The 56,966-nt window shown below is 52.3% G+C and carries 58 protein-coding genes (1 of these 58 running past the window's edge); 28 read left to right on the top strand and 30 right to left on the bottom strand.

Features of this window, described 5'->3' with window-relative positions:
• The 3 genes in view from EDC52_RS11965 to EDC52_RS20270 are tightly spaced (at most 33 nt apart) and all read left to right on the top strand, a layout consistent with a single transcriptional unit that may run on beyond the window.
• Positions 1-1,065, top strand: partial view of an LLM class flavin-dependent oxidoreductase gene (locus tag EDC52_RS11965; RefSeq protein WP_131865566.1) — the 3' portion only. 228 nt of this gene lie to the left of the window's left edge; only the last 1,065 of its 1,293 coding nucleotides appear in the window; its start codon lies off the left edge, out of view; the stop codon is at positions 1,063-1,065.
• Positions 1,066-1,069: 4 nt separating this feature from the next.
• Positions 1,070-1,771 carry an enoyl-CoA hydratase/isomerase family protein gene (locus tag EDC52_RS11960; RefSeq protein ID WP_131865565.1) on the top strand — a complete coding sequence of 234 codons (702 nt, stop codon included), beginning with the start codon at positions 1,070-1,072 and terminating at the stop codon, positions 1,769-1,771.
• A gap of 33 nt (positions 1,772-1,804) precedes the next feature.
• The gene (locus EDC52_RS20270; protein WP_268990353.1) at positions 1,805-1,939 is read left to right on the top strand and encodes a hypothetical protein; all 135 of its coding nucleotides are present in this window, start codon (positions 1,805-1,807) and stop codon (positions 1,937-1,939) included.
• Between the two features lie 95 nt (positions 1,940-2,034).
• Here EDC52_RS20270 and EDC52_RS11955 read toward each other — a convergent pair whose 3' ends face one another.
• From EDC52_RS11955 to EDC52_RS11930, 6 genes are all read right to left on the bottom strand, one after another.
• The gene (locus tag EDC52_RS11955; protein WP_131865564.1) at positions 2,035-2,340 is read right to left on the bottom strand and encodes a hypothetical protein; all 306 of its coding nucleotides are present in this window, start codon (positions 2,338-2,340) and stop codon (positions 2,035-2,037) included.
• Between the two features lie 14 nt (positions 2,341-2,354).
• A complete protein-coding gene (locus tag EDC52_RS11950; RefSeq protein ID WP_131865563.1) occupies positions 2,355-3,620 on the bottom strand; it encodes a PTS sugar transporter subunit IIC in 1,266 nt (421 codons plus the stop codon).
• A gap of 50 nt (positions 3,621-3,670) precedes the next feature.
• Positions 3,671-3,970, bottom strand: coding sequence for a PTS sugar transporter subunit IIB (locus EDC52_RS11945; protein ID WP_131865562.1), 300 nt, complete (start codon positions 3,968-3,970; stop codon positions 3,671-3,673).
• Positions 3,971-4,055: 85 nt separating this feature from the next.
• Positions 4,056-4,499, bottom strand: coding sequence for a PTS sugar transporter subunit IIA (locus EDC52_RS11940; RefSeq protein WP_131865561.1), 444 nt, complete (start codon positions 4,497-4,499; stop codon positions 4,056-4,058).
• 212 nt (positions 4,500-4,711) lie between these two features.
• Positions 4,712-5,272, bottom strand: coding sequence for an AAA family ATPase (locus tag EDC52_RS11935; protein ID WP_131865560.1), 561 nt, complete (start codon positions 5,270-5,272; stop codon positions 4,712-4,714).
• 11 nt (positions 5,273-5,283) lie between these two features.
• Complete coding sequence (locus tag EDC52_RS11930) at positions 5,284-6,231, bottom strand: tagatose-bisphosphate aldolase (protein WP_131865559.1); 948 nt, start codon at positions 6,229-6,231, stop codon at positions 5,284-5,286.
• 259 nt (positions 6,232-6,490) lie between these two features.
• Here EDC52_RS11930 and EDC52_RS11925 point away from each other — a divergent pair, with 259 nt between their 5' ends.
• The 3 genes from EDC52_RS11925 to EDC52_RS11915 all read left to right on the top strand — a co-directional run bounded on the left by EDC52_RS11925 (position 6,491) and on the right by EDC52_RS11915 (position 9,046).
• Positions 6,491-7,390: a sugar-binding transcriptional regulator gene (locus EDC52_RS11925; protein ID WP_131865558.1), complete on the top strand. Its 900-nt coding sequence runs from the start codon at positions 6,491-6,493 to the stop codon at positions 7,388-7,390.
• Between the two features lie 284 nt (positions 7,391-7,674).
• The gene (locus EDC52_RS11920) at positions 7,675-7,893 is read left to right on the top strand and encodes a DUF378 domain-containing protein (protein WP_131865557.1); all 219 of its coding nucleotides are present in this window, start codon (positions 7,675-7,677) and stop codon (positions 7,891-7,893) included.
• Positions 7,894-7,978: 85 nt separating this feature from the next.
• A complete protein-coding gene (locus tag EDC52_RS11915) occupies positions 7,979-9,046 on the top strand; it encodes a bifunctional transcriptional activator/DNA repair enzyme AdaA (RefSeq protein ID WP_131865556.1) in 1,068 nt (355 codons plus the stop codon).
• Positions 9,047-9,086: 40 nt separating this feature from the next.
• Here EDC52_RS11915 and EDC52_RS11910 read toward each other — a convergent pair whose 3' ends face one another.
• Complete coding sequence (locus EDC52_RS11910; protein ID WP_230468029.1) at positions 9,087-9,875, bottom strand: helix-turn-helix transcriptional regulator; 789 nt, start codon at positions 9,873-9,875, stop codon at positions 9,087-9,089.
• Between the two features lie 235 nt (positions 9,876-10,110).
• On the opposite strand from EDC52_RS11910, the gene EDC52_RS11905 reads away from it, so the two are divergent.
• The 21 genes from EDC52_RS11905 to yieH all read left to right on the top strand — a co-directional run bounded on the left by EDC52_RS11905 (position 10,111) and on the right by yieH (position 30,837).
• A complete protein-coding gene (locus EDC52_RS11905) occupies positions 10,111-11,424 on the top strand; it encodes a cytosine permease (RefSeq protein WP_165911713.1) in 1,314 nt (437 codons plus the stop codon).
• The gene (locus EDC52_RS11900; RefSeq protein WP_131865554.1) at positions 11,421-12,515 is read left to right on the top strand and encodes a DUF917 domain-containing protein; all 1,095 of its coding nucleotides are present in this window, start codon (positions 11,421-11,423) and stop codon (positions 12,513-12,515) included. Before EDC52_RS11905 ends, EDC52_RS11900 begins: the two co-directional genes overlap by 4 nt.
• Position 12,516: 1 nt before the next feature.
• The gene (locus EDC52_RS11895) at positions 12,517-14,082 is read left to right on the top strand and encodes a hydantoinase/oxoprolinase N-terminal domain-containing protein (RefSeq protein ID WP_131865553.1); all 1,566 of its coding nucleotides are present in this window, start codon (positions 12,517-12,519) and stop codon (positions 14,080-14,082) included.
• Between the two features lie 1,779 nt (positions 14,083-15,861).
• The gene (locus tag EDC52_RS11885; protein WP_131865551.1) at positions 15,862-16,581 is read left to right on the top strand and encodes a beta-ketoacyl synthase chain length factor; all 720 of its coding nucleotides are present in this window, start codon (positions 15,862-15,864) and stop codon (positions 16,579-16,581) included.
• On the top strand, positions 16,581-17,399 hold the full coding sequence (locus tag EDC52_RS11880; protein WP_230468028.1) for a lysophospholipid acyltransferase family protein: 819 nt from the start codon (positions 16,581-16,583) through the stop codon (positions 17,397-17,399). The genes EDC52_RS11885 and EDC52_RS11880 overlap by 1 nt, the downstream gene beginning before the upstream one ends.
• Positions 17,399-17,662, top strand: coding sequence for a phosphopantetheine-binding protein (locus tag EDC52_RS11875; RefSeq protein ID WP_131865550.1), 264 nt, complete (start codon positions 17,399-17,401; stop codon positions 17,660-17,662). Before EDC52_RS11880 ends, EDC52_RS11875 begins: the two co-directional genes overlap by 1 nt.
• Positions 17,663-17,699: 37 nt before the next feature.
• Complete coding sequence (locus EDC52_RS11870; protein ID WP_407924214.1) at positions 17,700-17,948, top strand: acyl carrier protein; 249 nt, start codon at positions 17,700-17,702, stop codon at positions 17,946-17,948.
• 6 nt (positions 17,949-17,954) lie between these two features.
• Positions 17,955-18,527: a COG4648 family protein gene (locus tag EDC52_RS11865; protein ID WP_131865548.1), complete on the top strand. Its 573-nt coding sequence runs from the start codon at positions 17,955-17,957 to the stop codon at positions 18,525-18,527.
• Complete coding sequence (locus EDC52_RS11860; protein WP_165911706.1) at positions 18,524-19,915, top strand: AMP-binding protein; 1,392 nt, start codon at positions 18,524-18,526, stop codon at positions 19,913-19,915. The genes EDC52_RS11865 and EDC52_RS11860 overlap by 4 nt, the downstream gene beginning before the upstream one ends.
• Entirely contained in the window at positions 19,915-20,277 is a 363-nt protein-coding gene (locus EDC52_RS11855; RefSeq protein WP_131865546.1) for an ApeI family dehydratase, read from the top strand. The genes EDC52_RS11860 and EDC52_RS11855 overlap by 1 nt, the downstream gene beginning before the upstream one ends.
• Positions 20,268-22,001 carry a glycosyltransferase family 2 protein gene (locus EDC52_RS11850; protein ID WP_131865545.1) on the top strand — a complete coding sequence of 578 codons (1,734 nt, stop codon included), beginning with the start codon at positions 20,268-20,270 and terminating at the stop codon, positions 21,999-22,001. Before EDC52_RS11855 ends, EDC52_RS11850 begins: the two co-directional genes overlap by 10 nt.
• A gap of 1 nt (position 22,002) precedes the next feature.
• Positions 22,003-22,428: an acyl-CoA thioesterase gene (locus EDC52_RS11845; protein ID WP_131865757.1), complete on the top strand. Its 426-nt coding sequence runs from the start codon at positions 22,003-22,005 to the stop codon at positions 22,426-22,428.
• Positions 22,425-23,030 carry a LolA family protein gene (locus EDC52_RS11840; RefSeq protein WP_131865544.1) on the top strand — a complete coding sequence of 202 codons (606 nt, stop codon included), beginning with the start codon at positions 22,425-22,427 and terminating at the stop codon, positions 23,028-23,030. The genes EDC52_RS11845 and EDC52_RS11840 overlap by 4 nt, the downstream gene beginning before the upstream one ends.
• Positions 23,017-25,323, top strand: coding sequence for an MMPL family transporter (locus EDC52_RS11835; protein WP_230468027.1), 2,307 nt, complete (start codon positions 23,017-23,019; stop codon positions 25,321-25,323). Before EDC52_RS11840 ends, EDC52_RS11835 begins: the two co-directional genes overlap by 14 nt.
• Positions 25,320-25,886: a DUF3261 domain-containing protein gene (locus tag EDC52_RS11830; protein ID WP_131865543.1), complete on the top strand. Its 567-nt coding sequence runs from the start codon at positions 25,320-25,322 to the stop codon at positions 25,884-25,886. The genes EDC52_RS11835 and EDC52_RS11830 overlap by 4 nt, the downstream gene beginning before the upstream one ends.
• 33 nt (positions 25,887-25,919) lie before the next feature.
• Entirely contained in the window at positions 25,920-27,095 is a 1,176-nt protein-coding gene (locus EDC52_RS11825; protein ID WP_131865542.1) for a beta-ketoacyl-[acyl-carrier-protein] synthase family protein, read from the top strand.
• Positions 27,088-27,552 (top strand): ApeP family dehydratase, encoded by a 465-nt coding sequence (locus EDC52_RS11820; RefSeq protein WP_131865541.1) that lies wholly within the window; start codon positions 27,088-27,090, stop codon positions 27,550-27,552. Before EDC52_RS11825 ends, EDC52_RS11820 begins: the two co-directional genes overlap by 8 nt.
• 4 nt (positions 27,553-27,556) lie before the next feature.
• Complete coding sequence (locus EDC52_RS11815; protein WP_131865540.1) at positions 27,557-28,288, top strand: 3-ketoacyl-ACP reductase FabG2; 732 nt, start codon at positions 27,557-27,559, stop codon at positions 28,286-28,288.
• On the top strand, positions 28,285-29,514 hold the full coding sequence (locus EDC52_RS11810; protein WP_131865539.1) for a beta-ketoacyl-ACP synthase: 1,230 nt from the start codon (positions 28,285-28,287) through the stop codon (positions 29,512-29,514). The genes EDC52_RS11815 and EDC52_RS11810 overlap by 4 nt, the downstream gene beginning before the upstream one ends.
• Before the next feature lie 174 nt (positions 29,515-29,688).
• Positions 29,689-30,051 carry a hypothetical protein gene (locus EDC52_RS11805; RefSeq protein ID WP_131865538.1) on the top strand — a complete coding sequence of 121 codons (363 nt, stop codon included), beginning with the start codon at positions 29,689-29,691 and terminating at the stop codon, positions 30,049-30,051.
• Between the two features lie 108 nt (positions 30,052-30,159).
• On the top strand, positions 30,160-30,837 hold the full coding sequence (gene yieH, locus EDC52_RS11800; RefSeq protein ID WP_407924216.1) for a 6-phosphogluconate phosphatase: 678 nt from the start codon (positions 30,160-30,162) through the stop codon (positions 30,835-30,837).
• Between the two features lie 58 nt (positions 30,838-30,895).
• Here yieH and phoU read toward each other — a convergent pair whose 3' ends face one another.
• The 22 genes from phoU to ravA form a co-directional block, all read right to left on the bottom strand.
• The gene (phoU, locus tag EDC52_RS11795) at positions 30,896-31,630 is read right to left on the bottom strand and encodes a phosphate signaling complex protein PhoU (protein WP_131865537.1); all 735 of its coding nucleotides are present in this window, start codon (positions 31,628-31,630) and stop codon (positions 30,896-30,898) included.
• Between the two features lie 14 nt (positions 31,631-31,644).
• Positions 31,645-32,421 carry a phosphate ABC transporter ATP-binding protein PstB gene (gene pstB, locus EDC52_RS11790; protein WP_131865536.1) on the bottom strand — a complete coding sequence of 259 codons (777 nt, stop codon included), beginning with the start codon at positions 32,419-32,421 and terminating at the stop codon, positions 31,645-31,647.
• A gap of 44 nt (positions 32,422-32,465) precedes the next feature.
• Entirely contained in the window at positions 32,466-33,356 is an 891-nt protein-coding gene (gene pstA, locus EDC52_RS11785) for a phosphate ABC transporter permease PstA (RefSeq protein WP_131865535.1), read from the bottom strand.
• Positions 33,356-34,315 (bottom strand): phosphate ABC transporter permease PstC, encoded by a 960-nt coding sequence (gene pstC, locus EDC52_RS11780; RefSeq protein ID WP_131865534.1) that lies wholly within the window; start codon positions 34,313-34,315, stop codon positions 33,356-33,358. The genes pstA and pstC overlap by 1 nt, the downstream gene beginning before the upstream one ends.
• Before the next feature lie 62 nt (positions 34,316-34,377).
• A complete protein-coding gene (pstS, locus tag EDC52_RS11775) occupies positions 34,378-35,418 on the bottom strand; it encodes a phosphate ABC transporter substrate-binding protein PstS (RefSeq protein WP_131865533.1) in 1,041 nt (346 codons plus the stop codon).
• A gap of 212 nt (positions 35,419-35,630) precedes the next feature.
• Positions 35,631-37,463, bottom strand: coding sequence for a glutamine--fructose-6-phosphate transaminase (isomerizing) (glmS, locus tag EDC52_RS11770; RefSeq protein WP_131865532.1), 1,833 nt, complete (start codon positions 37,461-37,463; stop codon positions 35,631-35,633).
• Positions 37,464-37,601: 138 nt separating this feature from the next.
• A complete protein-coding gene (gene glmU, locus EDC52_RS11765; protein WP_131865531.1) occupies positions 37,602-38,978 on the bottom strand; it encodes a bifunctional UDP-N-acetylglucosamine diphosphorylase/glucosamine-1-phosphate N-acetyltransferase GlmU in 1,377 nt (458 codons plus the stop codon).
• Between the two features lie 410 nt (positions 38,979-39,388).
• The gene (locus EDC52_RS11760) at positions 39,389-39,811 is read right to left on the bottom strand and encodes a F0F1 ATP synthase subunit epsilon (protein ID WP_131865530.1); all 423 of its coding nucleotides are present in this window, start codon (positions 39,809-39,811) and stop codon (positions 39,389-39,391) included.
• A 20-nt stretch (positions 39,812-39,831) separates the two neighbouring features.
• On the bottom strand, positions 39,832-41,214 hold the full coding sequence (gene atpD / locus EDC52_RS11755) for a F0F1 ATP synthase subunit beta (protein ID WP_131865529.1): 1,383 nt from the start codon (positions 41,212-41,214) through the stop codon (positions 39,832-39,834).
• 32 nt (positions 41,215-41,246) lie between these two features.
• Positions 41,247-42,110, bottom strand: coding sequence for a F0F1 ATP synthase subunit gamma (gene atpG / locus EDC52_RS11750; protein ID WP_131865528.1), 864 nt, complete (start codon positions 42,108-42,110; stop codon positions 41,247-41,249).
• Positions 42,111-42,161: 51 nt separating this feature from the next.
• Positions 42,162-43,703: a F0F1 ATP synthase subunit alpha gene (gene atpA, locus EDC52_RS11745; RefSeq protein ID WP_131865527.1), complete on the bottom strand. Its 1,542-nt coding sequence runs from the start codon at positions 43,701-43,703 to the stop codon at positions 42,162-42,164.
• Positions 43,704-43,715: 12 nt separating this feature from the next.
• Positions 43,716-44,249: a F0F1 ATP synthase subunit delta gene (gene atpH / locus EDC52_RS11740; RefSeq protein ID WP_131865526.1), complete on the bottom strand. Its 534-nt coding sequence runs from the start codon at positions 44,247-44,249 to the stop codon at positions 43,716-43,718.
• 14 nt (positions 44,250-44,263) lie between these two features.
• The gene (atpF, locus tag EDC52_RS11735) at positions 44,264-44,734 is read right to left on the bottom strand and encodes a F0F1 ATP synthase subunit B (protein ID WP_131865525.1); all 471 of its coding nucleotides are present in this window, start codon (positions 44,732-44,734) and stop codon (positions 44,264-44,266) included.
• A 58-nt stretch (positions 44,735-44,792) separates the two neighbouring features.
• Positions 44,793-45,032 carry a F0F1 ATP synthase subunit C gene (gene atpE / locus EDC52_RS11730; protein WP_000429386.1) on the bottom strand — a complete coding sequence of 80 codons (240 nt, stop codon included), beginning with the start codon at positions 45,030-45,032 and terminating at the stop codon, positions 44,793-44,795.
• Positions 45,033-45,082: 50 nt separating this feature from the next.
• The gene (gene atpB, locus EDC52_RS11725) at positions 45,083-45,904 is read right to left on the bottom strand and encodes a F0F1 ATP synthase subunit A (RefSeq protein WP_131865524.1); all 822 of its coding nucleotides are present in this window, start codon (positions 45,902-45,904) and stop codon (positions 45,083-45,085) included.
• An 8-nt stretch (positions 45,905-45,912) separates the two neighbouring features.
• Positions 45,913-46,293 (bottom strand): F0F1 ATP synthase subunit I, encoded by a 381-nt coding sequence (gene atpI / locus EDC52_RS11720; protein WP_131865755.1) that lies wholly within the window; start codon positions 46,291-46,293, stop codon positions 45,913-45,915.
• Between the two features lie 635 nt (positions 46,294-46,928).
• Positions 46,929-47,549: a 16S rRNA (guanine(527)-N(7))-methyltransferase RsmG gene (gene rsmG / locus EDC52_RS11715; RefSeq protein WP_131865523.1), complete on the bottom strand. Its 621-nt coding sequence runs from the start codon at positions 47,547-47,549 to the stop codon at positions 46,929-46,931.
• A gap of 97 nt (positions 47,550-47,646) precedes the next feature.
• Complete coding sequence (gene mnmG, locus EDC52_RS11710; RefSeq protein ID WP_131865522.1) at positions 47,647-49,536, bottom strand: tRNA uridine-5-carboxymethylaminomethyl(34) synthesis enzyme MnmG; 1,890 nt, start codon at positions 49,534-49,536, stop codon at positions 47,647-47,649.
• 373 nt (positions 49,537-49,909) lie between these two features.
• Positions 49,910-50,356, bottom strand: coding sequence for an FMN-binding protein MioC (gene mioC, locus EDC52_RS11705; protein ID WP_131865521.1), 447 nt, complete (start codon positions 50,354-50,356; stop codon positions 49,910-49,912).
• Positions 50,357-50,445: 89 nt separating this feature from the next.
• Positions 50,446-50,907: a transcriptional regulator AsnC gene (asnC, locus tag EDC52_RS11700; RefSeq protein WP_131865520.1), complete on the bottom strand. Its 462-nt coding sequence runs from the start codon at positions 50,905-50,907 to the stop codon at positions 50,446-50,448.
• Between the two features lie 35 nt (positions 50,908-50,942).
• Positions 50,943-52,409: an ATPase RavA stimulator ViaA gene (gene viaA, locus EDC52_RS11695; protein WP_131865519.1), complete on the bottom strand. Its 1,467-nt coding sequence runs from the start codon at positions 52,407-52,409 to the stop codon at positions 50,943-50,945.
• A gap of 6 nt (positions 52,410-52,415) precedes the next feature.
• Positions 52,416-53,918 carry an ATPase RavA gene (gene ravA, locus EDC52_RS11690; RefSeq protein WP_131865518.1) on the bottom strand — a complete coding sequence of 501 codons (1,503 nt, stop codon included), beginning with the start codon at positions 53,916-53,918 and terminating at the stop codon, positions 52,416-52,418.
• Positions 53,919-54,161: 243 nt separating this feature from the next.
• Between ravA and kup the strand changes: the two genes are divergently transcribed.
• Positions 54,162-56,030 carry a low affinity potassium transporter Kup gene (kup, locus tag EDC52_RS11685; protein ID WP_131865517.1) on the top strand — a complete coding sequence of 623 codons (1,869 nt, stop codon included), beginning with the start codon at positions 54,162-54,164 and terminating at the stop codon, positions 56,028-56,030.
• 10 nt (positions 56,031-56,040) lie between these two features.
• On the opposite strand, the gene EDC52_RS11680 is transcribed toward kup, so the two are convergent.
• The gene (locus EDC52_RS11680; RefSeq protein WP_131865754.1) at positions 56,041-56,730 is read right to left on the bottom strand and encodes a FadR/GntR family transcriptional regulator; all 690 of its coding nucleotides are present in this window, start codon (positions 56,728-56,730) and stop codon (positions 56,041-56,043) included.
• Positions 56,731-56,966: the final 236 nt, after the last annotated feature.

Here is a 56,966-nt window from a genome sequence, read left to right as displayed (position 1 = left end):
GCGGTGCTGTCGTCCATGGCCGCCATCACCCGTCATATCGGCCTGGTAGGGACGGCCTCCACTACCTTCAATGAACCGTTCAATCTGGCCAGGCGTTTTATGACGCTCGATCATCTCAGCGCTGGCCGGGCCGGATGGAATATTGTCACCACCTTTGTGCCGGATGTGGCGGCCAATTTCGGCCAAAGCGCACTGCCGGCCGGCACTGCCCGCTACCGGCGAGCAGAAGAATTCGTCGATGTGGTTTCAGCCCTGTGGCAGAGCTGGCAGCCGGGCGCCATTATCGGCGACAAAATCAGCGGAGAATTTGCCGACCCGCAGCGGATCGGCGCTATCAACCATCAGGGAGAACATTTCCAGGTACAGGGGCCGCTGACCCTGCCTCCTTCGGCACAGCGTCACCCGGTGCTGTTCCAGGCTGGCGCATCAGAACCGGGGCGAAATCTGGCCTCGCGAACGGCGGATGTGGTGTTTACCGCTCAGAACACCCTTGGCAGCGCGCGGGAATTTTATCAGGATATCAAACTGCGTGCCTGCGCCAGGGGGCGCTCGGCCAATAGCATCAAGATTTTACCGGGACTGATGCCAATCATCGGCGGGTCAGAGCGTGAAGCCATAGCGCGCAAACAACAGTTGGACCTGCTGGCTGGTGACAGCGAACTGAAAAAACTGGCGCTGCGCCTCGGCGTACAGGCTACAGATCTGCACCTGGATGAGCCGCTGCCGGTAGAGAAAATTATCGCCAACAGCGATTTTCGCGGAGCGGAAGGTTTCCGATCCGCCGCCTTGCGCCTGGCGCGGGAAGAGCATCTGACGGTGCGGGAGCTGCTTTATCGTAACGGCGGCGGGCATATGCAAGTCATCGGCACTCCACAGCAGGTGGCAGATCTTGTCCAACGCTGGTTTCTTGCCGGCGCTGCCGATGGCTTTAACCTGATGATTGACAGCCTGCCCGATGGGCTGCACCGCTTTATAGAATCTGTAGTACCCATCCTGCAAAAACGGGGGCTGTTTCATACCGATTATGCGGGGAATACGCTACGAGAGAACCTGGAACTGGATTAACACTATGATTGAATACAATTTTGATGGCCAAGTTGCAAGACTGACAATTAACAGCCCGCATACCGATAACCGGTTTACCCGGCAATTGATGCTGGACTTTATCGCTGGCATAAAGCGCGCCGGCGAACAACAGGCGGAGATCCTGGTCATCGCCGCCAAGGGAGCTGATTTTACCCTGGGCCGTGACCAGAAAGAGCGGCTACCCGAGGTTCCTTTACGCGATAATTTAAACCTTATTCTTACCGCCAATGAACAATTACGTCAGTTTCCGGGTATCAGCATTGCGCTGATCCAGGGGCGGGCGCTTGGCTTTGGATCAGGTATCTCACTGCACAGCACCCTTTCTATCGCCGCCCAAAGCGCACATTTTGGTTTTGATGAAATCGACCACAACCTGGCGCCGTTGATTGTGGTGGCGTATCTGCCCTACTTCATACAGCCACGTATTGCCGAGGAACTGGTACTGACTGGACGACAGGTGGCGGCTGATGAAGCCCGAAGCATCGGTCTGGTGACCCGGGTCGTCGCCGATGATCAGTTGGCGCTGGCCGGCGAAGAACTCGTCAGCAGCATCAAGGGAAAATCGGCGGCTGCGCTGCGTGTCATTCGCCGCTATACCCAGCAGCTGCCCGGTTATCCTTCAGCCACGCTCAATCGTCAGGCCGTCGACGATTTAGCTAGCTGGGTTGAACAGGGAAAACCTTGAAGGTGATACGCGCGCTGACGCTAACGTCGGCAAATGACCTGCGCGTTAAGCGGCGCGCTGGCCTGGCGGGCAATACGCAACGGCACCCTCATTATCCCGGCACTGACGCTGAAACCGGGGATCGCCGCCGGTGAGTCAGGCTTTGCTGTCCATGAGTCAACAAAATGAAGATCCGGCTTTATGCGGGTCGCTTTGGCGAATCTGCATCGGTTTGCCGTAATATAAACGCATCCTTGCGTATCAATCTAGCCAGGCAAAGATGCCTAAAATCCATAGCGGATGGCGTCTTTGCTTTTTTGCATCAGTTGATCGATTTTATCCGAAAACAGCTCAAGCCCTTTTGCATCCCTGGCTTCAGAGCATTGCCGTCGTCTCACGTTATACGCCTTCATCAACTGGGCCTGAGCAAAGCCGGGTTTACCGTAACACTCCATGCTTTTTTCCCAGCAGGCAATGGCCTGGTCGGTCTCACCCCGCTCGCTGTAATCCTTACCCAACTGATTAAGTGCATCAGCACACTCTTTGGGCGGTAACTGTTGCTCCAGGATAGCCTCTATATAAGTAGACATAGCATCTCCATCAATTAATAAAAGAAATTCAGGATATGGCCAAAGAGTAGACCGACGCTGATAACGTCTGAATCACTGAAGGTCACGTTAGCGAAACCATATTGTCCCAGTAACGGTAATAACAGGGCCGGCAGCAAGGTAATAAACAGCCCATGAAAGATACCGCCGATAATCGCCCCTCGCCTGCCGCCTACCGCATTGGCAAAAATGCCTGCCGTACCGCCGGCAAAGAAATTGGTCAGCATGCCAGGCAGGATCATCGCAAGCCCCACCCAGGGAAACAGGAACATGCCGATGACAGAACCAATAGTCGTCGAAATAAAACCGATGATCACCGCATTGGGTGCGTAAGGAAACAATACCGGGCAGTCCAGCGCTGGAACAGCATTAGGCACAATCCGCAGTGCAATACCGCGAAATGCCGGCACTATCTCGGCCAGTAGCAAACGAACACCCGATAACAGCACATAGACGCCCACCACAAACTGCACCGACTGCATGAATGCATAAACCAGATAGTTCACCCCATCAGCGAAGGGCGCGACGACCTCCGGGCCGGCGGCAATAGCTGGAATCAGGTAAATAGGGAACATCACGATCATCATCGACAGGTAAGTATCCTGCAGAAATGAAAATGACTGGGGCAGTTCGAAGTCCTCGGTGCTTTTACTGCTGTCGCCGGTGACCTTGGCCACCCCCGCCTGGACGATATAGCCGATGGTACAGAAATGCCCCAAAGCAATATCATCCGAACCGGTTATCTTGCGCACGATGGGCTGGGCCAGCGCGGGCATACATACCGCCATCAGTCCGGCTAGCACACCACCGATAACAATCAATTCAGCACCGCGTAATCCACCCATATAGCCAATAACCGAACACACGGTCGCCATCCATAAAGAAGCCTGCCCGGTCAGGAAAATATACTTATAACGTGTAAAACGCGCTATCAAGATATTGACACAGAAAGCGAGAACCATAATTAATGCGGTTTCTCTGCCGAGCGTCTGCTGGGCAATGCCGGCGATGGATCCCACATCTGTGACCACCCCACGCATATTAAAACCTTTCTGGAAAATTTCACCCAGAAAATTCAGAGCATTGACGATGATATTGGCACCAGCCAGCAAAACTAAAAATCCCAGCAGGGTTTTCAGAGTACCGGTAATGACTTGCCCAGGGCTTTTCTTAAGGGCAATAAGCCCTATCATGGCGATAAGCGATATTAATATAGACGCCTGCCCCAAAATATCATTAACAATAAAATGAAGGAAAGACATATTCTAAGTCCCCTATAACATTCACCATATCGGATACTAAAAAAATATAATTAACTCAGGTAGCCTTTATCTTGTAATACCGGGGTAAGCTTGCTTATTATTTCTTTTTTGTCTACGAGTCTTTTGAGATAGATAATATTTGCATTGATGGTGTAATGCTGAAACTGGGAACGGAAATTTTCTCCGGTCACGATGATATCGGCCCGGCTTGATGTCGCACTTGAAATATCGCAGTGAGAGAGGTCGGCTTCAACGCCAAGTTCTTTTAAAGCAGCCTCGATGCTCATCTCACAGGCAAAACTGCTGCCTAACCCTGCCCCGCACACTGCCATAATAGATAATTTTTTCATAGCATATTCCTTCGGTTATGAACTATTGCCCAGCATTGTGCCGCCACAGGCAATAATGGCTATTAATACACTCTTATTAGCATTTTCAAAATTGACGGATAATTTCTAGAACCTCCAACTTGCTAGTGGCATTCTTTAACTGGTTTATTTTCTGATCGTCGCAAAATAAATGTGAAAGACCGGCAATCATATCAATATGTGAATGACTATCTATTGCAGACAATGCAAACACGATATACACCGGATCATTTTCTTCACTGCCAAATTCGACACCTCCGGAAATAATCAACAATGAAAGTGCGGTCTTATTAACGCCCTCCTCTGGTCTGGCATGAGGCATGGCAATACCTTCGCCTAAAACATAATATGGCCCGATTTGCTCATGCAGGGTAAAAATAGCATCGAGATATCTCTGCTCAACCGCTTTTGTGGTAATTAGTGGACGTACAGCGGTTTCAACTGCATCGCGCCAGTTTTTTACATAAGGAATTAATTCAATATTACCTTCATTAATCCAGTCAGTTAACATAACAGAGGCTACCTCGATGAACACATATTTAAATGAGTATACTTTTCTCGAAATCTTAAAACTGTGATCTAATCACTGCTATATAATATTAACAACCTATTAATTTCGGAAAAATAACAAATTTCCTATAGCATAATCGGAAACTCTACGAATCGGTATTGAATCGAACATTGAATCCCCCTTTTTTAAACATCGCTTTACAGATGCTCAGATTAAAATATCAGGTTTTCCTCTAATGCTTCGGTGATCCATTTATAGACGCTGTCCATATCCAGCGGCGTCGTATGTTCTACCGTCAGAAATGGAGTAAGCATCATCGGCTCTGCTCTGGCGGCCAGGGCAACCAGTTCTGGGATATATTCCTTGCCGGGATGGCCAGGTAAACGTTGATCCAGACGAGCTTGATAACGATTTGCAGCGGTTGCTGCAGATATCTTGCACCATATTTCAGCCCCATGACGCACATTGGCCTGCAAAAGATAATGGTGAAGAAGCTCTTTAGGCTGAAACCCAAACCAGGCATCGATAATAAAAGTGGTTCCGGCAGGCGCATCGGCAACAATCGACCAGATAGCCTGGTAACTTGCCTTGCCCAGTAAACGGTTGAATTCTCGATCTACCCCCTCGATTCTTTCAAGAAAAGGATTCTTGATGGAGTCCAGTGAAAGTACCGGCCAGGTGGTGCGTTCTGACAGAGCGGCCGCGAGCCGGCTTTTCCCCGACGCGGGTATGCCATTGACCAAAACAACGCGCTTCCCGGTTTCGACTGCCATGGCGGCTCCTGTTACTGTTGAGAGTGAGTATGCCCGGCGGTGGTCGCTACCGTTTGCCCGGCGGGGACATAATACTGATGAATAACCGATTGCAGTTCATTCAACCGTGGAACAGCCAGGGTTTCAAGCTTGGTTCGAGTCTGGTCGCGATCCAGTGAAATGCAGTCCTTCCACAGAGAACGGCCCGCAATCACCCCTGATGCGCCGTTGCGAATGGCATCTGCGACCTGCGTGACAAAAGTGCTGTGATCCACACCGGCTGATAATACCGCCCATGGCACGTCACCAGCCAGGCGAGTGATATCGGCGCAGACCTGGGCCGACCCCGGATAGGGTAATTTAAGCACCTTTGCTCCGCATTCCAGGGAAATCCGCGTCCCACCGCGAATCAAGTCCGGGAAGCGGTCCCGATATTCTTCCTCGGTTTCGTTTTCGAGCGGATAGGTAAGAAATTCCACCACCAGCAACAGATCCTCGCGGCTGAAATCCTCTATGCACTGGCGTAAAATAGCGATGTTGTGCTGATTAGCCTGTTCCTGGTCTGAACGGAGATACACCATGATCTTACCGCCGGTCGCTCCCAGCTCTCTCACCCGGCGGGCATTAATACCCGGCACTAGCCTGGATAACCGATAGCCTTCCGGTGAGGTATCCCAGCCTGAAGCATCCAGGCCAATCAACAGCGCGGTATCCCTGGCGATGATGCCATCGTCCACCAGCTGCGGGACAGCACACACCGGATCAACCAGCACACAGGAGGCTTTACTTGCAAGGTAACGCGTAATATCCGCCTTTATTTCCCCCAATGCATGCTCGGAAATTCCCGCCTGCTGCTTGGGATCGCTGGCCAGCAGGCTGCGCATGGCGCCGCGCTGATCACAGGCAATCACCAGCATGGCTCCGTTGGTACCGCATATTTGCTGATATCCCCGTAATTCTGATGTGGACATTTTAGACATCTTTCTCTCCTGAGTTGATGAGTTCTGCAGTGTTTACCGCTACCGGGGCCGCCCTATCCCTACGGTGGAAAAGGGTGGTAATTTCCCTGCCATAGCACGGCAGATAAGGCTTGTGCACCGTCGGCACTGATTGCAATTTCATGCCTATTGAGCAATAATTCCCCAATCGACGATTTGAGTGTAATACATTGCAGAAAGGAATTTCAAGCTGAAAGAGCCTCTTTTACAAGATATCGCGACAACACGTGCGATGATGCACATGGTTGCCAAGCTGCACTATCAGTCAGATATGTCCCAGGTAGACATCGCCAAAAAGCTCGGCGTCTCTACGGCGACGGTTTCCCGATTACTGAATAAAGCGCGGGCGGCGGGCATTGTACGTATAGAAGTGATTGAACTGACGTCGCCTGAAAATATGACCGCTGATCTTATCCAGCGACTGAATCTCAAAAACGCCGCCGTGGTTGACACCCCCCCCACCAATGTTCTGGGGGCGCTGGCAGCACCGCTGGCCTCGCTGTTATTACAGGCGGGCCTTAAGGCGGGTTCTGTGCTGGGTATTGGGTGGGGCCGCGCCGTTCGGGAAGTGACCCTATCCGGATTGCCGCGGATACCGGGAATACTGACAGTGGCCCTGAATGGCGGCATGCAGCAGGCTGCTCCCCACTTTCAGATCAATGAATTTGTCCGACTGGCAGCGGAACAAATGGGCGGCACGCCTTATTTCTTGCACGCGCCTTATATATCCTCGGCTGAACTGCGCGATGCGTTCCTCAGCGACCAAAGCGTAAAAGAAATTACTTCCCTATGGCACAGACTGGATGTCGCTATTGTAGGGGTGGGTCTGACCCATGCGCCGAGTGCTGGCGGTGAAACCAGTACTGCGACGCCTGGCGAGCAAGCCCTGAGCCAGGCTGCGGGAGACGTGCTTCGCCACTATGTTACCGAGGCAGGTGAAATTCTTCACTGGGAAGGGGAACAGAGAATGCTGGCGGCCTCCGGGGAACAACTGCGTAATACCCCGCTGACCATAGGTGTGGCGGCTACACCGGAAAAAGCGGCGGGGATTATCGGGGCAGTACGCTCAGGGATGATCAATTCGCTGGTAACTGACGTCAATACCGCACAAGCTATTCTGGACAGACTACCGGCCGATTAGCCTTTTCGGCTGTACGGGCCCATTGGGCCTCCTGGTATATGAACGATTCCGCCTGACCAGTGCCCAACCAAATCCTGCGTGAACAGCCCTTAGCGCCGGCGACCTAAACAGGCCTTTGCGGTTAAAAAAACACTATTGTCTTTAATATCAGTATGGTCGGGTCTACTAGCGGCTAAGCTCAGAATGTAAGCAAGCGCATACTATAACGTGTGGTTGCCGGATAATTATCTTGCCGGCAACGCTATTGTTGCCGACAGGCAAAACACTTCTGATGCTGAGGCCTAATGAAAACTCTTAATATTGTTGTACTGGTGCTGCTCATCGTGGGCGGGATCAACTGGCTGCTGGTCGGGCTGTTCCAGTTCGATCTGGTTGCCGCCATTTTTGGCGGACAACTGGCCATGCTGTCACGGATAATCTATACCATCGTCGGTATCTGCGCACTTTACGCCATCACTTTCTTGCCGAAAATCGCGCATTTCCAACATGTGAATCATCACTGAATATCAACGCCCGAAAAATGGCGCAAAATCGGGCGACATTCCTTTACACTTAGACTCATCTCTTGCCTGACAGTGAGCTGAGTCTATGCTTTTCGATTTGCCCAGTGATGACCTGCTGTATGCCGCCCTTGTTGCTCGCGATCCAGTTTATGACGGTTTCGCCTTTGTCGGCGTCAAAAGCACCGGCATTTTTTGCCGGCTGACGTGTGCTGCCCGCAAGCCCAAAAAAGAAAACACGGTGTTTTTTCCAACGGTGGTTGGCGCTATGGAGGCGGGTTACAGACCCTGTAAACGCTGTCGCCCCCTGGCGTTACACAGTGAAAGAGATCCGGTGGTGTCAGTGCTGCTCGAGCGGCTTGAAAGTGAACCTGAAAAGCGCTGGTCCGAAGAGGATATCAAAGCCCTGAAGCTGGATCCTTCAACCGCCCGGCGCGCTTTCAAGCGACAGTTCGGTGTTACCTTCCTTGAGATGGCGCGCTTACGCCGGCTGAGCAGAGGTATCGATGTTATTGCCTCGGGGGATAACATCATTGCAGCCCAGCTCGAAGCCAGTTACGAATCAGGCAGTGGATTTCGCTCCGCCATCGCCCGCTTGATTGGTACCGCTCCCAGCCGCGCCAGGCAACTGCAGTTTCTTCATGCGCACTGGATAGAGACACCGGTAGGTTCAATGCTTGCCGTTGCCGATAGTCAGTCGCTTTACCTGCTGGAATTTTTTGATCGTAAAGGGCTGCCTAATGAACTGGTCAAACTCAAGGCGTTAACCGGTTCCGAAATCATCATGCAGAAAAACCCGGTGATTGACCGCATTGAACAAGAACTCAATGGCTACTTTAGCGGCCGGCAAATCCATTTCGACACACCGCTGGTACAAAGCGGTACGCTGTTTACCCGTACGGTCTGGGATGCGCTCAGGACCATTCCGCTGGGAACAACCGAAAGCTATTCTTCTCTGGCGGCCATGATTGGCCATCCCTCATCTACCCGCGCAGTTGCCCGTGCCAATGGCGCCAATCAAATCGCCATTGTTGTTCCATGCCATCGGGTCATTGGCGCCAATGGTTCCTTAACTGGCTATGCCGGCGGCCTGTGGCGCAAACAATGGCTGCTTGAACATGAACGCCGGATGCTGCTTGGCCAGCCTGGGGAATAGCCTTCCCGGCAGAGAGGGCCGCCGGGCCCTGACCCGACTCTCATGGTTCCTGATGAAGTGTGTGATAGAAATCACCGTTGCCGGAGGTTACCACCCGACTGCCGGGCCGAAAAAAACGCTGAGGAATATAGCGATCCAATCCATTTAGTCGGCAAAATTCAATCAACTGACTCAGAGAATGTACATCAGCCTTCTGATAAATCATCAGCAATTTATTTTCGATGGTTCGGTGCGATAAATTAAGCTTCTTTGCTATACATTTACTACTCATTGATTGCATAGCAAAGAAAATAACGTCTAACTCACCGACGGAGAAAATATTTACCGGAGGATAAAAGCAAAACGTGGCAGGGACATCACCATTGATATGTTTTATCAGTGAGATATTTTCGAATCTGCGCGCATGAAAAATGGTTCCAATACACTTACCGGTTTTTTCGTCAAATAACGGAAACTTATCAAAAAAATAGGGCTGAAGTAATTGCTCCTTTCCATATCGATGGATCTCGAGCGTACACAATCTGTCTTTGAATTTTATCGTGCTTCGATCATGCTCTTTGAAAAATCTCGCAAACACCGCTATCGAAGCAGGGAGCTCATCATCAAACTGCCCTTCTATACTGATAGATAGCGGATCGATGTTAAGTAAATCATAATATGCCCTATTCACATATACATATTTAGAGTCCACATCCTTCACCCCCCATGGCTCATTAGAGTTCTCCCAGAGAATAAGCAACTGAGGAGATATACGCACAGGGATTTCGCTAAATTTTTCAAAATTGCATTTCATCTGCCTTCTCATTTGTATATCATCCAGTAAATTCATGTTTAAAAGCCCTTAGAACATATAATAATTATACTTGCAGGGATTATATCGGCTGCAAGGCCAATTAGATTACCATGTAGACAAATTTTAATCATAATTGCTTTAGTCAGTCAATATAAACGCAGCACCCACCAAAGCGCATATTTTTTTTCGGATTCATTCAAAGGTTATAGATAATCTCGCACCAGGATTATATTTTTTAATACCGTTCAGGATATTTATAAGGATATAAATGATGGAAAATGAAAGTTCACAGACCAATGACTATTCGTTTGCGCGTGTACCGTCAAATAAAAAGTCGGATCTACTCACCGTATCCATGATAAGAATAGGCACAATGACCGCACTGGGGCAATTTATGCTCGGTGCTACGCTCGGTCATTCGATGACGTTCTCTCAGGCAATATGGGCCACGTTTCTCGGCAGCATGCTGCTTGAATTCATCAGCCTGGGTATTGGCATTGCCGCTGCGCGGGAAGGATTATCCACGACACTGCTGGCTCGTTGGACGGGCTTTGGCGTTATAGGCTCGGCCCTGGTCGGTATTGTTATCGCTTTTAGCTTGATGGGATGGTTCGGCGTTCAAAACGCCATTTTCGCTCATGGGCTGAATTATGCATTTGACGGCGCCATCGGCTTTTATCATTCCGCGGTCATAACCGGTATGGTGTTGACCATCCTGGTGGCGTTCGGATTTCGGGCCCTTGGCTGGACCGCCATGATCTCCGTCCCGCTGTTTTTCCTGGTGATCGGCTGGATAGCCATTGTTTTGCTCGGTGGTCATAACCTGCTGGAACTGATTAAAGGAGTGCCATCCGGTGAACCTATGTCCCTTGGCGTTGCCGCCACTACGGTTGCCGGCGGCTACATTGTAGCGGCGGTCGCTACCGCGGATCTCTGTCGCTATTGTAAAAGCACTGCGCATGTCTTCTGGATGATAACGCTCTCAATCATCCTGGGTGAGTTTATCGTTAACAGCATCGCCATACTTATTGCCCATGCGCTGGATACAGACGACGTTGTCACTATCATGACGCAAACTGCCGGCTGGATTGGGCTGATGTCGGTGATACTATCTGCAGTTAAAATCAACGATTTCAATATCTATTCCTCGACGTTAGCGCTGGCCGGCGCAGTGGAAGGTCTGACTGGACAAAAATGGCGCTATGTATGGCTCACCATCGGTCTGGGCATGGCCGGGACCCTACTGACCACATTGGATATCCTGGAAAATTTCACTGAATTTCTGATCCTCCTCGGCGTGATTTTTCCACCTATTGCCGGGGTTATGCTGTGCGACTACTACGTGCTGCGAACCTACCGCCAGGCGCTGGAGCAGACGCGGGCACAAAATCAATTGCCGCCTAATTCCTCCGCCGCCAGAGTAGGATGGAAAGCCATCGCCGCCTGCCTCGGCGCCACCGCTGTCGGGGTCATGATTGACCTGGGCATTCCTTCGCTGAATTCCTTAATGGCGTCGATAGCCATCTACTGGCTGCTGTGTACCACAGAGCGTCGGCTACAACCCCTGTTAAGGAGGCCGAAATGAGGTATCTAGATGAAATGAAAGTTGAGTTAATCGCGATAGGCGCATCAATTCTTGCCAGCGGTGGCGGGGGTGACCCCCATATCGGTAGAATAATGGCGATTAATGCCATCCGAAAATACGGCCCTATCCCACTGTATTCCGTTGAAGAACTCGACCCTCAGGACCTGCTGGTATCCACCGGGATGATCGGTTCACCCACCATCATGATGGAAAAAATCCCCAACGGTAATGAATCGACCATTGCCTGCCGGCTGATGGAAAAGAGGCTTAATCGCAAAATTAACGCCATTTACCCGATTGAAGCAGGCGGCATCAATTCACTATTGCCGTTGGCCACCGCTTGTCAGCTGGGCCTGCCGGTGGCCGATGTGGATGGCATGGGCCGAGCATTCCCGGAGTTCCACATGACCACCTTCCATCTTGATGATATTGATGCCTCACCTTTCGCCATCGTCGATGAAAAATTCAATCAAGTCGTAATCCAGTCAAAAGATAGCCACAAGACTGAAAAGTTTGCGCGCAGCATAACGGTCCAGATGGGGGGCGCGGCGATTTTTGCCGCTTATCCCCTGTCTCCAGCCCAGGCGCAACAATCAGGCATTCTCGGCACGCTAAGCCTGATGCAGATGATTGGTGAACAAGTAGAGCAAGCGCGCCGGGATAAAACAAGTATCGTCGATACCCTGGTCTCTCTACTGTATGGGCAGGTACTTTTCCGCGGCAGAATCAACCGGCTGGACCAGCGCAGCGATGACGGATTCACCCGCGGATCAGTAAGTTTTGAAGGGGTTGATAGCTGTGAGGGTAAATCCTACCGAGTTCAGTTTCAGAATGAATTCCTGCTGGCTGAATGTGCTGAACGCATGCTTTGCTGCACCCCGGACCTTATTATTCTGCTGGATGAAGATACCGGCACGCCACTGCTGAGTGAACGGCTGCGATATGGAATACGTACGGTAGCCATCGGCATTCCTGCTCATGCTAAATGGCGGACACCGCGCGGCATTGCCATAGCGGGTCCGCAATATTTCGGTTATGCATCTGACTTTAAACCACTAGAGTCGCTGAACGCCGCTGAAAAGGAAAGATGAGATGAGTTATCATTTAGGAATTGACGTCGGCGGCACTAACACTGATGCCGTATTATTGGACCGATCCACCAGGAAAGTCATCGCCAGGACCAAAAAACCGACGACAGCGGATATTATATCGGGAGTGGAGCAGGCTATCGGCTCTCTGCTTGGCAAGGCAAATGTGATCAAATCCGATATCAAACTGGCTATGCTTGGAACAACCTGCTGCACAAACGCCATTGTCGAACGAAAGGACTTGAACTCGGTCGCGCATTTTCGTCTCGGTGCCCCATCAACTACCGCCATCTTGCCTTTCAGTGACATACCGGATGATTTCAGGCGGCACATGGCGACTCGCCTGTTTGTCGTGGCGGGAGGAATGGAATATAACGGCGATATTTTATCTCCTCTTGATGAAGACACACTTCGCTGTCATTTACGTGAGATCAAGGGCGAGATAGATGCGGTCTCTGTTTGCGGCGTTTTTTCCCCGGTGCGGTCAATCCAGGAGCAAAGGGCGGCCACAGTAATCAGGGAAGAGCTGGGGAGCGATATACCGATCTCATTGTCCAGCCAAATAGGCTCCCTCGGTCTGCTGGAAAGGGAAAATGCCTCTATATTGAATGCCGCGCTGTTCAATACCGCCCGTCATATTACTAAAGGGTTCCACCTCGCGTTAGAAAAACACGCTATCAATGCCGAAACATACTTCAGTCAGAATGACGGTACGCTGATGTCACTGGAGCAGGCCGAGAAATACCCTATATTGACCATTGCGTCGGGTCCTACCAACAGTATTCGCGGCGCGTCATGGCTGGCGAATGTACAGAATGCCCTGATTATCGACATCGGCGGCACCACCACCGATGTCGGCTTCCTGGTTAACGGCTTTCCCCGTGAGTCCTGTATTGCAGCACAGATCGGTGGTGTTCGCACCAATTTCAGAATGCCTGATATTGAGTCGATCGGTCTGGGCGGGGGAACCATAGTGACTATCACAGATACGGGAGATATCCAGATAGGGCCGGAAAGCGTCGGGTATCGGCTGACTGAAAAATCGCTGGTATTTGGCGGTGATATTCTTACCCTGACAGATATTGCCGTGGCCAAGGGACAGAATATTTTGGGGGATCCGGGGCGTGTAAGTCATTTATCGGCCAGCCTGGTTAATCGTGTTTTCAAACACTATGTGGAGATGATTGAAAACGTAATAGATCGCATGAAAACACATGCCGCTCCGGTACCGGTAATACTGGTCGGAGGCGGAGCATTCCTTCTTCCCACCTGTCTGCGGGGCGCCGCAGAGGTCATCACACCGCCTAATGCTGACGTGGCCAATGCCGCGGGAGTGACTATCGCCCAGGTCAGCGGCAGCGTTGATACCATCATGTGCCTGGGTAATAAAAGCCTGGACGCCTGTATGCTGGAAGCGCAGGAAGCCGCTCGCCAAAAAGCGGTGGCTGCAGGAGCTCAACCGGATACCGTGGTCATTATTGATTTACAGAGCATGCCATTGGCCTACATGCCGGGTAACTCGGTCCGTATTCGGGCAAAAGCAGTCGGAATGCTAACGTCCCTGTGCTGATTCTGATTTACCATGTTGATTGGCAATGTTTGGAATAGGAAGTCACTCAATTTACCGTTTGTAATTAAACGAGTACTTCCTACTCTTGTTTAGTAGTTTGCTGCAATTTTAAATAGGAGATCTTTTAAACTAAACCGTACCCTGTATGGAGTAGAAAATATGCATAGTTGCAGCCCCAAATTTTTTAAAATCCTTATAGACAGAAAAATAAAATTTTCAAGAAGATGTGATGGAAGTACGATTATTCACGGTTCATTAGACCTGACACATAGTTATCTCACTCACATACCAGACAAGCTTATCGTCATGAATTCATTGATTATGCGATACTGTAACATAGACTATCTGCCCAATGATCTGCAGGTATTTGATGATATTGACCTCAAAAACACGCGAATAACATCCATTCCAGAAAGAGCGACGATAGGCGGAAGCCTATTTCTGGAAAATTCCAAGATACGCTTCTTACCCGACAACCTCGTCGTTAAAGGCGCCCTGGATCTTGAAAATACACCTATCGAAAAGTTACCTAGAAACCTTCGGGTTAATGATTATCTTAATATAAAAGGAACTAATATCACCAGTTTACCAAATGATCTATCGATAGGTAAAAATTTTTTACTAGATACCGACAAGATCAGAAATAATAGTACTTTGCAAAATGTGTTGCGTCGCTGTGGACTGGTACGTTGTTCATCGATGCATTATCAAACGGTAAGATATCCCTCTCTCATTTCGGTAGATTTTACATTACCCAATAAATATTTCTTCTATAACTGATAGTTGATATCCTGACGCTGCTGATAAGCACGTCACTGGATATTTTTGAAATTTAACAACACTTTCCATGAAAGTAAAAATCTAGCAATTTACAGTTTTCATTTTAACAAAATGACATTATCATGAATTCGCCACTGCCTTACTGTGTCACACCGGATGCTCCTTGTGTCGAGGACATCCGGAACTCTACTACTGAAGCACTCATCATAGTGAACAGAGTCATTCATAGTATTTAAAAGGTTTACTTCCTTTCTGTATTATTCCTCAATTGTTATATGTTCGGGGTACAATAATGGATTATTCCCTGCCAAACAGGTATATTTCTCCACCACGATTTCTAAACCACTTTTTGGTAAACAAGTGACTAAATTACTTCTTATTCTTATAAGCATCGTAGCGTTATCTGGCTGCGCCCGCTCGATAACCATTAACGATATACAGACTGCTTTGCCTGCCAGTTACAGTACCCAAGAAGTGGGAAAGGTCATCCTTGCCGCGGGCCAGTCCCAGCAGTGGCTGATGGCACCTGCTGGCCCGGGTCAAATTAACGGCCGGCTCCTGGTGCGGGATCATCAGATCGCCGTGCGAATAAACTATAGCGATACCGAATACACCATATCTTATATCTCTAGCCAGAATATGATGGCTAAAGACGGAAAAATACACCGCAACTATAACCGCTGGGTTAATAAACTTAACAAACAAATCTTGCTTACGTTGCCGATTAAATCCACAACGCCCTCGTGATCGGCTAAACCCGCTGGAGATGAACTCAGCACTCGGGCGATTTAGCATTAGGCCCTCACCGAGTAGCAACGGGTTCAAAAAGAGGGTCTATGCGGTGGAATTTACACCGCATTCTGCTCAACTTCACTTTGTAAATTACTGTAACCAGCATCAATGATGCAATACTCTATTGAAGCTGGCCCTAAACCTGGACGCTATTAATGGAATTTCCTGAAAGGCCAATGCGTTGATGATCCCAACCGGAGAGATTTCATGAAAGTGTCGTTTGATATTCTGGACTGGCAAGCGGCCGCCCCCGGGTTATCTTCCCCTGAACAATGGCAGGCCTGGAGCCACGGTTCTGAGCGTATTTATCCCGACGCGCCCATTCCCCCGTGCCGGCACTTGCCGATGATGACTGCCCGTCGGTTGAGCCAGGGCAGTCGAATGGCGGTGGATTGCGGTATGGCGCTACTGAAGCGACATCAGCCCCAGGCGGTAATATTCACCAGTCGACATGGGGAACTTGAACGCAATCAACGCATATTAGAGGCGCTCGCCCGGGGTGAGCCGCTGTCCCCTACCGATTTCACCATGTCGGTCCACAATGCCGCTGTCGGCAGTCTGACCATCGCCGCCAAGGCAACGCTGGTAGCCAGTTCGCTGTCGGCCGGGGAGGACAGTTTCCAACAGGGCCTGATTGAGGCCGCGGTTTTGTTGAACAGCGGCTATACCCAGGTTTTGCTGGTTGATTTTGACAGTCATATTCCTATCCTTTATCGCCCTCACCTTCCTGAACAAACGCCGGACTATCCCTATGCCGCGGGATTGATACTCGCTGCCGGCGACAGCGCCACCTGCACCTCAAGACCGGTCGAGGAAACCAGCATCCGCCAGTTGCCGCAAAGCCTGGCATTTATCCGTGGATGGCTGGGCCACCAGCGGCATTTTACCCTCTGCGGCGAACGTCAGTGCTGGGACTGGAGTTGCTGATGCAGTCCATGGACAGCGTGCCCCGAATGCCGGGGATGGCGGATAAACTGAAATACCCATGGCGTCTGGCGATGACCGGCCTTTGTTTTGCGCTTTTCGGATTAGGCGGATTGCTGCTGACCAGTTGGTTTCATATTCTTTGCTGGCTGCAGCCGGATAGTACCAAGCGAAAACAGTCGGCACGCACGGCCATATCAGCAAGTTTCAGGATTTTTCTGGCTACGCTGAAGTGGACCGGCGTCGCAGCCTATAATATCCAGGGCGCAGCGTTGCTGAAACAGGATCAGGGGTGCCTGGTACTGGCCAATCATCCGACCCTGATTGATTATGTTTTGCTGGCATCGGTAATTCCCCAATGCGATTGCATGGTTAAAGAAGCATTACAGCGTAATCCATTCATGTCCGGCGTAATCAAAGCCGCGGACTACCTGATAAATGGCCAGGCAGAGCCGTTACTCAGCGAGAGCAAAAATCGATTGAAGGCGGGAGATACATTGTTAATATTCCCCGAAGGCACGCGCAGCCGGTCGGGCGAGGCGCTTAAATTACAGCGCGGTGCCGCCAATCTGGCGGTGCGCAGCAGGTGTGATATTCGCATTGTTCATATACATTGCAGCGAGTCATTTTTAAGCAAGGGCAGTAAATGGTATCAAATTCCCAGGGTGAAACCGGTGCTGAGCATTGAGGTCCGTCAACGGTTTTCCGCAACCGATTTCATCCAGGAAGGGGATAACTCGCCAGCCCTTGCTGCCAGACGCCTGACTCGACATTTAACTTCGGCGCTTACTGCTGATAATAGTCATCAACGAGATAAGTAATGGAAGAATTAGAACAACAAGTAAAGCAGTTAATTATTGATACTCTTAATCTTGAAGAGATTACTACCAGCGATATTGAGACCGATGCGGCTTTATTTGGCGACGGTTTGGGGCTGGATTCAATTGACGCGCTGGAATTAGGTTTGGCCGTAAAAAACCGCTATCACCTTTCGCTTTCAGCTGAAAGCAAGGAAGTGCGCGGCCATTTTTTCTCGGTTGCTACCCTGGCGGCATTTATTCGGTCCCAGCAGACAAATATTTAACTGCCCTCATTAAATACTTATTAAAAACAGGCTCGTGATGGATAAGAATGCAGTTTACCAGGAAGTCTCGCAACTTTTGATAACGTTGTTTGAAGTGGCGCCGGAGCAGATCACGCCCTCTGCACGCTTATATGAAGATCTTGAACTCGACAGTATCGATGCGGTGGATATGGTGGTTCATCTGCAAAAGAAAACCGGTAAGAAGATCAACCCTGAGAAGTTTAAAACCGTCAGAACGGTTCAGGATGTGGTTGATGCTGTTGTCGAATTGCTGACCTCGGCCTGACAGCGGGTGAAACGCCTATTTCCTTCTTGCCTGCTGCGCTTCCTGGGTGTGCTGGCGCTTATCGCTTATCCTTTCGCCGTCTGGCTGGGGTTGAGCCATTGGCCACCAGAACGCCTGGCCGCGTTGCTGGGCCTGATGTTTATACTCAGGATGCTGCTCTGTCGGCGGCGGCTGTCAATGCCCTGGCTAGCCTCAGCACTGGCGCTGACTGGCATAGTGCTGTGTGTCGCCAGTTTGCTGCTGAAACAGTACCAGCTATTGTTATATTATCCGGTCATTGTCAATGCACTGATGTTGGTCCTATTTGGACTGTCGCTGTTCAGCCGGGCCAGCCTGGTTGAGCGTTTGGCCCGGTTGCAGAAACCCAATCTCAGTCCCGCAGGGGTCGCCTATACCCGCAAAGTGACTATTGCATGGTGCCTGTTTTTTCTCGCCAACGGCAGCATGGCGCTGTTTTCGTGTCTCTACGGAACTATGTCTTTCTGGGCGCTCTATAATGGTGCCATCAGCTACCTGCTTATGGCGCTGCTGATGGGGATTGAATGGCGGGTAAGAAAACGGGTCCAGGTGCAGCATTGAACGCCATAAAGACGCTTCCTCTGGCTGGCTGGCTCAGCCATGACAGACCTGACTCGCTGCCTGTCGCCTGGCAAGATGGCGTTACGTTGACGCTGGGAGATATGCGGCGGGATGTCTCCCGGTGCAGACACCGGCTTTATCAGCAATCTGCTGAACGTTATGCCCTGTGTTTCGACAACAGCTATCGTTTTGCCGTGGCGCTGCTGGCGGTGCTTTATAACGGTAAACTGCCGGTGATACCCGGCCATTGCCGGGAAAATCTGTTAAGGGAACAGGCGTGCTTTTTTGATGCGGTGATAAGTGATATGGCGCTTGATCCAGGCTGCCCGGTGGTAGGACCTTCCGCTGACGATAGCCGGCATCCGTTGCCTCTTCAGGCGTTAGCTGGTGACACATCCCTGATGATGTTCACCTCAGGATCCACCGGCCAGCCTAAACCGGTCATCAAAACGCTGAAGGCGATGGACACCGAAGCCGGCTGGATAGCCGATATCATCGGCATGCAATACCTGCGTCATCCGAGCTACCGTATTGTCTCAAGCGTCAGTCATCAGCATTTATATGGACTGACCTTCAGGCTCTATCTGCCACTGTCGCTGGGTATCCCCTTTGTCACTGATCAGATTCATTTTCCGGAAGAGCTGAGCCGCCAGGGTTCAGATGCCGTGAACCTGATTATCAGCAGTCCGGCTTTTCTCAGGCGGCTGGATTACACCCTCCCTGCTCCAGGCTGTGCTGCGGTATTCTCTGCCGGCGGACCGCTGTGCCCGGATGTTGCCCAGCGGGCCGGACAGTGGCTCGGCCAAGAAGTGACGGAAATATACGGTTCCAGCGAAACCGGCGTTATCGGCTGGCGACGTCGCCGCCGGCAAGAACAATACTGGCATCTTTTCCACGGTGTCCGGTTGAAAACCGACGCTCCCGCTTGCCCACAAATGGCGGATACGGCGAGAATCATCGCCACCTCTGCCCTTATTAACGATCCCATGGGTTATCTGCTGGATGACCATATCAAGCTTAATGCCGATGGCAACCGTTTTGAGCTGTCGGGACGACGTGATCTGACGGTCAAAATCGAAGAAAAAAGAATTTCGCTGAATGCCATCGAAAAACGCCTTTGCATGCTGCCTGAAATTACGGCAGCCGCCGTGCTGCCGCTGGAAAGAAATGGCCGGCAACGTCTGGCGGCGGTCATCGTTCTGACGACTGAGGGGACAACGGCGCTGGCGACTATCCCCAGACCTGAGCGGGTACGGCAGTGGCGTAAAGCGTTAACCGGTTGGATCGATCCGGTCGCCATACCGCGCTACTGGCGTACTGTCTCACAGTTGCCGCTTACCTCGCAGGGTAAAACCGACAGGCGAGCGCTTATGGAGTTATTCGGATAATGTTACCGCAAGAAATCTCCCGTCGTGCAATAGCGGACCACCAGAGAGAACTGGAACTGCTGCTGACGCCGTCGCTGTTCTGGTTTCGCGGCCATTTCAGCCAGCTACCGATACTGCCGGGAGTGGCCCAGGTCGACTGGGTACTGCATTACGCCCGCCATACCGGGCTTATCTGCGGGCAGTTCGGCGGTATAGAAAATGTAAAATTTCAGTACCCGGTCAGGCCCGGCCAGCGCCTGCTGCTTTCTCTGGAATGGCGGCAACCGCAGCGCCAGCTGCAGTTTCGCTACCAGCTTATCCACCAGCCTGATGCCGATGAGCCTATCACTGTCAGCAGCGGGAAAATAAAAATATGCCCCTGACGCCCTTAGCCACAGCGCCGATATCGGTCTGTATCGTCATTCCCTGTTTCAATCATGGACCGATGATGCCTGCGGTGATAACACGCCTGCGCCCGTTTGGGCTGCAGTGCATTATTGTTGATGACGGCAGCGAACCGGGCACCAGGGAGATGCTCCGTGCGCTGGCAGGCCCTGGGATTACGCTGGTCAGGCACGCGATCAATCAGGGAAAAGGCCAGGCAGTGCTTACTGGACTGGCTGCCGCTGCAGAGGCCGGATTTACTCACGCCCTGCAGGTTGACGCTGATGGCCAGCATTGCCTGGAAGATATTCCCCTGATGATCGCCGCAGCCTCGGCTCAGCCGAACACGTTGATTTCCGGGCAACCGATTTATGATCAGTCGGTGCCGCGCGCCAGGCTGTACGGCCGCTATATTACCCATGTCTGGGTATGGATAGAAACACTGTCGCTGACGCTTAAAGACAGTATGTGCGGGTTCAGGGTCTACCCTGTGCCCACCACTCTGGCGCTGGCTAGAGCGGTAGCGCTTGGCAAACGGATGGATTTCGATACTGAAGTGATGGTCAGGCTTTACTGGCAAGGAACGGAAAGCCGGTTTATTCCCACCAGGGTGACCTATCCGGCCGAGGGTTTATCCCATTTTGATGGGCTGCGTGATAATGCCCGCATCTCACTGATGCACGCCAGGCTGTTTTTGGGCATGCTGCCGCGTCTTCCCGGGCTGCTGGCGCGTAACTGGCGCCGGCGTAGCCGAAAGGATCACTGGTCACGTACCGAAGAGCGCCACGGCGCATTGGGCATGCGCGTTATGTTGACAGCCTATCGGATCGGCGGCAGAACGCTGTTCAATGCCCTGCTCTATCCGGTTATCGGCTATTTTTGGTTAACCGGCCGGACAGCGCGTCAGGCCTCGGTTAATTACCTTAGCCGAATTACCGTTACCGCTGAGCGCAAAGGCGTCTCGCTGCCCCATCCCCTGAACAGCTTTCGCCATTTTATGCGCTTTGGCAATGCCATGCTGGATAAACTGGCCGGCTGGCGCGGAGATTTGCGGCTCGGCGATCAGGTGGTTTTCGCCGATGAAAGGCAAAAAGAGCATATAGAACAACAGCGAGGCCTGCTGGTCCTGGCCTCCCATTTGGGAGATATTGAAGTCTGCCGCGCCCTGGCGCAGGGAAGCGGCAACATAAAAATCAATGCCCTGGTATTCAGCGCGCACGCCAAGCGGTTCAAGGCATTGCTGACCGAAGTATGTCCTGATGCCGGTATCAATCTGATTGCGGTCGATGAAATCGGTCCGGATACCGCCATTTTGCTGAAAACCAAACTGGACGCCGGGGAATGGGTGGCTATTGTTGGTGATCGGACACCGGTAATTGCCCCCGGAACGGTGAATCCGTCACCCCGGGTTATCTGGAGCGAATTCTTAGGCGAACCGGCGCCATTTCCTCAGGGGCCATTTATCCTGGCAGCCGCGCTGTGCTGCCCGGTGGCGCTGATATTTGCGCTTAAACAGCATAACCGACTGCAGATCCACTTTGAGCATTTTGCCGACCGCATAGCATTACCGCGCAGCCAGCGGCAACTGATGCTGCAACAAACCGTAGACCGCTATGCCGCCAGGCTTGAGCACTATTGTCTGATTTCCCCGCTGGATTGGTTTAACTTTTTTGACTTCTGGCAGCTGCCGGAAGCCTCACCCCCTGCAAAAGAAGATGTCTGAAATGATAAATCCGGACCCCCGCTTTACCACCGAGGTGGAATTAACCGTCCCGTTTCATGATGTTGATGCCATGGGTGTGGTATGGCATGGAAACTATTTTCGTTATATGGAAATAGCCCGTGAAGCGCTGCTAAACCAGTTCGACTACGGCTATCGGGCCATGAAGGCCTCGGGTTATCTTTGGCCGGTAGTGGACTCGCGCATTAAATACCGCAGCCCTCTGACCTTTGAACAGCGTATCCGAGTGCAGGCCACCCTTGAAGAATATGAAAACCGCCTGCGTATTGGCTACCGAATTTTTGATATCGCCGGCAATAAACCGACCACCACCGCCTACACCATTCAGGTGGCGGTAGAGCTGCAAACCGGTGAGCTGTGTTTTGTCAGCCCGCAGATACTGTTTGAGCGCCTGGGGAGGATTCAATGAAGACTTGGACATTGTTACTGCTGCTGGCGGTTTCGGCCGGTTCCAATGCCGTGACCCTCGACCAGTTGCAGCAGCGTTTTGCCGCTCAGCCGGTCATTCGCGCCCAGTTTACTCAACAACGCCATATCAGCGGTGTCGCGCCCTTGCGTTCAAGCGGCGAGCTGCTGATAGCTCGTGAGCAGGGACTCTGGTGGCGGCAGCGCCAACCTTTCGGACTGACGCTGATTCTTGACGACCGGCGAATGGTCCAGGTGACCGAAGAACAGCCGCCCCAAATCATTACCGCCGAAAGCAATCCACAAATGTTTCAGTTCAATCATCTCCTGCGGGCGCTGTTTCAGGCCGACAGGGCGGTTCTGGAGCAAAACTTTAGCCTGGAATTTACCGATAAAGGGCAGGAGCGCTGGCGGCTTATCCTGACGCCGCGCGTAGCGCCGCTGGACAAGCTGTTTACCCGTATCCAACTGGAAGGACAGACCTATCTGGACCAAATCCAGCTTCAGGATAAGCAGGGCGATGCCACCGACATCACTTTCAGCCGCCAAAGCGCCTCGCCGTCATCCCTCAATGCACAAGAAAGGCAGCGTTTTGACGTTCAGTAAATTTCATCGGCTACTGGCCGCTACCTGGCTGGCGGTATGTCTGGCGCTTATAGCGACGCTGGCCCTGGTGGCGCCCAAAAGCCAGATCAACAGCAGCGTATTGGCTTTGCTTCCCGAACAAGCGATGGGCCAGTTGCCAACGGCGATATACGACACATTTATCGAACGGCTCGACAGGCAATTGGTGTGGATGGTCAGTCCAGGAGAAGGAAACGGCCTGGAACCGGTCGAATGGTGGACCCGACAACTGGCGCAACTGTCCGGGATTGCCACGGTGAAGGGACAGATGACCGATGCACAGCAGCAATCCTGGGGCGCGTTTTTTTTCACCCATCGCAATGCCATGATCGATGAAGAGACCCGCAAACGGCTGGCGCAGGGGGGAAATGTCCAGGCCAACTGGATTGCCGGACAGCTTTATTCTGCTTTCGCCGGCGTCAGCGGCCAGGAAATTCGCCATGACCCGCTGCTGCTGGTGCGCGGGTCCCAGCTGGCGCTGAGCCAGCAGGCCTCAAGGCTGACGCTGGATAATGGTTGGCTGATGAGCCGGGATGACCAGGGGAATCGATGGTACATGATCCACGGGGAGCAGGTGTCCTCTGCCTATGACATGACCCGGGCCCACCAGCTGGTTTCACAGTTGTCCCTCCTGCAACAGCAGTTAGAGAACCGCTGGCCCGGGGCGAAACTGCTGTCCCGCGGTACGCTCTTTTACAGTGACCACGCCAGCCAGCAGGCTAAACATGATATTTCCACACTGGGCCTTGCGACCGTGCTCGGCGTGCTGTTATTGGTCGGTCTGGTGTTCCGCTCAATGCTGCCGCTGCTGTTGTGCGCCCTGTCGGTGGGGATTGGCGCATTAGCCGGTACAGCCCTTAGCCTGTTTATTTTTGGCGAACTGCATATCATGACGCTGGTCATGAGCCTGAGCATCGTCGGTATTTCAGCTGACTATACGCTTTACTTCCTGACTGAACGGCTGGTGCATGGCGCCCATACCAGTCCCATGGGCAGCCTGCGAAAAGTGCTGCCGGCGATGCTTACGGCGCTGGCAACGACGGTGCTGGCCTGGCTGGTCATGCTGCTGGCCCCCTTTCCAGGATTACGCCAACTGGCGGTATTTGCCGCCAGCGGCCTGGCGGCGGCCTGTCTGACGGTGATTTGCTGGTATCCGCTGCTGGTGCGACGCCTGCCGGTAAGGCCGATTCCCGCACTGGGCCTGATTCTCGGCTGGATAAGCGCGTGGCGCCACCGCAAAACCGTCTATCTCGGTTTGCCGCTGACGATCGCGCTGTTTGCCCTGTCCGGCCTGACACAGTTACATATAGACGATGACGTTGCCCGGCTTCAGTCCCTGCCCGGCGATGTTCAACGCCAGGAAAATGCGATAACCCGGCTCACCGGCCAAGGACTGGATCAAAAGTGGTTTGTGGTAACCGGAGACAGCGCTGAGCAGACGCTGCAACGGCTTGAACACTTCAGCCCGGCGCTTGCCAGGGCGCGCAGTGAAGGCCTGCTGGGATCCTATCGCTTATTACCGCTCTCCTCGCTGCAACGCCAGCAGCAGGATCTGGCTCTGCTTCAACAGGCGACGCCCGCGGTGGTTTCCCGCCTGCAGCAGTTGGGACTAGGCCCTGTGGAACCTTCGCTCAGCCCGATGCCGGTGACGCCCGGGGACTGGCAGCAAAGCGTGGTCAGTGAAGGGTGGCGTCTGCTGTGGCTGTCATTGCCTAATGGGCAAAGCGCAGTGCTGGTTCCGGTAGACGGCGTCAACGATACCGCGGCCCTGAACCTGCTGGCTCAGCGTTTCCCCGGCGTGAGCTGGGTTGATCGAAAAGCGGATTTCGATCTGCTGTTCGCCCATTACCGCACGATGCTGAGCTGGCTGTTACTGGGATCACTGGCCCTTATCGCCATCAGCTATAGCGTACGCCAAGGCTGGCGACAGGGACTACTGAGCGTCATCCCATCGGTTTTGTCCGTCGGAACCGGACTGGCGGTTCTGGCATGGAGCGGGCAGCCGTTAAACCTGTTCGCCATGCTGGCGCTGGTGCTGGTGCTGGGAATCGGCGTTAATTACACGCTATTTTTCGGTAATCCGCAGGGAACGCCGACCACCTCTATGCTCGCCATCACTTTGGCAGTGATCACCACGCTGCTGACGCTCGGCATGCTGGTTTTCAGCCAGACGCAAGCTATCCAGAGCTTCGGCATTGTTCTTTGCAGCGGCATTATTACCGCGTTTATCTTGTCGCCACTGGCCGCTGCCCGTTTACAGAGACCTCGAAAATGACCATCGCGCGTTTTATCATAATGCTCAGCCTGATTGCCGGGCTGTCCGCCTGCACCAGCCGTTCAAAGCCGCCTTCGGCCTGGCTGCAGCCTGGTGTCAGCGTGTCGCTGCCGGCACCGGGTATCAGCCCGGCCATTAACCAGCAGCAGTTGCTTACGGCAACAGTTAATGGCCAGCAGCATTCACTGCTGGTGCTGCTGAATGCCGATCGACAAAAGCTTACGCTTGTTGGCCTTTCGGCACTGGGGATTCGGCTGTTCCGGCTGTCCTATGACGACCGTGGCATCCATACTGAACAATCGCTGGTACTGCCCCAACTGCCGCCGCCCAATCAGGTATTGGCGGATATTATGCTCAGTTACTGGCCGAGAAGCGACTGGCAGCCTTTATTACCCAAAGGATGGTCGTTAACGGATGATGATCGCCAGCGCATCTTGACCGATAAACAAGGCCAGGTGGTGAGCACCATTACCTATGCGTTTTTTCAGGGCGAACGCCAGCCTGTGATTGTCGAAAACCGGGTATTCCATTACCGCATCGCTATACAGCGCCTGGCACAGTAACAGCCGTTCTTATCATTTCCGGATGAATTTATCATGATTTATGTTTCCGCCGTCGGCATGGTCAATGCGCTCGGCAACACGCTGGCGGACATCAGCGCTAATCTCTCCCTCGGCAATGCGCCGGGAATGGCCTTGAGCCATGACTGGCTGTCAGGCGGCCGTCCCTGCTGGCTGGGGCACGTTTGCGGGCCGTTGCCTGAGATTCCAGCCAGGCTAGAGCACCATAACAGTCGAAACAATCGGCTTTTGCTGGCGGCGCTGGACCCGATAAGACCCCAGGTTGAAAACGCCATTGCGACCTATGGCCGAGATCGGGTGGCGGTGGTGCTGGGCACCAGTACCTCAGGCCTGAACGAAAGCGAACAGCTGTTCGGGGCAGCGCGGCGGGAAAAACCCCTGTCTGATTATCACTATCAGCAACAGGAACTGGGCGATCCGGCTCGCTTCCTGTCGGCGCTGCTGCAGCTCACCGGCCCGGCCTATACCCTGTCTACTGCCTGTTCATCAAGTGCCAGGGCCATCATCAGCGGCCGCCGCATTATCGAAGCCGGCATGGCCGATGTGGCCATTGTCGGCGGAGCGGACAGCTTGTGCCGCATGACCATCAATGGTTTCGACAGCCTGGAATGCCTTTCGGCCCAACGCTGTGCGCCCTTTGGCGCCGACCGGGACGGTATTTCGGTCGGCGAGGGCGCAGCACTGATGCTGCTTAGTGCTGAACCGCAGGCGATTGCCCTGCTGGGGTGCGGAGAATCATCCGATGCCTGGCATATGTCGGCGCCTCATCCCGATGGCGTAGGCGCTAAACGGGCAATTACCATGGCGCTGGCCGATGCCGGATTACAGCCGGCGGATATCGGCTATATCAATCTGCACGGCACCGCGACCCGGCTTAATGATCATATTGAAGCGCAGGTCATTCAGGCGTTGTTTGCCGACCAGGTCGGCTGCAGCTCTACCAAGCATCTGACCGGCCACACCCTCGGTGCGGCCGGCGCGATTGAAGCCGCTCTGGCATGGCTGCTGCTTACCGCTGACCTGCCGCTACCGGCGCAATCATTTTCCAGCGCCGGCCGCGATCGGACCCTTGCCGAATGCGGACTGCTTACTTCAACCTCACGGCTGCGCCAACGGCGCATCATGTCGAATTCATTCGCTTTTGGTGGCAATAACACCTGTCTGATTCTGGGAGAGCCTGCCCGTGACTGATTTTTTGCCTGCCGCCGACTACCTGCCCCATGAAGAGCCGATGCTGCTGGTTGAACGGGTTAGCGAAGTGACTGCTGAAAGCGCTGTCTGCCATGTAAGGATAGATACCCATTCAGTCGTTGCCCCCTTTCTGAATGCAGCCGGCAACCTTCCTGGCTGGTATGCCCTGGAAATCATGGCGCAGACTATCGGCGTCTGGTCCGGATGGCATGCCCATTGTCAGGGAAAGCCCCCCAGTGTGGGTTTACTGCTAGGCTGTCGTGGCCTCACCTGTTCCGAGCCCTCATTCAACCATGGTACTGAACTGGAGGTGCGTATCAGTCTGCTGCTGCAGGATGAACGCATCGGCAGCTTTGAGTGCCAAATTTTAATAGATCAAACCCAGGTTGCCGCGGCAAGGCTTACCACTTATCAACCCAATAACAATGAAATCAGCCCGCTTTTGGCCAGGAATTAACTTAATGACACGATCGGTATTAATTACAGGGGCCAGTAAAGGCATTGGACGTTCTATAGCCTGCCGTCTAGCGCAGGATGGCTTTCAGGTCATTGTCCACTACCACCGCGATCGGGCAGGAGCAGAAGAAACCTTAAGACTCGCTGGCCTGCATCACCGTGGCGGCCGACTGATACAGTTTGATGCTGCCGACCGTGAAGCCTGCCGTCTGAAGCTGGAAGACGATATCAACACACATGGCGCCTATTATGGCATTGTCTGCAATGCCGGCATTACCCGTGATGGCGCTTTTCCTGCCCTGAGCATCGATGACTGGAATTCGGTCGTGCACACTAACCTGGACAGCTTCTACCATGTTATACACCCCTGCATCATGCCGATGATTGGGCTTCGAAACGGCGGCAGAATTATCACGATGTCCTCGGTTTCCGGACTGATGGGCAATCGGGGACAGGTCAATTACAGTGCCGCTAAAGCCGGCATCATCGGTGCCACTAAAGCACTGGCGGTTGAGCTTGCCAAGCGCCGGATAACCGTTAACTGTATCGCCCCGGGGCTGATTGAAACCGGTATGACGGCAATGGAGCCAGCTGCGCTGGAACAGGCGATGAGCCTTATTCCGATGAAGCGCATCGGACAAGGAGACGAAGTCGCAGGACTTGCCAGTTACCTGATGTCCGATATTGCGGGCTATGTCACCCGGCAGGTGATTTCCATCAACGGGGGAATGCAATGAACCGGCGCGTGGTCATTACCGGCATGGGCGGCGTCACCGCGTTTGGCGAAGATTGGCAATCAGTTTCCACAGGACTGCTGGCTGGGAAAAATGCCGTTAAATACATGCCTGAATGGCGGGAATTCAAAGGACTCAATACCCAACTGGCCGCCCCGATACCGGCATTTGCGCTGCCAGCGCACTACACCCGGAAACGCATCAGATCCATGGGCCGGGTATCGCTGCTGGCCACCCGCGCGACCGAACTGGCGCTGGAAAAAGCCGGTCTGCTCGATGATCCGATTCTGACCAGTGGTGAGACCGGCATTGCCTATGGGTCTTCTACCGGCAGTACCAAACCGGTAAGCGATTTCGCCACCATGCTGACGGAAAAACACACCAATAATATTACTGGCACTACCTATGTCCAAATGATGCCCCATACCGCAGCCGTAAACACCAGCCTGTTTTTTGGCTTGCGCGGCCGGGTAATCCCGACGTCCAGCGCCTGTACCTCTGGCAGCCAGGCCATTGGCTACGCGTATGAAGCTATCCGTCACGGCTACCAGACAGTGATGGTTGCCGGAGGTGGTGAAGAGCTTTGCCCTTCTGAAGCAGCCGCATTCGATACCCTGTTCGCCACCAGTCAGATGAATGATCACCCCTCCCTGACACCGTCTCCCTTTGACGCAGCCAGAGACGGCCTGGTCATCGGCGAAGGAGCCGGTACGCTGATTCTGGAAGAGCTGGGCCATGCCCAGGCGCGCGGTGCCAGGATATATGGCGAGATAATCAGTTTTGCGACCAATTGCGATGCCAGCCATATTACCCAGCCCCAGCAATCCACGATGCAGATCTGCATCAGCCAGGCATTGAAAAATGCCAGCCTGGCGCCGGAAGATATCGGCTATATCAGTGCCCACGGCACCGCGACCGAACGGGGTGATATTGCTGAAAGTCAGGCCACGGCGGCGATCTTCGGTGCCCGGACGGCGATATCGTCATTAAAAAGCTACTTTGGCCATACCCTGGGTGCCTGTGGCGCACTGGAAGCCTGGATGAGCCTGGAGATGATGCATGAAGGCTGGTTTGCGCCAACGCTTAATCTGCACAACCCCGACCCTTTATGCGGCGAGCTAGACTATATTATGGGAGAACCCCGGTATATTGATACTGAATTCTTTCAGTCCAATAATTTTGCCTTCGGCGGTATTAATACTTCACTGGTGATTCGTCGCTGGCCCTGAATGATATTTCACTTCCCAGCCTGGCCTTTATGGCCAGGATTAATGTCTGAGATAAGCCAATTCATAAGTGTTTACGCAAAAAAGAGATTGATGGATTAAAATGACCCAGCCAAACAGGTCATTCAGAGCATATGCTGGATAATAAATTCCACACTTTGCCTTATGAGGATTACCATGATCAACCAAAATTTCATTAATAATAGTAGGGTAAATGATAATGAACTCTATTTACTTGCCCCAATTCATGAATCCACGATCAAAAACCTCCCTGGTGATTATTTTGAAAATAAAAGCATTACACTGTTGAGGAAATTGAATAGAATAAAAAATTCCTCTTCTTCGTTGGTTATTAAAGCTGCCAAAATAATTTCCCCCACATTAATCGTTGCATGTACCATAATAGGAATTTATGAAATAGGCGACTCTGATAAATTTGATGAAAATACGAAAAAATACTATCCTTATTTCCTGGCAACTGCAGGCGGTCTATTATCTGGCATAGGTATAGCAATGAACATAATTGATAAAAATAATTGATATAAACTATGTTGATACTGGCATTGCCTGTCGATTGTTAACTACCTCAAGAGCTGATTGCGGGTTATACTGCTGGTCTACATCTATAGAGAGGGTGGGCAGATAGCAATGGTTTCCTGTATTCTTTTCGACTGTGACGGCACACTGGTTGATAGTGAAATTCTATGCTGCGAAGCCTACGTCGTGGTAGCCGCCAACTATGGCATTTCGCTTTCTCTGGACCGGGTGACCAAGGATTTTAAAGGCGTCAAACTGTATGACATCTTTGCCTCTCTCAGGGAACACCATGGTCTGCAGCAGGATGTTGCGCTACTTGAAGCTGAATACCGCCGTGAAGTCGCACGCTTATTCGATGAGCGGCTGGTTGCTATCGAAGGGGTACAGCAACTGATGGAGCAGATAACCGTACCGGTGGCGGTAGTTTCCAATGGGCCGGTAAGCAAAATGGAGCACTCTCTGGGGTTAACCCGGCTGAGGTCCTTTTTTGGCGATAAGCTGTACAGTGGCTATGATATCCGCCGCTGGAAACCCGATCCGGCGCTGATTCATCATGCTGCCGAGCAGCTTGCACTGCCGGTTGAACAATGCATTCTGGTGGAAGATTCCGTTTCAGGCACCCAAGCCGGTATTGCGGCCGGGATCCCGGTATTCTATTACTGCGCCGACCCGCATAATCTCCGCATCGATCATCCTCTAGTGACACATTTTGACCATATGGCGCAATTGCCGGATTTATGGCGTCAAAAAGGCTGGCAGTTAACGTGTCAGGCGGCTGCAACTGCATGATAAAAGTCATAAAGCCCCTTAACGGGGCTTTATCATGAGGATGATTTATCTACCAGTGTCATGCCTCTGGTGAGTTATTTTCTTTGTCCATCAGCAGGGTTTCCAGCGCATCTCCGCCTTTGTGGCGAAAATCCTGGCCTTTGACAAAATAGAAAATATTCTCACAGATATTTTGGCAACGGTCACCAATACGCTCAATCGAGCGGGCACAGAATAAGGCGGTCAGCACGCTGGGAATGGTGCGCGGATCCTCCATCATATAGGTCATCAGCTGGCGAACGATGCCCTCATATTCCTGATCCACTTTCTTGTCTTCGCGATAAATCCTGATCGCTTCATTTAGATCCATGCGCGCAAAGGCGTCCAGCACATCGTGCAGCATCTGCACCGTATGCCGTCCCAGAGACTCGATACTGACCAGCATCGGTAAATGCTGCTGGGAGTATTTTTCCAGCGCCGTTCGGCAAATTTTATCGGCTACGTCTCCGATTCGCTCCAGCTCGGAAATGGTCTTGATGATGGCCATCACCAGCCGGAGATCGCTGGCGGTAGGCTGACGCTTGGCGATGATGCGCACGCAAGCCTCATCAATCGCCACTTCCATCATATTAACCTGGGCATCGCCTTCCACCACCCGTTTGGCCAGATCTTCATCCTGGCTGTGCATCGCGCTGATGGCATCGGTAAGCTGCTGTTCCACCAGGCCGCCCATGGCCATCACCTGAGTGCGGATATGCTCGAGTTCGGCGTTGAACTGGCCTGATATATGTTTATTGAGATTAAGATTGTCCATGATGTGCCCCGTCATTAACCATAGCGGCCAGTAATATAATCTTCGGTTTGTTTATGCTGCGGAGCAGTAAAAATACGGTCCGTATCATTGAACTCAATCAACTCACCGAGATACATAAACGCCGTGTGATCTGAGCAACGCGCTGCCTGCTGCATATTATGCGTGACAATCACCACGGTATAATCGGTTTTCAGTTCAGAAATCAGCTCTTCGATGCGGCCGGTGGAAATAGGATCCAGCGCCGAACAGGGCTCGTCTAGCAGCAGCACATCCGGACGGATGGCAATACCGCGCGCAATGCATAACCGCTGCTGTTGCCCGCCAGAAAGGCTATAGCCGCTCTGGTGGAGTTTATCCTTGGTTTCATTCCACAGGGCCGCTTTGGAAAGCGACCATTGTACCCGCTCATCCATGTCCGCTCTGGAAAGTTTTTCAAACAAGCGCACGCCGAAGGCGATATTGTCATAGATGGACATCGGGAACGGCGTCGGTTTTTGAAACACCATACCTACTTTGGCACGCAACAGTGAAACGTCGCGTTTGTCGGTCAGGATATTCTCGCCATCCAGCAAGATTTCCCCTTCCGCCCGCTGGTCGGTATAAAGTTGGTACATTTTGTTAAAAGTGCGCAGCAGGGTCGATTTGCCGCAACCGGAGGGGCCGATAAACGCCGTTACCTGGTTACGCGCAATATCCAGACTGATGTTTTTCAGCGCATGGTATTTGCCATAATAGAAATTCAGATCCCGAACCTGGATTTTACTGTCGTTGGCATTGGTTATCCTGGTCATGCAACACTCTCTCTTTCAATCAATGACGCATCGTCGTCTGAAATCTAATAGGTTTTTTTAGCAAATATGATGCGGGCGATAATATTCAGCAGCAGTACGCAGCAGGTAATCAGCAACACACCGGCCCAGGCCAACTGCTGCCATTCACTGAACGGACTCATGGCGAACTTGAAGATGGTGACCGGCAGGTTGGCGATGGGCTGCATCAGGTCGGTACTCCAGAACTGGTTGGACAGCGAGGTAAACAACAGCGGCGCTGTTTCACCGGCAATCCTCGCCACTGCCAGCAGTACGCCAGTGATCACCCCGGAAATCGATGCCTTGAAGGTGATGGCCGATATCATCTTCCATTTCGGCGTCCCCAGGGCATAGGCTGCTTCACGCAGCGTATCCGGCACCAGCCTCATCATGTTCTCAGTGGTTCGAATAACAATGGGCACCTGCAGCAGCGCCAGGGCTATCACCCCGGCCCAGCCGGAGAAATGCTCCATCTTGGCCACCACGATGGTATAGACGAACAGCCCTACCACGATAGACGGCGCGGACAGCAGAATATCGTTGATAAAGCGGATGACTTCAGCAAGCAGCGATTTACGGCCATATTCGGCCAGATAGATACCGGCAAGAATACCCAAAGGCGTGCCGAAGATGGTCGCCCATAGAATCAATAGTCCACTGCCTGCCAGCGCATTGGCCAGGCCGCCGCCGGCGGTGTTGGGCGGCGGCGTCATTTCGGTAAACAGCGACAGCGACATGCCGTCAAAGCCACGCACTATCGTCGCCACCAGTATCCAGCACAGCCAGAACAGTCCAAACGCCATGGTGGACATCGACAAAAACAGCGCAATCCGATTTACCAGACGGCGTCCGGCCTGTTTTTTACGTCTGCCCTCGGTATCAGATGCTGAACGAGTAAAATGTTCTACCGTAGCCATTATTTAGCCCCTTCATTTTTAGCCAGCCGCAAAATCATGAATTTGGAGCAGGCCAGCACGATAAAGGTAATAACAAACAAAATCAGTCCCAGCTCCATCAAGGCGGCGGTGTGCAGACCTTCCTCCGCTTCGGCGAACTCGTTGGCCAGTGCCGAAGTGATACTGTTACCGGGCATAAACAGGGAAACGCTGTCGAGCTGGTAGGTATTGCCGATGATGAAAGTGACCGCCATGGTTTCACCCAGCGCACGGCCAAGGCCCAGCATAATGCCGCCAATGACGCCATTTTTGGTGAACGGCAGCACGATGCGCCAGATGACTTCCCAGGTGGTGCAGCCGATGCCGTAGGCCGATTCTTTCATCAATACCGGCGTTTGCTCGAATACATCGCGCATTACTGCCGCAATGTAGGGAATTATCATGATCGCCAGGATGATCCCGGCGGCCAGGATACCGATACCGAACGCCGGACCTTGAAACAGGGCGCCGACAAACGGCACCGACGACATCACATCGCCCAACGGCTGCTGGAAATAGGTGGCAAACAGCGGCGCAAAAATAAACAGCCCCCACATGCCGTACACAATACTCGGAATAGCCGCCAGCAGTTCAATGGCTACCCCCAAAGGACGCTTAAGCCAGCCTGGAGCCAGCTCTGTCAGGAAAAGGGCGATACCGAAACTGACCGGAACAGCAATGAGCAGGGCGATAAAGGAGGTGACCAGTGTGCCGTAGATAGGCACCAGAGCGCCGAACTGTCCGGCGGGTGCGTTCCACTCCCTGGTCCAGAGAAAGGCTAGGCCAAACTTCTGAATACTGGGCATGGACGCCACAACCAGGGAAACGATGATCCCGCCCAGCAGCAGTAACGTAACAATCGCCGCCAGTCTGACCAAAGCAGCGAAGATAATGTCACCTTTTTTGCCGGGAGCGCGCATTACCGGCTTAGTGTCAGCCATAGATTTGCTCTTTTAGTTGGGTCACGCCCCCTTCATGGTTCCGAAGGGGGCCTTGGACTTCATTAATAGATAGCTTTACCGCTGCTGTCTTTGATTTCTGTTTTCCAGGCAGCACGAATCTGGTCGGTCACTTCTTTGGGCAGCGAGGCGTAATCCAGCGCATTCGCTTCGTCAGCACCCTTGATGTAGGCCCAATCGAAGAACTTCAGCACTTCTTTGCCCTGTTCTGGTTTAGTCTGTTTTTTGTGCACCAGAATAAAGGTCGTAGAGGTGATAGGCCACGCATCATCGCCTTTCTGGTTAGTCAGGTCCTGAGCGAAGGACTCCTTCCAGTTCGCTCCTTTGGCCGCTGCACTGAAGCTTTCTTCAGTCGGAGACACCGGTTTGCCGTCAGCGGAGATTAAACGAGTGTACGGCAGATTGTTTTGTTTGGCATAGGCATACTCCACATAACCGATAGCGCCCGGCAGACGCTGTACAAAGGCGGCGATACCGTCATTGCCTTTGCCGCCCAGACCAACCGGCCAGTTTACCGTTGAACCGGCACCAATTTTGTCTTTCCAGGTCGAGTTCACTTTGGCCAGATAGCTGGTAAACACAAATGAGGTACCCGAACCGTCGGCACGGCGCACGACGGCAATGTTCTGGTCAGGCAGTTTCAGACCGGGGTTAAGCTTGGCAATGGCCGGGTCATTCCATTTTTTAATGGTGCCCAGATAGATGTCACCCAGGGTTTTACCGTCCAGCGTCAATTCGCCGGTTTTGACACCCGTTACGTTGATAGCCAGCACGACGCCGCCAATCACCGTCGGGAATTGGAACAGGCCGCTTTCGTTAAGTTTTTCATCGCTCAACGGCGCATCGGAAGCACCGAAGTCCACGGTATTGGCGATAATCTGCTTGACGCCGCCTGAAGAACCAATGCCCTGATAGTTGATCTTGGCACCGCTCTCTTTCTGATAGGTATCCGCCCATTTCGCATAAACTGGCGCGGGAAAAGTAGCGCCGGCGCCGGTCAGACTGGCAGCGGCCAAAGTAGAGAAGCTTGCCAGAGAGAACGTGGCAACAACGATGCTGGCAACGGTATTACGCATGAGCTTCATAATCCCTCCTGTGGGATATTATCATTCGGCATTGCATATTTTTAGTTGATTGTGAATCAGTAGACAGGAGGAAAATAGGACAATCAGGTGACAGTAAAATGTCATTAATATGACATTTTTGTGACACAGGAGAAAACGGCGGGATAAGGCAGTGCAGCCAGTGCTGGGTTATCCTGGCCGACAGCGCCCCGGCCGGGGCGCTGTCGAAGATATTACTCGACGGTGACCGATTTAGCCAGGTTGCGCGGCTGATCCACATCAGTGCCTTTAATCAGCGCGATGTGATAGGCCAGCAACTGCATCGGGATGGTATAGAAAATCGGAGCGACGATTTCTTCCACGTGCGGCAGCGGAATAATCTTCATGTTTTCGCTTTCGGTGAAACCGGCATTCTGTTCGGCGAAGACATACAGCAGACCACCACGGGCGCGCACCTCCTCAATATTCGATTTCAGCTTCTCCAGCAGCTCATTGTTGGGCGCAATGACTATCACCGGCATATCGGCATCAATCAGCGCCAGCGGGCCGTGTTTGAGCTCTCCGGCGGCATAAGCCTCAGCGTGGATATAGGAGATCTCTTTCAGTTTCAGCGCACCTTCCATGGCTATCGGGTAAAGATCGCCGCGGCCAAGGAACAGCGCATGGTGTTTGTCGGAAAAACCCTCGGCCAGCGCTTCGATGGTCTTATCCAGCGACAGCATCTGTTCAATTCTGCTGGGCAACGCCTGCAGGGCGTGGACAATATCCGCCTCAATCTGCTTATCAGTGCCTTTAAGGCGACCGATGCGCGCCACCAGCATCAGCAGCACGGTCAACTGGGTGGTAAATGCTTTGGTTGATGCCACGCCGATTTCCGTACCGGCCCGGGTCATCAATGACAAGTCCGACTCCCGCACCAGGGACGAGCCCGCCACATTACAGATGGCCAGCGATCCCAGGTAGCCCAGCGATTTGGTCAGGCGCAATGCAGCCAAAGTATCGGCGGTTTCACCAGACTGGGACAGGGTGATGAGCAGGCTGCCGGGACGGACCGCTGCTTTGCGATAGCGAAATTCCGACGCAATTTCCACATCGCAAGGCACGCCAGCCAAGGCTTCGAACCAGTAGCGCGATACCATGGCGGAATGGTAAGAAGTACCGCAGGCAATGATTTGCACATGCTGTACTTTCGACAGCAGTTCATCAGCGCCGGCACCCAACTCCGCCAGCGTTATTTCGCCATGATTGAACCGGCCTTCGAGGGTATTTTTGATCGCCTGAGGCTGCTCGTAAATCTCTTTTTGCATATAGTGGCGATACAGGCCTTTATCACCGGCGTCATATTTTACCTGGGATTCTATCTCGGCACGCTCGGCTGGATTACCCTGCTTATCCCAGACCTTGACCGTGCGACGGGTTACCTCGGCAATGTCACCCTCTTCGAGGAACATAAACCGCCGGGTGACCGGTAACAGCGCCAGCTGATCCGAAGCGAGGAAATTTTCACCTACCCCGCGTCCGATTACCAACGGGCTGCCTGACCGGGCCGCAACCAGCACACTCGGGTCTTCGCTGTCCATAATCACAGCACCATAGGCGCCGCGAAGCTGAGGAATAACCCTTAATACCACTTCAGCCAGAGTGCCGCCGGCCTGGCGCTGTTCCCAATGCACCAGATGGGCAATCACTTCGGTGTCGGTTTCGCTGACAAAACGGTAGCCGCGCTCAATCAGGATTTCCCGCAGCGGCTCATGATTTTCAATGATGCCGTTATGGACCACCACGATGTGATCGGATACATGGGGATGGGCATTCACTTCGGAAGGCTCGCCATGAGTAGCCCAGCGGGTGTGAGCGATGCCGGTGCCGCCCTTGAGAGGATGCTGCTCAGCCGCACTGGACAACGCACTGACCTTGCCCACCCGCCGCAGGCGCTGCAGATGTCCTTCATTATCCACTACCGCCAAACCAGCGGAGTCATATCCCCGATACTCCAGGCGACGTAACCCTTCCAACAGGATTTCGGCAATATCACGTTGCGCTACTGCGCCTACAATTCCACACATCTGACTTGTTCCTAATTTGAACGGCATGACTTAACCGTTTCGATGATATTAATCGGGTCTATTTCGCGTAAATCGGCTTTATCAGCGACTTTCAGAAAAATAGCTGATAAAGCCGCCCTCAGAGAGGGCGGGGACTGATCACGACTTTTTCACCGGACGCTGCCAGTCAGGCACGGTAAATTGCCGGACCCGGCTGAGCACCAGCTCATGCTCTCCTACATCGCGGGTCACCGTGGTGCCGGCACCCAGGGTTGCGCCTTCACCGATAGTTACCGGGGCGACAAACTGCGTATCGGAACCGACAAAAACGTCATCGCCAATGATGGTTTTACTTTTATTGACGCCATCGTAATTGCAGGTGATGGTACCGGCACCAATGTTTACCCCACTGCCGATGTCGGCATCGCCAAGGTAGGACAGATGGCCGGCTTTGGTACCTTTACCCAACCGGGCTTTTTTGGTTTCGACAAAATTACCGATATGGACCCCTTCAGCCAGACAAGTGCCGGGCCGCAGGCGAGCAAAAGGACCGACGGTGCATTTGGCGGCGACTAGCGCGTCTTCAATGACGCTGTATGGGCTTATTTCGGCATGATCGCCAATCTCACAATTCTTCAAGATGCAGCCGCTGCCGATAACGACGCCATCGCCCAACACCACTCTGCCTTCGATGATGACATTGGTATCAATAGTGACATCGCGGCCGTGCACCAGCTCGCCTCTCAGGTCGAAGCGAGCCGGATCGTTTAACATCACGCCGGCAAGCAATAACCGCTCAGCCTGTTCCTGCTGATACATCCGCTCCAGCCGCGAGAGCTGCAGACGATTATTGACCCCTTCCACCTCGCTCAGTCGCTCAGGGTTGACGGCGGTAATCATCCGGCCTTCCTGCCAGGCCAGACTGATAATGTCAGTCAGGTAATATTCGCCCTGGCTGTTGTCGTTTGTCAGTTGGCCCAGCCACCGTTTCAGATCCGCGCCGCCGGCCACCAGGATGCCGGTGTTGATTTCGTTAATCAGCAGTTGTTCGGCTGACGCGTCTTTCTGTTCAACGATGCCGCTAATCTGGTCATTCTGCCGGATGATGCGGCCATAGCCGCTGGGATCGTCCAGGCTTACCGTCAGCAGGCCTATACCGCCGGCGGGTTTGGCTGCCAGTAAACGTTCGAGGGTGGCAGGTGAAATCAGCGGTACATCGCCATAAAGAATAAGCACGTCTTCTTCATCATGCAGACAGGGTATCGCTTGCTGTACTGCATGGCCGGTCCCCAACTGGCGGTCCTGCAAAACCCAGCCGAGATCGGACTGTTTATCAGCCAGCGTGGTTTTGAGCAGTTCACCGCCGTGACCGTAAACCAGATGAATACGCTCTGCGCCTGATTGCTGGGCGGCGTCAATCACATGCTGCACCAGGGGCTTGCCGGCAAGGGTGTGCAACACCTTGGGCAGCTCGGAATACATTCGGGTGCCTTTGCCTGCGGCAAGGATAACCACGCTTATCACTCGATTCGACATAACCATCCTGATGAATCAAATTTATTTGTCGAAAGTAAACCCGTTCACTGAACGGATTACTACATATTTTGGGACGAAAAATACATTATCGGCTCTTCCAGCCAATTTCCGCTAACTTTTTAGCAACGTATGGGCGTTTGTGCAGCACACTGTCGTGAATATAAGACGCTTTTCACCGTTTATTTTTGCAAACGACGCTGACAACCGCAGTAGCTGCAGGTTACTTATTTAATATAATAAAATAAGAGTAGGTAAATCCTGCTGTCCGGCAGCAAATCAAGAGATCAAAAAGAGGCAAGTGGAAAAGGCAGGTAGAGGGGAAGCCGGGGCCTATAGCCGAAAAAAAGCATAAAAAAAGCATAAAAAAAGCCAGTCATTGATGACTGGCTTTTCAGAGCCTTTCTTCTTGATTACATTGTTTTTCGGGTCAATTCAATGACGCGCAATTTCGCCAAGGCTTTGGAAAGTTCAGCAGACGCCTGAGCATAATCAATATCACCATGTGAATTATTGATGTGCTCTTCCGCCATACGCTTGGACTCCATTGCCCTTGCCTCATCAAGATCCTTGCCACGAATGGCGGTATCGGCCAGTACGGTGACGGCGCTGGGTTGCACCTCGAGAATACCCCCTGAAAGGTAGATATACTCATCATCACCATGCTGCTTAACAATACGCACCATACCGGGCTTAATGGCAGTGAGAAGCGGGGCGTGACCGGGATAGATACCCAGTTCACCTTCGCTACCCGTCACCTGGATTTTCTCGACCAGGCCGGAGAACATTTTCTGTTCGGCACTGACGACATCCAGATGGTAAGTATTTGCAGCCATGTCACCCTCCTCTCACAACGTTACAGTTTCTTGCCTTTTTCCACTGCTTCGTCAATAGAACCCACCATGTAGAACGCCTGTTCCGGCAGGTGGTCATACTCCCCGTCCATGATGCCTTTGAAGCCACGGATGGTGTCTTTCAGTGAAACGTATTTACCCGGCGAACCGGTGAATACTTCGGCAACAAAGAATGGCTGAGACAGGAATCGCTGAATCTTACGCGCGCGAGATACCACCAGCTTGTCATCCTCGGAAAGTTCATCCATACCCAGGATAGCAATGATATCTTTCAACTCTTGGTAACGCTGAAGGATAGACTGGACGCCACGAGCAACGTCATAGTGTTCCTGACCTACCACTAACGGATCCAGCTGACGGCTGGTGGAATCGAGGGGGTCAACCGCCGGGTAGATACCCAGAGAAGCGATTTGACGGCTCAGTACCACGGTAGCATCAAGGTGGGCGAAGGTGGTCGCCGGCGATGGGTCGGTCAAGTCATCCGCAGGGACGTAAACAGCCTGTACCGAGGTGATTGAACCGGTTTTGGTGGAGGTGATACGTTCCTGCAGCACACCCATCTCTTCCGCCAGCGTCGGCTGATAGCCTACCGCTGATGGCATACGGCCCAGCAGTGCGGAAACTTCGGTACCGGCAAGGGTGTAACGATAGATGTTATCGATGAACAGCAGTACGTCGCGGCCTTCATCACGGAATTTTTCCGCCATGGTAAGACCGGTCAGTGCAACGCGCAGACGGCATCCCGGCGGCTCGTTCATCTGTCCATAGACCAGCGATACTTTGTCGATAACGTTGGAGTCGGTCATTTCGTGGTAGAAGTCGTTCCCTTCACGGGTACGTTCGCCCACACCGGCAAATACCGAATAACCCGAATGCTCAATCGCGATATTACGGATAAGCTCCATCATGTTTACGGTCTTGCCTACACCGGCGCCGCCGAACAGTCCTACTTTACCGCCCTTGGCAAACGGGCACATCAGGTCGATAACCTTGATACCGGTTTCCAGCAATTCCTGCGAGTTGGACAGTTCTTCATAGCTTGGCGCCGGGCGGTGAATAGACCAGCGTTCTTCTTCGCCGATCTCACCCTTCATGTCGACCGGCTCACCCAGCACGTTCATGATACGACCGAGGGTAGCTTTACCCACCGGTACTTCAATCGAGTGTCCGAGGTTAGTCACCTTCAGGCCGCGACGCAGGCCATCGGAAGACCCCATGCCGATGCAGCGCACTACACCGCCGCCTAATTGTTGTTCTACTTCCAGCACCAGCTTGGTGGCACCGTTGTCCACTTCAAGCGCTTCATACACTTTCGGTACGGCGTCTTGGGGGAACTCGACGTCGACCACGGCGCCGATAACCTGGATAACATTTCCAGTAGCCATCTTGAATCCTCTACGTAATTCGTAACCCTAACCTAAACCGCGGCGGCTCCCGAAACGATCTCGGTGAGTTCCTGAGTGATGCTGGTCTGACGAGCCTTGTTGTAAACCAGTTGCAGCTCTTTGATCAGGCTGCCGCCGTTATCCGTTGCGGCTTTCATCGCTACCATTCGTGCGGCCTGTTCGCTGGCCAGGTTTTCAACGACGCCCTGGTAAACCTGTGATTCTACATAGCGACGCAGCAGGGTATCCAGCAGCGACTTAGGATCAGGCTCGTACAGGTAATCCCAGGACTTGGCTTTCAAATCTTCCTCTTCCGCAGGCGGGAGCGGGAGGATTTGCACAAGCTGTGGTACCTGAGACATGGTATTGACGAATTTATTGCTGACAATATAGAGCTTGTCCAGGCGGCCTTCATCATACGCTTGCAGCATGACTTTTACCGGACCGATCAATTCCGACAGGGTGGGGTTATCCCCCATGCCGGTAACCTGGGCAACTATGTTACTGCCGACCGAGTTGAAGAAAGACACGGCTTTGGAACCGATAAGCGCCAATTCCGTTTCAACACCTTTCTCACTCCAGCCCTTCATGTCCGACAGCAGCTTTTTGAACAGATTGATGTTCAGGCCACCGGCAAGACCGCGGTCGGTTGACACCACCAGATACCCGACACGCTTGATATCGCGTTCTTCGAGGTAAGGGTGCTTATATTCCAGATTTCCCAGCGCAAGGTGACCAATCACTTTGCGCATGGTATCTGCATAAGGACGGCTGGACGCCATGCGCTCCTGCGATTTACGCATTTTGGAGGCGGCGACCATCTCCATCGCTTTGGTGATCTTCTGCGTGTTTTGAACGCTGGCGATCTTACTACGTATCTCTTTTGCGCCGGCCATCTCTGCTTCTCCTCATTGCTTTATGGCCCGCTTATCGCAGGCCATTCGGCGTTACCAGGACTGAGTTGCTTTGAATGTATCGAGGATGCCTTTCAGCTTGCCTTCGATTTCATCGTTGTAAGCACCTGTCTGGTTGATTTGTTGCATCAACTCGCCATGCTCGCGATCAACATAGGCCAGAAGCGCGGCTTCGAAATCACCCACCTTTGTCAGGTCGACATCTTCCAGGAAACCACGTTCCGCCGCAAACAGCACCAGTGACTGCTCGGCAACTGACATCGGAGCATACTGTTTCTGTTTCAGAAGCTCGGTTACTTTCTGTCCGTGATTCAACTGCTTCCGGGTCGCATCGTCCAGGTCAGAGGCAAACTGGGAGAATGCCGCCAGTTCACGATACTGAGCCAGAGCGGTACGAATACCACCAGACAGTTTTTTCATTATTTTCGTCTGCGCGGCACCGCCCACACGAGAAACAGAAATACCCGGGTTGACCGCAGGACGAATACCGGCGTTGAACAGGTTTGACTCCAGGAAGATCTGACCATCGGTGATTGAAATCACGTTGGTCGGAACGAACGCGGAGACGTCGCCCGCCTGGGTTTCGATGATCGGCAGCGCCGTCAGTGAACCGGTTTTACCTTTGACTTCACCTTTGGTGAATGCTTCCACGTAGTCGGCGCTTACGCGCGATGCGCGTTCCAGCAGACGGGAGTGGAGGTAAAAGACATCGCCAGGATAAGCTTCACGGCCTGGCGGACGACGCAGCAGCAGGGAGATCTGGCGATACGCCACAGCCTGCTTGGACAAATCATCATAAATGATCAGTGCGTCTTCACCGCGGTCACGGAAGTATTCACCCATGGCACAGCCGGAATAAGGCGCCAGATATTGCAGTGCGGCTGATTCCGACGCGGTGGCGACCACGATAATCGTATTGGCCAGAGCGTTATGCTCTTCCAGCTTACGCACGACGTTGGCGATAGTGGAGGCTTTTTGACCGATAGCGACATAAATACATTTGATGCCGGAATCGCGCTGGTTGATGATGGCATCGATTGCCAGTGCGGATTTACCGGTCTGACGGTCGCCGATGATAAGTTCACGCTGGCCACGGCCGATTGGAATCATGGCATCAACGGATTTATATCCGGTCTGTACTGGCTCATCTACCGATTGGCGTTCGATAACGCCCGGAGCGATAGATTCAACAGCGGCAAAGCCGTCGTGCTCCAGAACGCCTTTGCCATCGATCGGCGCGCCCAGCGTGTTGACTACGCGGCCAAGCAGGCCACGGCCAACCGGAACTTCCAGGATACGGCCGGTACATTTGACCTTCACGCCTTCGGCCAGATCCGCATACGGACCCATGACCACGGCGCCGACAGAGTCGCGTTCCAGGTTCAGGGCGATCGCAAAACGGTTACCGGGCAGGGCAATCATCTCGCCCTGCATGACATCAGCCAAACCATGAATACGGATGATCCCGTCGCTGACGGAAACAATGGTACCTTCATTGTGAGCTTCGCTCACTACATTGAACTGAGCAATGCGCTGCTTGATCAGTTCGCTGATTTCGGTGGAATTCAGTTGCATGCTCCAGTCCCCTTAAGACTGCAAGACGTCTGCCAGGCGTTCTAGACGGCCGCGTACGCTGCCATCAATCACCATGTCGCCTGCGCGAATAATAACGCCGGCCATTACAGACTTGTCGATTTTGCAATTCAGCTTAACTTTGCGTGACAGACGTTGTTCCATCGCGGCAGTAATTTTCGCCAGTTGCTCTTGTTTCAGTGTGCTGGCGGAAATGACGTCCACCTCCACAGTCGATTCCAGCGCGGCGCGCAGATGAATAAACTGTTCCAGCACTTCCGGCAATACTGCCAGGCGTCTATTTTCGGCCATGACCTTTATCAGGTTCTGGCCCGCCGGGTCGAGTTGCTCACCACAAACCGCGATAAACGTTTCCGATAGTTGTTCCGGTGCAACCGCACCCGACAACAGTTCAGCCATCTGATCGTTGCGGCTGACCTCGGCGCAGAACGTCAGCATATTCTGCCATTGTTCAACGCTTTGGTGCTCAACAGCAAAGTCAAAAGCTGCTTTGGCGTAGGGGCGAGCTACCGTAACCAATTCAGACATCAGCCCCTCCCTCCTTACAGTTCAGCGACCAGTTTATCTACGATGTCGCTGTTGGCAGCTTCATCCACGGAACGTTCGATAATCTTCTCGGCACCCGCTAAAGCCAGCATGGCGACTTGTTTACGTAACTCTTCGCGAGCACGTTTGCGTTCGGCATCGATTTCAGCCTGCGCTTGCGCTACGATTTTGTTACGTTCTTCTTCTGCTTCAGCTTTGGCTTCATCCATAATCTGAGCTTTACGTTTGTTAGCTTGCTCAATGATTACCTGGGCGTCGGCTTTGGCTTTCTTCAGATGATCGGTCGCATCGGCTTGCGCTATATCCAGGTCTTTCTTGGCACGCTCTGCAGAAGCGAGGCCATCAGCGATTTCCGACTGACGCTTCTCAATGGCAGCGATAAGCGGCGGCCATACATACTTCATGCAGAACAGGACAAACAGGACAAACGCGATGGTCTGGCCGAGGATTGTTGCGTTAAGATTCACAGCACAATGCCTCTTATCAAGTTAACGATTGATGTTCTTGTAAAAGCTGTAGTCAAAACTAGGCTACAGCAAACATCACGTACAGACCCAGACCTACGGCGATCATGGGGATGGCGTCAACCAGGCCCATAACGATAAAGAACTGAGTGCGCAACAGAGGGATCAGATCCGGCTGACGCGCCGCGCCTTCCAAAAATTTACCACCCAGGATGCCGATACCGATCGCAGCACCGATTGCCGCCAGGCCCATCATCACAGCGGCAGCCATGTACAGCAGATCCATATTCAGGTTTTCCATGACAGTCTCCAGTTTGTTTCAGTTTAAACGCAGTAGTAATGTGAAAAAAATCAATGCTCTTCAGACGCCATCGCAAGATAGACAATCGTCAGCACCATAAAGATAAAGGCTTGCAGCGTAATAATCAGTATGTGGAAAATGGCCCAAGGCACATTCAGTAACCACTGTGACCACCACGGTAACAGACCGGCAATCAGAATGAAGATCAACTCACCTGCATACATGTTGCCAAACAACCGAAGACCCAGCGATACCGGTTTAGACAGTAAGCTGACACCTTCGAGAATAAGGTTAACGGGAATAAAGATCGGATGGTTAAAAGGCTGCATGGTCAGTTCTTTAACAAAACCACCCACCCCTTTCATCTTCACGCTGTAGAACAGAATGAGTATGAATACGCCCAGCGCCATCGACAGCGTAATGTTCACATCCGCAGAGGGCACAACGCGCAACGCCGGCAGACCCAGCCAGTGCTCACCCACGTAAGGCAGGTAATCAATGGGGATAAGATCCATCAGGTTCATCAGGAACACCCAGACGAAGATAGTCAGCGCCAGGGGCGCAATCAGCTTGCTCTTTCCGTGGAACATGTCACGGACGCTGCCATCGACGAAGCCGATAATCATTTCAACCGCGGTCTGCAGTTTACCGGGAACACCGCTGGTTGCCCGCTTGGCGACCCGGCTGAAAATCGTAAGGAAGACTACACCCAGCAGCACGGAAAAGAATATAGAGTCAATATTCAGTGTCCAGAATGTCGCCGGTGCGTCGTGGGGATTGACCAGTTCAAAAGTACGCAGGTCCAGCTGAAGGTTATTCAGATGGTGGCCTATGTAATCCTGAGGAGTAGAGATTTCTCCTGATGCAGACATGATGCCTCTTACCCTTTGTTGTTAATTACGGCCGGTGCCAATATCTGCACAATCAGCACCGATAAATAGGTCAGGCTCAGGGGCAGAAACGCCGCCCTGAACACTCCAAGCGCCACCATCAGCAAGGCTATGGTAGTGAATACCTTGAGTGCCTCTCCAATGGCAAACGACCAGGCAACTCGGCCTGCGGCCGGTACTTTTACCCCGAAACGGCAGGCAAACAGCATGAATAAAACATTCGGCAGCCAGGCTGCGACTCCTCCTCCGGCTGCGGAAACACTCCAATGCGCACTCTTTAAAGCAAAAAATGCACTGAACACGATAAAAGTCATCAACTGGATGAACAGCAGCTTTCCGGCGTCTTTCCCGTTGTACAGGGATAAGGTCATGACTTTTCTGTTCTCCATACCCGCTCGGCCAAGATGGAATGTGTATAAAACTGCCTTTGAGGCCATGAGTCAAGCGGTGAAAAACGTGCAAATTATACGGTTCGATGCTACGAATTCAATCGATAAGTAGCGAAAAGGTGAACAATAATTTAAATATCCTGGTTTTCACGTTTTTCACCCAGAAAACGGCAGAATGATAACACGCCTATAACGATTGTGCTTGGTGAATTATCACCGACGAAACTGTGCACTTGATCACATATAATCCGCATCCGTCCTCTACTTTGACCTGGAAAAATTAAATAATCTCATTTATAAATCATCTTAATATAGATTAAAAACAATGGCTTATATTTTTTAGTTTATAAAATGGACATTATTGGCGGTGAATGTCATCTAGCGTTAATTACTATTAATCTTGGGCCGGACGGTTTTAGTTAAGCTGGCGAAATTTTTCCTTACATATATTAACCATGGTTATTATTAGTAAAGATACTAATCCAAAGCCAAATAAAGATGATAATGACATGTAAAATTTAAGTGAACCATTTTCGAAATGGTATTATTTTGGCCAAATAATCGCAGCATTGAAAACGCGGCCGGTTTTTTGCATCATTTATTGATAAAAAGCAAACTTACTGCGCCTTCAATATCACCAGATGACGCTCACCCTCAAGTTCAGGAACGGTCAGCGCAATAACAAATTCGACGGTCACTCCCTCCGGCAGGGCGACCAACTCGGCCTCGGGTACCTGCCCTTTCAGGGCATAGAAGCGCCCCTGGCCCTGCTGAGGTAAATGCTTACACCAGGTCAGCATATCGCCAACCGAGGCGAATGCCCTGCTGATGACGCCATCAAAAGGCTCAGGCGGCGTAAACGCTTCTACACGACTGTTTATCGGCTCAATATTGGTTAGCTTTAGCTCATGCTGAACCTGACGCAGGAAGCGTATGCGCTTACCCAGGCTGTCAAGCAGAGTGAAATGGGCGTCAGGACGCACAATAGCCAGCGGCACGCCAGGCAGACCGGGACCGGTGCCGACATCGATAAATCGTTTTCCCTGCAGGTGAGGATTCACCACAATGCTGTCCATTATGTGACGTATCAGCATTTGGCTAGGGTCACGCACCGATGTCAGATTGTAAGCTTTATTCCACTTATCAAGCAGATGGACATAAGCGATAAGCTGGTCTTTTTGAACATCAGATAAGCTTATTTCAGCCTTCGACAGCAGTGAATTCAATTTGCCCAGCATGAAGCATTCCCCGTATGGCATGGACGGCAGCGCCGTGTTTATGATGTGTAAAGCGGGTTGCCCGGCAGCTACCGGGCAACAGTAGGAAGGAAGTCGTTCAGGCGCTGCGTCGCAGGATACCCTGTTTTTTGAGCCAAACCAGCAATATAGAAATCGCTGCGGGCGTCACACCCGAAATCCGTGAAGCCTGGCCGATAGATCCGGGCTTATGGTCGTTAAGCTTGGCGATCACTTCGTTAGACAGCCCCGATACCTGCTGGTAATCGATGTCCAGTGGCAGCTGGGTATTTTCATTACGCAACTGACGATCAATTTCTTCCTGCTGGCGGGTGATGTAGCCTTCGTATTTGACCTGGATTTCAACCTGTTCCGCTGCCTGGACATCGTTAACACCGGGGGAAAACATCGGCAATGTGGCCAGGATATCGTAGGTCATTTCCGGTCGGCGCAGCAGTTCTTCACCGCTGGCCTCCCGTGACAGCGGTGACTTGAGCTGCTGGTTGACCTGCTCGATATCCTGGGTGCGCGGATGAACCCAAATGTCCCGCAGGCGCTGGCGCTCCACTTCGATACGTTCCGTCTTTTCACAAAAGCGCGTCCAGCGAGCATCATCGACCAAGCCCAGTTGCCGTCCGGCTTCGGTCAGACGCAGATCGGCATTGTCTTCACGCAGCATCAGCCGATATTCCGCACGAGAGGTAAACATCCGGTAGGGTTCCTTGGTCCCCAGAGTGCATAAATCGTCCACCAGCACGCCCAGGTAAGCCTGGTCACGGCGCGGTGACCATCCATCCAGCCCTTTTGCCAAACGCCCTGCGTTAAGCCCGGCAAGCATGCCTTGGGCCGCTGCTTCTTCATAACCCGTGGTGCCGTTAATCTGGCCGGCGAAAAACAGCCCTTCGATCAATTTGCTTTCCAGGGTCTGCTTCAGATCGCGCGGGTCGAAGAAATCATATTCAATCGCATAACCCGGACGTACAATCCGCGCATTTTCCAGGCCTTTCATTGAGTGGACGATCTTCATTTGGACATCAAAAGGCAGACTGGTAGAGATGCCGTTAGGGTAAATTTCGTTGCTGGTCAGGCCTTCCGGCTCCAGGAAAATCTGATGAGAGTCACGGTCGGCAAAACGCATCACCTTGTCCTCAATCGACGGACAGTAGCGCGGGCCTACGCCTTCGATTACGCCGGCATACATCGGGCTGCGGTCAAGATTGTTACGGATGACATCGTGAGTTTGTTCGTTGGTATAGGTGATATGGCACGGAACCTGTCGAGGGTGCTGATCAACCGACCCCATGAACGAGAATACCGGCAATGGACTATCGCCTTGCTGCGTCGCCAGGACACTGAAATTAATTGAACGGGCATCAATGCGCGGTGGGGTACCGGTTTTGAGCCTTTTCACCCGAAAAGGCAATTCACGTAACCGCTGTGACAATGAGATCGAAGGCGGATCCCCTGCCCGGCCACCGCTGTAGTGATCCATGCCGATGTGGATCTTACCGTCAAGGAAAGTACCCACCGTCAGAACCACCGCCTCGGCACGGAATTTCAACCCCATTTGAGTCACAGCGCCGACCACCCGATCATTCTCGACAATCAGATCTTCAACCGCCTGCTGGAAGATCATCAGGTTGGGCTGGTTCTCCAGCGCAGTACGCACCGCCTGGCGATACAGTACTCTGTCCGCCTGGGCCCGGGTCGCTCGAACGGCCGGGCCTTTGCTGGCGTTTAGTATCCTGAACTGTATTCCTGCCTGGTCAATTGCATGGGCCATCAGGCCGCCCATGGCATCGATCTCTTTGACCAGATGGCCTTTTCCGATCCCGCCAATCGCCGGATTACAGGACATTTGTCCCAGCGTATCAATGTTATGCGTTAAAAGAAGGGTCTTACAGCCCATCCTTGCTGACGCCATTGCCGCTTCCGTGCCTGCATGACCGCCACCGATAATGATGACGTCGAATTGATCGGGATAATACATGTTAAATAAACCTCATGGTGGTGCGGAAGATCGTCAAAGGCCTTGGGGAAGTGGATTCTACTCAACTTTGCAGATGAAACAAGTCCTGAGGATCGCCAGGTAATTAAAAAAAGATCTTTTTTTTTAAAGATCTCTTATTATCTTTACTACTAGGATCGTCGCCTTCTGTGGATAACCCTTTTTAGATCAATTTAATCAGCAAATTAGGATCCGTTATTAGTTGTGTGGTAACGGTGATCCTGCCCGGTATAAGCTGGGATCAGATCGGCTAGTTATCCACAGCTCACAAAGTGAACAGGGGTTATACATTGGATAACTACCGGTTATAGGCGGGTTTTCACCCGACTTATACACAAAAAAAGGCTGATCTTTTTCACGCCTTGATCAAGGGGATCCAGTTTTCAGCCCATATCTCAGCCGGATCTTCCGGAATCTCGTGCTGGGTGATGTCGATCTTCAGCACGTCGCCCAGGCGAGTTGCGCCCCTTTGGATCAACAACTGATCGATCTTGTCGATTGCGCCGCAGAAGGTATCGTATTCACTGCTGCCGATCCCTACTGCACCAAATCTGACTGCCGCGAGGGAAGGCGCTTCTTTGGCTATCTGTTCAAACAGAGGCTCCAGGTTATCCGGTAGATCGCCGGCGCCATGGGTAGAGGTGACTATCAGCCACAAGCCCTCGTTAACCAGTTCTTCCAGTTCCGGGCCGTGCAAAACAGCGGTCGTTATCCCGTGCTGTTCAAAAATGCCCGCGATGTGTTCAGCAACGTATTCAGCGCTGCCCAGAGTACTTCCACTGATGATCGTAACGTCAGCCATAATTAACCTGCCTGATAAAAGATCAGATATTGTACGCTGTGAATTGCCTGGGATCTACCTGTGGATAATAGGGGTATTACTTAAAAGGCTCAGGGAGTGATGGTACGGCTGATGGGGTTTTGAAGGGAAATAAGCGTTTCTGTTGACTGGATTTCATCAATGGTCTGGATCTTGTTGATAAGTACTTCCTGCAAGGCATCGATTGAGCGGCACATGACCTTGATAAAGATGCTGTAGTGACCGGTGGTGTAATAGGCTTCTACCACCTCATCCAGTGATTCAAGTCTTTTCAGCGCTGAAGGATAGTCCTTGGCACTTTTGAGAATAATGCCGATAAAGCAGCAGACATCGTAGCCCAACTGCTTGGGATTAACGTCTACCCGGGCGCCGGTGATGATCCCTGCTTGCTTCATTTTTTCTACCCGGACATGAATGGTTCCCGGGCTAACAGACAGATTTTTGGCGAGTTCGGCATAGGCGGTGCGGGCATTAGCCATTAATGCCTTCAGGATATCGCGATCCAGATTATCGAGCTGATATATTTCCGCCACGGTTGCCTCTTGTTTCTTGCAAGGATAGGTCGATATTATCTTCGATGTAAGCGACGCATCAGGCGGTTTTTCAGCCCGGTATCGAATTGCCAGATATGATCGAATATCTGCATGATAGCCGGTTTTCCCATTAAGGACAGCGTCACTGCATGGAACCGCTGGCCAGACTGTTGCTGCCGCTGTTTTATTTTGCTTGCAATGGTGCCAGGCAGACGCTGGGCTATAAAATCGGAAATCACTACCGCATCGGCATCTCGCCAATCCGGGGAGCCGAGTTTTTCGGCCAGATGGTCGATGCAGCCTGCCAGGTCGGTGCCTCCCCTGAACCGCTGACCGAGAAAGCGTATTGCCTGTTCAATCCCGTCAATGGCGGTCAGTTCATAACTCACCTGCCCGGTGGAGAACAGGGTGACAAAGCATCGGCGATTATCTGCCAGGGCAATGCGCATCAAAGCCAGGCAGAACGCTTTGGCGCAGTTTTCGTTGAATCCTCCCATTGATCCAGAGGTATCAACGCACACAATAAACGGCCCGCGAGGTTGTTCCTGGAAACGCTCACTTCGTGCCGGCAGCCTTACCATCCGCTCGCGCCACGCTTCACCATGCAGCCGATAGCTGAGTAATCTCTTTTCCAGCAGTCGGCGGTAGAACTCAAATTCAAGTTCATTCAAACCAAGCGTTGCCATTTCGGCAGGCAGCAGACGCCAAAGATCGTCGCTTTGATGAATGCCGCTCACTTCTTCCGGCTGAATGGCGGGTTCCTTTATTCGCTGTATGACCTCACGGCTCGGCGAGGCAGGAGCGGCGACAAAATTCGCTTCCCTACTTCGTCCCAGTTGTTCAGCTAACAGCAGCAATTCCGGTTGCTGCTGCAGGAACTCGCCGTAGTCGATCAGCAAACGGTAGTCCTGCTGATGTCGGTTGCCGGTGGTCATATCCCAAAGCCGACCCGCAGCCTGGTCATTTTCACTGAGGATCGGCGAAAGCGCACCGCTCATGGCCATATGCTGCTGAAGTTCTTCTTGCAGCAACTCTCTTTCCTTCTCTATCGTCTTATGGTGCAGCGTGGTCGCCTGCAGCGTCAGGCTGATGCGCCAGCGCTGAAGAAACAGCACTTGAAAACCCTCACCGGGCACTGCGCCATGCCAGGTGGCTGATTGATACATTGTCTGTGCTTCTGATGCAAATGGCGACGGCAGACGCGTCAGCTTATCTACCGTTATCGGTAACGCCTGTCTGAATGCGGCGGGCGACAGTAGCTGGATTTCCTGGAAATGATAGAATTCTTCTGCCAGTGCGCGAGGCACCCGGGTCTCCCTCAGTGCATTTTCCAGACCTTGCCTGATGGCGGGGATACGTTTGGTCAGGCTTCTTTTCACCGATGGATATTTTTCAATAAAAAGGGCTAACTGGGGGCTGGCCAGCAACCCCAGCACAAACTCATCAATGAGGTAGCTCTCGTCAATCGAGAGGAATAAGGTCAATGTATCCAGAGACAGCACGTGGCGTCAGTCCTGCCTGGTAATAGACAGCTGATGGGATATCTCCAGCAGGCTGGCCTCTATTTTTGCTATCCATTCCTGAGAGATAAACAGGCAAGCATGCTGTTCGCTGAATTGCCGCCGTTGCTGAAGATAAAGCTTCTCTATCTCATCCAGAGCCTGCTGCAGGTTATCGGGCAGATCTTCACCTTCGGCAAGATGTCCCTCTCGGGCCAGCAGCGAAGAACGCCGGCTGATATCGAATACTTCTATTTGATGCTGTCCATTGATTCTGGCGTCGATTGTTTGCGCAAAACCAATGCCGTTAAGCCGGGCTTTGAGGTCGCCGCCTTTTTCACACCACTGAATGAATTGGCTTCGATCTATTAACAAGTGATTTACCGTGATGTCATGCATCACCAGCGGTATCTGTAGCAGCAGTGTCAGCGAGGGCTGATCAAGTCCTGGCGGCAAACGATAATGGGGTTTGCGTGACATTAATCCTTTTGTAGTTTCCAGAGACAGGGCCTGCTGAGTGTTTTTTTGCTGGATATACTGCCTCTTCTGTCGGTTTATCTCTTGTATCTTCAGCAGCAGTGTCTGCTGCTGATAACCTTGCTCTAGCATAAGTTGCTCAACTTGCTGGGCGACCAGGGCATGACTGTCTGGATCGTGCCACAGGCAATCCTTTAACAGAATGATATCTATTGGCGAGATACTGGCGCGACCGCTGAAGAACGCGCTGGCCTGCAGCAATCTTATGGCTTTTTTCCAGCGCCGATCAGACACATAAGGCGCACCTGGCAGGGCATCGAGACGCTGGCGTAACTGATAAACCAGTTCAAAGCAGTGTTGAGGTAATGGGATATGATCAATCTGAGGTTGCCACTGATCAAATTCTTTATCGCTGATACGGATCGACTCAGGAATGGTCTGGGTCTGCCTATCATCATGATGCACCAGCAGGGCGTGGAAATTGTTTTTATCTTTGATTTTATGCAGCCAGAGACGTATGAGCATGCGGTCATACAAGGCTTCCAGACCGCTGTCGGCATCGGGTAATTCGTTTGAGGCGGTAATCAGCAGCCGCATGGGCATCAGTTGCTCTTCTTCGCCATTGCGAAATCGTCTTTCATTTATAGCGGTAAGTAAGGTATTCAATATAGCCGGGCCGGCTTTCCAGATTTCGTCCAGAAACACAATCTCAGCCTCAGGCAAATAGCCTTTGGTCAACCGGTGATAGCGGCCATCATCTTTTAATGCCTTTATGGAAAGCGGGCCAAACACTTCTTCTGGAGTGGAGAAACGCGTCATCAGATAATCAAAAGAGCTAGCCTGACTGAAAGCCTGTTTCAGGCGGCGTGCTATCTGGCTTTTTGCAATGCCGGGCGGGCCGAGTAAAAAAACGCTTTCACCGCACAAGGCCGCCAGCAGGCAGAGACGAATGGTATGTTGGCGCTCATAGAGGCCGCTTTCCAATGCATTGCACAGGCGGTAAATTCTGTCAGCCAACACCGATGAATAGGCCATAATGAAAGTTCACCACCCTTTTAAAAGATTATGAAACATTAAACATCCGAGGGTATAAGCGGTATAACTTAATGATTTCTCTATTCTGTTTCCACATTTGTTTTAATGGGCTGCATTGACCCGAAGCATGGCGTGATTTTAGATGAGTTATTCTACCAATATCATGCATACTGTGCCCCTTTTGATGGCCAAGACCAGGCTACACAACGGCTTAGACCAATAATCCAGCATAAAGAAAAGGCTATGAGCAAAGAGCGTAAGCAATCCCTTTCAGCTGTCACGCTGGCGGCTATCGGTGTGGTATATGGTGATATCGGCACCAGTCCTCTTTATACCCTCAGAGAATGTCTGGCTGGCCATTATGGTTTTGGCATTGCGCCGGCATCGGTGTTTGGTTTCCTATCGCTTATTTTTTGGCTGTTGATACTGATTGTTTCCCTGAAATACCTGAGCTTTGTCATGAGAGCTGATAATGCCGGTGAAGGCGGCATTTTGACGCTGATGTCCCTTGCCGGCAGGAATACTTCAGCTCGCGCCACATCGGTGCTGGTCATACTGGGGCTTATCGGCGGCAGTTTCTTTTATGGCGAGGTGGTCATAACGCCTGCTATTTCGGTAATGTCTGCCATGGAGGGGCTGAAGATTGCCGCCCCTTCCCTTGATCGATACATCGTTCCGTTATCTATCGTCGTGTTGACACTGCTGTTTGTTATTCAGAAAAAAGGGACCGGCAGCGTCGGCAAGCTTTTCGCACCGGTAATGCTGCTGTGGTTCCTGAGTCTGGCGGTGCTGGGCATCAGAGGCATAATGCAGAACCCAGAGGTATTGCAAGCATTGAATCCCAAATGGGCTATCGCTTTTTTTGCCGAGTATAAGACAGTGTCGTTCTTTGCCCTTGGCGCGGTAGTGCTGTCTATTACCGGTGTTGAAGCGCTCTATGCCGATATGGGGCACTTCGGTAAATTACCGATACGCATCGCCTGGTTCAGCGCGGTACTGCCGTCGTTGGTACTGAATTATTTTGGTCAGGGGGCTTTACTGCTGAAGGACCCGGCGGCAATCAAAAACCCTTTCTTCCTGCTGGCGCCGGACTGGGCATTGATCCCGCTGCTTATCCTGGCAACGCTTGCCACCGTTATTGCCTCGCAAGCGGTCATTTCCGGAGTATTTTCTCTGACGCGGCAGGCCGTCAGACTAGGATATCTGCCGCCGATGCGCATTATCCATACTTCTGAGATGGAGTCGGGCCAGATTTACATCCCCTTTATCAATTGGCTGTTATTTATTGCCGTAGTACTGGTCATCGTCAGTTTTGAACACTCTAGTAATTTGGCTGCGGCTTATGGTATTGCGGTCACCGGCACTATGGTACTGACCACCGTCCTCTCCTGCACCGTAGCCCTTAAAAACTGGCACTGGAATCGTTTTCTGGTTCCTGTCCTGCTGTTGTTCCTGCTCTGTCTCGACATTCCTATGTTCGCCGCAAATGCGATGAAGATCTGGTCTGGCGGCTGGCTGCCTTTATTATTAGGCTTCGTTATGTTCATTGTTATGACTACCTGGAAAAGCGAACGCTTCCGGTTGCTGCGACGTATCCATGAACATGGCAATTCTCTGGAGGCGATGATCGCCTCGTTGGAAAAATCGCCACCGGTAAGGGTGACCGGAACGGCGGTGTTTATGTCCAGGGCGATGAACATCATCCCCTTTGCCTTATTGCATAACCTGAAACACAACAAAGTATTGCATGAACGGGTAGTGCTGCTGACGCTCAGAACGGAAGATGCGCCTTTTGTACACAACGTTCGCCGGGTGACCATGGAGCAATTGTCGCCCACCTTCTGGCGTGTGGTGGCAAGCTATGGCTATAAAGAAACACCGGATATGGAAGAAATTTTCCACCGCTGCGGTTTGGAGGGATTATCGTGCCGGATGATGGAAACGTCGTTCTTTATGTCCCATGAATCGCTGATATTAGGTAAACGCCCCTGGTACCTGCTGGTACGGGGTAAGCTGTTTATCGCCCTGAGCCGCAATGCCCTTCGGGCACCGGATCAGTTCCTGATACCGCCAAACCGGGTGATTGAACTGGGCACCCAGGTTGAAATCTGATAACCGGTGCCTAATCCTGCCTCTGGAGCAATCGCTGGCAGGCGGCAAAGGCATTTGGCGAATCTGACGCAATGATTGCATCCACGATGGCCTGATGAAGTTCCAGCTTTATCACGTCATCAGTTGCAATCGCGCGGAAGTAATTCTGGTAAACCGAACTGAACAGATTGGCAAAAGATGATAGAAATGGATTGCCGCTGATCTCATAGATGTGCCGATGAAAACGGTCATCAATATCAATCCAGCGCTCCCGATCAAAGTGTTGATGAAGAATATGCATTTCCTCCATTAGCTCCGTCAGATGTTTCTTTTCATCATTGGTTGCATTCACGGCAGCCAAAAAGCAAGCCTGCGGCTCCAGGCTTACGCGCATGATAAGGAAATGGGCCATCACTTCATTGAAGTTTTCCCGCGTCACCCACCATCCCAATAAGTCCTGATCGAGGAAGTTCCATTGGTGCCTGGGTAATATGCGTGTACCGATGCGCGGTCGTGGCAGTAACATTCCTTTTGCCGCCAGGATTTTTACCGCTTCCCGTACCGCCGTCCGACTTACGCCGAACAGCTCTCCAAGTTCGACCTCGCCCGGAAGGATTTCCCCGGCATGATAGTCTCCCGCCAGAATCCGCTGGCCAATTTTTTCGGCAATCAGATAGGAAAGATTACGTTGAGCGGCTTGCTGTTGTATGGTCAGATGCATGGCGGGCTGCCCTGTGATGATTTTCTTCATTATAATATGCTACCCGGACTGATATGAGGGGGGAATAGCTGTAATGAGTGTTAACCCCAATCAATTACCGGCATCGTTGTCGAAAAATAGACCAATCAGTTTTTTTTCTTCAATTAGCGCTTGTCATGCCGCAGGAAGTCCCTATAATGCGCCTCCACTGACCGGGAATAAGCGCTTCGACGCACCGGGTCGGGAAGGGAAAAGCG

The sequence above is a fragment of the Biostraticola tofi genome, assembly GCF_004343195.1.
Classification (GTDB): domain Bacteria; phylum Pseudomonadota; class Gammaproteobacteria; order Enterobacterales; family Enterobacteriaceae; genus Biostraticola; species Biostraticola tofi.
Note: the sequence above shows the minus strand (reverse complement) of the source record. Positions and strands in the feature narration are given on the sequence as shown.

What these genes read in the sequence shown, in the direction of transcription:
- EDC52_RS11805 (WP_131865538.1), top strand. Translation starts at nt 29,689, where the DNA reads ATGATCAACCAAAATTTCATTAATAATAGTAGGGTAAATGATAATGAA.
- EDC52_RS11855 (WP_131865546.1), top strand. Translation starts at nt 19,915, where the DNA reads ATGTTACCGCAAGAAATCTCCCGTCGTGCAATAGCGGACCACCAGAGA.
- EDC52_RS11905 (WP_165911713.1), top strand. Translation starts at nt 10,111, where the DNA reads ATGGAAAATGAAAGTTCACAGACCAATGACTATTCGTTTGCGCGTGTA.
- EDC52_RS11680 (WP_131865754.1), bottom strand. Translation starts at nt 56,730, where the DNA reads ATGCATCTGACCATACAACAGCAAGCCGCTCAACGTAATCTTTCCTAT.
- EDC52_RS11940 (WP_131865561.1), bottom strand. Translation starts at nt 4,499, where the DNA reads ATGTTAACTGACTGGATTAATGAAGGTAATATTGAATTAATTCCTTAT.
- EDC52_RS11915 (WP_131865556.1), top strand. Translation starts at nt 7,979, where the DNA reads ATGCTTTTCGATTTGCCCAGTGATGACCTGCTGTATGCCGCCCTTGTT.
- atpG (WP_131865528.1), bottom strand. Translation starts at nt 42,110, where the DNA reads ATGGCCGGCGCAAAAGAGATACGTAGTAAGATCGCCAGCGTTCAAAAC.
- phoU (WP_131865537.1), bottom strand. Translation starts at nt 31,630, where the DNA reads ATGGACAATCTTAATCTCAATAAACATATATCAGGCCAGTTCAACGCC.
- EDC52_RS11830 (WP_131865543.1), top strand. Translation starts at nt 25,320, where the DNA reads ATGACCATCGCGCGTTTTATCATAATGCTCAGCCTGATTGCCGGGCTG.
- mnmG (WP_131865522.1), bottom strand. Translation starts at nt 49,536, where the DNA reads ATGTATTATCCCGATCAATTCGACGTCATCATTATCGGTGGCGGTCAT.
- rsmG (WP_131865523.1), bottom strand. Translation starts at nt 47,549, where the DNA reads ATGCTGGGCAAATTGAATTCACTGCTGTCGAAGGCTGAAATAAGCTTA.
- EDC52_RS11925 (WP_131865558.1), top strand. Translation starts at nt 6,491, where the DNA reads ATGGTTGCCAAGCTGCACTATCAGTCAGATATGTCCCAGGTAGACATC.
- glmU (WP_131865531.1), bottom strand. Translation starts at nt 38,978, where the DNA reads ATGTCGAATCGAGTGATAAGCGTGGTTATCCTTGCCGCAGGCAAAGGC.
- mioC (WP_131865521.1), bottom strand. Translation starts at nt 50,356, where the DNA reads ATGGCTGACGTTACGATCATCAGTGGAAGTACTCTGGGCAGCGCTGAA.
- EDC52_RS11815 (WP_131865540.1), top strand. Translation starts at nt 27,557, where the DNA reads ATGACACGATCGGTATTAATTACAGGGGCCAGTAAAGGCATTGGACGT.
- atpA (WP_131865527.1), bottom strand. Translation starts at nt 43,703, where the DNA reads ATGCAACTGAATTCCACCGAAATCAGCGAACTGATCAAGCAGCGCATT.
- EDC52_RS11950 (WP_131865563.1), bottom strand. Translation starts at nt 3,620, where the DNA reads ATGTCTTTCCTTCATTTTATTGTTAATGATATTTTGGGGCAGGCGTCT.
- ravA (WP_131865518.1), bottom strand. Translation starts at nt 53,918, where the DNA reads ATGGCCTATTCATCGGTGTTGGCTGACAGAATTTACCGCCTGTGCAAT.
- EDC52_RS11825 (WP_131865542.1), top strand. Translation starts at nt 25,920, where the DNA reads ATGATTTATGTTTCCGCCGTCGGCATGGTCAATGCGCTCGGCAACACG.
- EDC52_RS11760 (WP_131865530.1), bottom strand. Translation starts at nt 39,811, where the DNA reads ATGGCTGCAAATACTTACCATCTGGATGTCGTCAGTGCCGAACAGAAA.
- pstC (WP_131865534.1), bottom strand. Translation starts at nt 34,315, where the DNA reads ATGGCTGACACTAAGCCGGTAATGCGCGCTCCCGGCAAAAAAGGTGAC.
- EDC52_RS11945 (WP_131865562.1), bottom strand. Translation starts at nt 3,970, where the DNA reads ATGAAAAAATTATCTATTATGGCAGTGTGCGGGGCAGGGTTAGGCAGC.
- EDC52_RS11955 (WP_131865564.1), bottom strand. Translation starts at nt 2,340, where the DNA reads ATGTCTACTTATATAGAGGCTATCCTGGAGCAACAGTTACCGCCCAAA.
- EDC52_RS11920 (WP_131865557.1), top strand. Translation starts at nt 7,675, where the DNA reads ATGAAAACTCTTAATATTGTTGTACTGGTGCTGCTCATCGTGGGCGGG.
- kup (WP_131865517.1), top strand. Translation starts at nt 54,162, where the DNA reads ATGAGCAAAGAGCGTAAGCAATCCCTTTCAGCTGTCACGCTGGCGGCT.
- EDC52_RS11875 (WP_131865550.1), top strand. Translation starts at nt 17,399, where the DNA reads ATGGAAGAATTAGAACAACAAGTAAAGCAGTTAATTATTGATACTCTT.
- EDC52_RS11900 (WP_131865554.1), top strand. Translation starts at nt 11,421, where the DNA reads ATGAGGTATCTAGATGAAATGAAAGTTGAGTTAATCGCGATAGGCGCA.
- glmS (WP_131865532.1), bottom strand. Translation starts at nt 37,463, where the DNA reads ATGTGTGGAATTGTAGGCGCAGTAGCGCAACGTGATATTGCCGAAATC.
- pstS (WP_131865533.1), bottom strand. Translation starts at nt 35,418, where the DNA reads ATGAAGCTCATGCGTAATACCGTTGCCAGCATCGTTGTTGCCACGTTC.
- EDC52_RS11895 (WP_131865553.1), top strand. Translation starts at nt 12,517, where the DNA reads ATGAGTTATCATTTAGGAATTGACGTCGGCGGCACTAACACTGATGCC.
- EDC52_RS11960 (WP_131865565.1), top strand. Translation starts at nt 1,070, where the DNA reads ATGATTGAATACAATTTTGATGGCCAAGTTGCAAGACTGACAATTAAC.
- EDC52_RS20270 (WP_268990353.1), top strand. Translation starts at nt 1,805, where the DNA reads ATGACCTGCGCGTTAAGCGGCGCGCTGGCCTGGCGGGCAATACGCAAC.
- atpB (WP_131865524.1), bottom strand. Translation starts at nt 45,904, where the DNA reads ATGTCTGCATCAGGAGAAATCTCTACTCCTCAGGATTACATAGGCCAC.
- EDC52_RS11870 (WP_407924214.1), top strand. Translation starts at nt 17,700, where the DNA reads ATGGATAAGAATGCAGTTTACCAGGAAGTCTCGCAACTTTTGATAACG.
- EDC52_RS11930 (WP_131865559.1), bottom strand. Translation starts at nt 6,231, where the DNA reads ATGTCTAAAATGTCCACATCAGAATTACGGGGATATCAGCAAATATGC.
- EDC52_RS11935 (WP_131865560.1), bottom strand. Translation starts at nt 5,272, where the DNA reads ATGGCAGTCGAAACCGGGAAGCGCGTTGTTTTGGTCAATGGCATACCC.
- EDC52_RS11880 (WP_230468028.1), top strand. Translation starts at nt 16,581, where the DNA reads ATGCAGTCCATGGACAGCGTGCCCCGAATGCCGGGGATGGCGGATAAA.
- pstA (WP_131865535.1), bottom strand. Translation starts at nt 33,356, where the DNA reads ATGGCTACGGTAGAACATTTTACTCGTTCAGCATCTGATACCGAGGGC.
- EDC52_RS11885 (WP_131865551.1), top strand. Translation starts at nt 15,862, where the DNA reads ATGAAAGTGTCGTTTGATATTCTGGACTGGCAAGCGGCCGCCCCCGGG.
- EDC52_RS11845 (WP_131865757.1), top strand. Translation starts at nt 22,003, where the DNA reads ATGATAAATCCGGACCCCCGCTTTACCACCGAGGTGGAATTAACCGTC.
- EDC52_RS11840 (WP_131865544.1), top strand. Translation starts at nt 22,425, where the DNA reads ATGAAGACTTGGACATTGTTACTGCTGCTGGCGGTTTCGGCCGGTTCC.
- atpH (WP_131865526.1), bottom strand. Translation starts at nt 44,249, where the DNA reads ATGTCTGAATTGGTTACGGTAGCTCGCCCCTACGCCAAAGCAGCTTTT.
- atpD (WP_131865529.1), bottom strand. Translation starts at nt 41,214, where the DNA reads ATGGCTACTGGAAATGTTATCCAGGTTATCGGCGCCGTGGTCGACGTC.
- EDC52_RS11910 (WP_230468029.1), bottom strand. Translation starts at nt 9,875, where the DNA reads ATGAATTTACTGGATGATATACAAATGAGAAGGCAGATGAAATGCAAT.
- atpE (WP_000429386.1), bottom strand. Translation starts at nt 45,032, where the DNA reads ATGGAAAACCTGAATATGGATCTGCTGTACATGGCTGCCGCTGTGATG.
- yieH (WP_407924216.1), top strand. Translation starts at nt 30,160, where the DNA reads ATGGTTTCCTGTATTCTTTTCGACTGTGACGGCACACTGGTTGATAGT.
- EDC52_RS11850 (WP_131865545.1), top strand. Translation starts at nt 20,268, where the DNA reads ATGCCCCTGACGCCCTTAGCCACAGCGCCGATATCGGTCTGTATCGTC.
- EDC52_RS11810 (WP_131865539.1), top strand. Translation starts at nt 28,285, where the DNA reads ATGAACCGGCGCGTGGTCATTACCGGCATGGGCGGCGTCACCGCGTTT.
- pstB (WP_131865536.1), bottom strand. Translation starts at nt 32,421, where the DNA reads ATGACCAGGATAACCAATGCCAACGACAGTAAAATCCAGGTTCGGGAT.
- atpI (WP_131865755.1), bottom strand. Translation starts at nt 46,293, where the DNA reads ATGACCTTATCCCTGTACAACGGGAAAGACGCCGGAAAGCTGCTGTTC.